This window comes from Vibrio sp. 1731, assembly GCF_033339955.1.
Lineage (GTDB): Bacteria > Pseudomonadota > Gammaproteobacteria > Enterobacterales > Vibrionaceae > Vibrio > Vibrio alginolyticus.
In genome coordinates this window covers 1-55,238 of record NZ_JAWOVO010000027.1, presented here as the reverse complement: position 1 = coordinate 55,238, position 55,238 = coordinate 1, and the positions used below count along the sequence as shown (strand labels likewise).

Below are 55,238 nucleotides of genomic sequence, written 5' to 3'. Positions count from 1 at the left end.
TCGCATCGCCCAGGATCGCTGACAGCAGCAATGTCCGGTCTTTGGCCTCGGCACCGTCCTTCAGGTGGGTGAAGTGGCGGCTGAAGCCCGTCCAGTCGTCCACGTCCATCAGCAGTTCGGTGATCTTGATGCGCGGCAGCAACTGGCTGGTCTGGTCGATCAGCGCCTGCGCGGTATTGGGCACCGCGGAATCCAGTGGGGTGATCTTCAGCCCCGACTCGGTGAGGATGGCATCGGGCAGCTCGTTGTCCTTGGCCAGGCGGGTGACGGTGGCCAGCTGCTCGTCCAGCAGCTGCAAGCGCTCTTCCAGGTACTGGTTGCTGTTCGGGTTGATCGCCAGGGGCAGAGCCTGCGCATGCTTGAGCGCGGCGAACCTCTCTGCCGGCAGCAGGTAGTCGTCAAAGTCGCGGAACTGCCGCGAGCCCTTGACCCAGATGTCGCCGGATCGCAGCGCGTTCTTCAGCTCGGACAGGGCGCAGATTTCGTAAAAGCGCCGGTCGAGGCCTTCCGGGGTTATCACTAGCGGCTTCCAGCGCGGCTTGATGAAGGCGGTGGGCGCATCGGCCGGCACCTTGCGCAGGTTGTCGGCGTTCATCTCGCGCAGGGCCTGCACGGCCGCCAGCACGCCTTGCGCAGCCGGGGCGGCGCGCAGTTCCAGCACCTCCAACAAGGCCGGCGTATAGCGGCGCAGGGTGGCGAAGTTCTCGCCAACCAGGTGCAGATGGTCGAAGCCCTCCGGCCGGGCCAGCAGCTCGGCCTCGCTGACGCTCTCGGTGAACTCGTCCCAGGGAATCACCGCCTCGATGGCGGCGTAGGGATCGCTGCCGCTTTCCTTGGCCTCCAGCAGGGCCTGGCCGATCTTGGAGTACAGGCGCACCTTGTCGTTGATCGCCTTGCCTTGCTTCTGGAACTGCTGCTGATGCTTGTTCTTGGCGCTGCTAAACAGCTTGACCAGGATGCGGTCGTGCAGATCGACCAGCTCATCAATCACGGTCGCCGTACTCTCCAGCACCACGGCGGCCAGGGTCGCGTAGCGCCGCTGCGGCTCAAACTTACCGAGGTCTTTGGGCGTCATCTGCCCACCCTCGCGGGCCAGCTTGAGCAGGCGGTTCTGGTGGATGTGCCGGCCCAGAGCTTCGGGCAAATCCACCAGCTGAAATGTCTTCAGCCGCTCGATGTGTTCGAGCATGTGCCGGGAGTTCGGTTTTAGTGGGGCCTGCCGCAACCAGGTCAACCAGGTGATGCTGCTGCCGGCCTTGAGCTTCAACAGCTCGTCCAGCTTGGCCCGATGCGAGTCCGTGAGTGGTTCGACGAGGGCGCGGTAGACCCGGCGATTGGCCCGCGCAATGGCTTCCGAGCAGGCCCGGTCAATCACGCTCAGCGCCGGCAGGATGCGCCGCTTCTGCCGCAGACTCTCCAGCGCCTGGCCGGCCAGCAGCAAACCCTTATCGGTCTGCTGGGCCAACTCGGTCAGCTCGCGCACCAGGGCGCGGAAGTCGGACAGGCCGAACGGGGCCAGTTGTAGGTAGGTGCGCAGTTCCTGGGCGTGCTCGCGGCGAGTCACGTCGCGTTCGCCGTACTTCGCCCAGCTCGCCGGGTCGGCCTGAACTTGCTTGGCCACCCACTGGATGACCGGCTCGGGCAGCTCACTGTCAGTACCCAGTGCGTAGCCGGGGTAGCGCAGCAGGCAGAGCTGCACCGCAAAGCCCAGGCGGTTGGCGTCGCCGCGCCGCTGGCGGATCAGCGACAGGTCGGAGTCGTTGAAGGTGTAGTAGCGGATCAGGTCATCCTGGCTTTCTGGCAGCGCAAGCAAGGTGTCTCGCTCAGTGGCCGAGAGAATCGAGCGACGCGGCATGGTTCAGTCGTCCGTGCGAAGGTACTGGTAGAGGGTTTCACGGCTGATGCCGAACTCGCGGGCGAGCTGAGCCTTCGGCTCGCCCGCAGCGGCCCGCTGCCGCAACGTGATGGCTTGCTCGTCGGAGAGGGCTTTCTTGCGGCCCCGGTAGGCACCGCGCTGCTTGGCCAGGGCGATGCCCTCGCGCTGCCGCTCGCGGATCAGGGCGCGCTCGAACTCGGCAAAGGCACCCATGACCGACAACATGAGGTTGGCCATGGGAGAGTCCTCGCCGGTGAACACCAACCCCTCCTTCAAGAACTCGATGCGTACACCGCGCTTGGTCAGCTTTTGCACCAGACGGCGCAGATCGTCGAGGTTGCGCGCCAGGCGATCCATGCTGTGCACCACCACGGTATCGCCTTCGCGGACGAATCCGAGCATAGCCTCCAGTTGCGGGCGCTGGGTGTCCTTGCCTGAGGCCTTGTCGGTGAACAGCTTGCCGATCTCGACCTGCTCAAGTTGGCGTTCCGGGTTCTGGTCATAACTGCTGACTCGGACGTAACCGATGCGTTGTCCCTGCAAGATGCCTCCATAGGCTGGATGGGCGGTAGGGCTTACGTTGGTTTTTGGTTCCATTGCGCCCGAAGCCTTGAATTTGTCAGGCTGAAATCTATGACCTTGGCAAGCATGTGTCAAAGAATGTGAAAGCGGACTCTATTCTGACGGCGCGGTGCGGCCTTGCCTGACATCCAGTTAGGGTATGCCTCAGTCTGACAGTGATGAGTCGCAGGCGTTCGGATCGGCATCGGTTTCGCTCCCGGTCTTGGCGCGCGCCTGGAAGCGCTGATAGCACTCCAGCCCGCAGAAGTGCTCGACGTATTCCGCGCCTTCCGGGGTGAAGGCGGCATCGAGCGGGATTTCCTTGCAGCACACGCAGCAACTGGTGGCAGTCGGATCATTTGCATTCATGGTGGCACCCCTCCATTGACTGACGAAGACGGCGAATGCCGCCGCCGGCATCGGCTTGGCGAACAGGAAGCCTTGTCCTGTGTCGCAGTCCGCTTGTCGCAACAAATCAAGACTCGCCGATGTTTCCACGCCTTCGGCCACTACTTCCATGCCAAGCCCATGCGCAAGCTGAATCACGGTGCGCACGATGGTCTGGTCGCGGTGGTCGTTGGCGAGTCCGGCGACAAACGATTGGTCGATCTTGAGCGTGCTGATGGGGCAGCATTTCAGGTGTTGCAGGCAGGAATAGCCGGTGCCGAAGTCGTCGGCGGCGAAGCGCACACCGATCTGTCGCAAAGCTTCCAGGGCGGGGAAGATCGCCGGATCACCGAACGCAACCGATTCGGTCAGCTCAATTTCAAGATACGCGGCGGGCAACCCGGCATCGGCCAGCACGCCCTTTACCCACTTGTCGAAATCTGGCCCCACTTGGCTCGCCGAAACATTGACGGCCAGCCGGAACGGTTGCCATGCCAGCACCCGCCAGTCGCGCATTTGACGGCAGGCTGCGCCCAGCACCCATGCGCCGATTTCCGGCATCAGGCCGGACGATTCGATCACGGGCAGGAACTGGCCCGGCGGCAACAGTCCGAGCGTCGGATGACGCCAGCGCAACAGGGCTTCCGCGCCGACAATCTGCTCACTGCGCAAATCGACAATCGGCTGGTAGTGCAGCTCAAGCTGCCCGCGCTCGACCGCCTGCGCCAGTTGCGCCACTGTCCATTCAATTGGCTGGGAAGCGCTCATGATCGACCTCTGAAGGCCCGCAGCAGCCGCGTCACAGACAGGACAAACAAGCCGGTCAGCGTGAGGGCTGCAATACCCCAGTGCTCGCCGATGAACGCGCCGGCCGTCGTGCCGGCCAGCACAATGGCGAGAATCGGCAAATGACAGGGACAGGTGAGCACCGCCAGCGCACCCCACAGGTAGCCGGTGAACGGCTTGTGTGTCTCGGCCGGCATGCGCTCGGGGCTGTTCATGGCAAACTCTCCGCATGCTGTGCCGGCGCGGTCGGCATGGCGGCCAACTGCACTTCCAGATTGGCCAACGCTTCGCGCCGGCGTTCGACGAACTGACGCAGCACAGCAAGCTGCGCGGCAGTTTCATCGCAGTTCGCCGCATCCAGCGCCCGGCACAGCCGCGCCAATGCGCCGAGGCCGATGCCCGCCTCGAAGGCGGCCCGCACGAAGCACAGTCGCTGCAAGGCGGCGTCATCGAACAGGCCGTAGCCACCCGTGGTGCAGGCGACTGGCCGCAGCAATCCGCGCAGCAGGTAGTCGCGCACGATATGCACGCTCACCCCGGCATCAAGGGCCAGCCGGGACACCGTGTAGGCGTTCATCGAACACCTCCTTTTGGTCGGTTCACGGCAATGCATATACCGTTTCGCCGAGTTCAATCCGCGCGCTGCGAATCCGATGCCGGTGCCGTAGAACATTGGGTCGATATCCGATCACGGTGTCCTAGATGACATGGTCTGCAACAGATGTCGATTAAACTCCTGGCCCAAGCCGAAAGCCTCGTGGACACTGACGATCGCCAATCCTTCCAATCCTTGATGCTTGGAGGCCCAGTCTTCCGCCGTCGGGACAGATGCAAAGAAATGTACATGGCAACAGAAGGACTGACGAACGTCGGCTGCTTCCTGCGGCAATACCAAGGACACCGCCATGCCGGCAGGTTCGACAGCCTGTATCTCGCTGGGTGAAACCGTGAGTGAAACGGGTGCTCCGGTTGCAGCGCAATGCGATGAGACGCGAGCTGTACGGCCGATCAGCGCCGGAAATATCAAGGTGTCCAGCGCGCACCAGGCATACAGACGGCGGTCGTCAATTTCAAAGACATACGAAGTCTCGCGCAAGGTGAGGCCGTAGCCGATGATGTTCCCATCTTTGTCATATTCGGTACTGGTGGCCTGTTCGAGTACGGCGGCCACTCGCTCAGCGGGCCAGTCGAGAATCCCGGCAAGTGTCGTTCGTGAAACCGGACGCCCCTTGGCGAGTTCCCGCAGTAGCGGGACCAAGAGATCCGCAGTACCATTGGTACGATTGACCGAAGTGAGACGTTCTAAAATATATGGGGCGAGCTTCATGGTTCCATCTCCTTTCATCCTGCGCAGCAGGACAATTGTTTGACATCCTTGGTGAAGGTCTGCGCCGCGAGCTTCAGCCCCTCGACCATCGTCAGGTAGGGGAACAACTGGTCGGCCAGTTCCTGCACCGTCATGCGGTTGCGAATGGCGAGAACAGCCGTCTGGATCAATTCGCCGGCTTCCGGGGCGACGACCTGCACGCCGATGAGCCGTCCGCTACCTTCCTCGATGACCAGCTTGATAAAGCCGCGTGTGTCGAAGTTGGCAAGCGCACGCGGCACGTTGTCGAGCGTGAGCGTGCGACTGTCGGTTTCGATCCCGTCGTGATGCGCTTCCGCTTCGCTGTAGCCCACGGTTGCTACTTGCGGATCGGTGAACACCACGGCCGGCATCGCGGTTAGATTGATGGCAGCATCCCCTCCGGTCATGTTGATCGCGGCACGGGTGCCGGCCGCTGCCGCCACATAGACGAATTGTGGCTGGTCCGTGCAGTCGCCGGCCGCGTAAATGTGTGGCGTGCTGGTGCGCATGCCCTTGTCGATGACGATGGCACCCTGCGCATTGACGGTGACTCCCGCCGCGTCGAGTGCCAGGCTGCGCGTGTTCGGTGTCCGTCCGGTAGCGACCAGCAGCTTGTCGGCACGTACTTCACCGTGTCCCGTGGTCAGCACGAATTCGCCGTTCACATGCGCGACCTGGCTGGCTTGCGTGTGTTCCAGTACCTTGATCCCTTCGGCACGGAAGGCCGCTGTGACGGCCTCGCCGATGGACGGGTCGTCGCGGAAGAACAGCGTGTTGCGAGCTAGGATCGTGACCTGGCTGCCCAGCCGGGCGAAGGCTTGCGCCAGTTCCAGCGCGACCACCGACGAGCCGATCACGGCTAGGCGTTCGGGAATGGTGTCGCTGACCAAGGCCTCGGTCGAAGTCCAGTAGGGTGACTCTTTCAGGCCCGGAATCGGCGGCATGGCCGGACTGGCACCCGTGGCGACCAGGCAGCGGTCGAACATCACGACGCGCTCACCACCCTCGTTCAAACTAACGATAAGGCTCTGGTCGTCCTTGAAACGCGCTTCACCGTGCAGAACGGTGATGGCTGAATTGCCGTCCAGGATGCCTTCGTACTTGGCATGACGGAGTTCTTCGACACGGGCCTGCTGCTGGGCCAGCAGCCGCTCGCGCAAGATCGTCGGCGGTGTGGGTGGCATGCCGCCGTCGAATGGGCTTTCCCGGCGCAGATGGGCGATGTGGGCGGCGCGGATCATGATCTTGGACGGCACACAACCGACGTTGACGCAGGTGCCGCCGATGGTGCCGCGCTCAATCAGCGTGACCTGCGCGCCTTGCTCGACGGCCTTCAGTGCTGCCGCCATCGCGGCTCCACCGCTGCCGATCACGGCGACTTGCAACGGGCGCTCGCCGCCGCTGCCCTTGTCGGCGGCACCCATCCAGCCGCGCACCTTGTCGAACAGCCCAGTGCGGTTGTCGGTCGGCGGGGCATCGGCGAGCATCGCTTTGTAGCCCAGGCCAGCCACGGCGGCGGTCAGTGCGTCCGGCGCTGTGCCTGGATCAAGGGCGAGCTGGGCCGCGCCCTTGGCATAGGACACTATGGCAGATTGGACGCCGGGTACTTTTTCCAGCGCTTCCTTGACGTGCGCCGCGCACGAGTCGCAGGTCATGCCGGTGATTTTTAGATGGGTCATGCGACAGATCCTTTTTCGTTTGTGGTAGCAGACAAGGGCGTCAGATGTGCTGCGCTGCCGTTTTCAGTGCCTCACTTCTTGACGCTGGACGGATAGCCCGCGTCTTCGGTGGCCTTGGTCAGCTTCTGCACGCTGGTCTTGGCATCATCGAAGGTGACAACCGCTTCGCGTGTCTCGAAGGTCACGTTAACTTTGCTGACGCCTTCGACCTTGGAAATCGCCTTCTTAACGGTGATCGGACAAGCGGAGCAGGTCATGCCCGGTACGGACAGCGTGACGGTCTGGGTGGCGGCCCACACGGGGGCAACAACGGCAGCGATGGCGAGAGAGGCAAACAGTTTTTTCATGATGAACTCCTGTGATTAATAGAAAAATGGCATGACGTAGGGAAATCCGAGCGCGACCAGAACCAGCGCGGCCACGACCCAGAAAATGAGCTTGTAAGTAGCGCGCACTTGGGGAATCGCACACACATCCCCTGGTTTGCAGGCTTGCGCCGGTCGGTAGATGCGCCGCCAGGCGAAAAACAGCGCCACCAACGCCGCGCCGATGAAGATCGGGCGATAAGGTTCCAACACCGTCAAGTTGCCGATCCAAGCGCCGCTGAACCCCAGGGCGATCAGAACCAGCGGCCCCAGGCAGCAAGCCGAGGCGAGGATGGCGGCTAGCCCGCCAGTGAAGAGCGCCCCGCGCCCGTTTTGAGGTTCAGACATACGCTTGTCCTTTCAAATCTGGATTGGATAGCTTAAGCTTACTTCCGTACCAATGTACGGAGTCAAGCGATATGGAAAAAAATTTGGAGAATCTGACTATTGGCGTTTTCGCCAAGGCGGCCGGGGTCAACGTGGAAACAATCCGGTTCTATCAGCGCAAGGGCTTGTTGCCGGAGCCGGACAAGCCCTATGGCAGCATCCGCCGCTATGGCGAGGCGGATGTGACGCGGGTGCGCTTCGTGAAATCAGCCCAGCGGCTCGGATTCAGCCTCGACGAGATCGCAGAGCTGCTGAGGCTGGATGACGGCACCCACTGCGAGGAAGCCAGCAGCCTGGCCGAGCACAAGCTTCAGGACGTGCGCGAAAAAATGACCGACCTGGCGCGCATGGAAACCGTGCTATCCGAACTTGTGTTCGCCTGCCATGCGCGGCAAGGGAACGTTTCTTGCCCGCTGATTGCTTCGCTGCAAGGGGAGAAAGAGCCGCGTGGTGCCGACGCGGTGTAGCCGAGGGTAGTTACGCCTTAGCGTGCTTTATTTAATGAGATGGTCACTCCCTCCTTCCCGGTACTATGCTGAGGACAGGCTTTCATTCGGAGAACTATCATGGAAAACATTGCGCTCATTGGTATCGATCTGGGTAAAAACTCTTTCCATATTCATTGCCAGGATCGTCGCGGGAAGGCTGTTTACCGTAAAAAATTTACCCGGCCAAAGTTGATCGAATTTTTGGCGACATGCCCCGCTACAACCATCGCAATGGAAGCCTGTGGCGGTTCTCACTTTATGGCACGCAAGTTGGAAGAGTTGGGGCATTCCCCAAAGCTGATATCACCACAATTTGTCCGCCCGTTCGTTAAAAGCAATAAAAACGACTTTGTCGACGCCGAAGCTATTTGTGAAGCTGCATCGCGTCCGTCTATGCGTTTTGTGCAGCCCAGAACGGAATCTCAGCAGGCAATGCGGGCTCTGCATCGTGTCCGTGAATCCCTGGTTCAGGATAAGGTGAAAACAACCAATCAAATGCATGCTTTTCTGCTGGAATTTGGCATTAGCGTTCCCCGAGGAGCTGCCGTTATTAGCCGACTGAGTACCATTCTTGAGGATAATAGTTTGCCTCTTTACCTCAGCCAGTTATTGCTGAAATTACAACAGCATTATCACTATCTTGTTGAGCAGATTAAAGATCTGGAATCCCAGTTGAAACGAAAGTTGGACGAAGATGAGGTTGGACAGCGCTTGCTGAGCATTCCCTGCGTCGGAACACTGACAGCGAGTACTATTTCAACTGAGATTGGCGACGGGAAGCAGTACGCCAGCAGCCGTGACTTTGCGGCGGCAACAGGGCTTGTACCTCGGCAGTACAGCACGGGAGGTAGGACGACATTGCTGGGAATTAGTAAGCGAGGTAATAAAAAGATCCGAACTTTGTTGGTTCAGTGTGCCAGGGTATTCATACAAAAACTGGAACACCAGTCTGGCAAATTGGCCGATTGGGTCAGGGATTTACTGTGCCGGAAAAGCAACTTTGTCGTCACTTGTGCTCTGGCAAACAAGCTGGCCAGAATAGCCTGGGCCCTAACGGCACGACAGCAAACTTATGTAGCATAACGGCAGAAATACACCGGTTTAAAGAATTACTGATCTGGTTTTGCGAATACTGATATTGATGATACTAACGGCCCACCGGCCTGTTGAGGAACCTGTAAAACGGAAAGGCTCATTGAAGCCGTATATTTTCTGGAGGTTCATCAGGCGCGGAACTCATCGAGGCGCGGGAATAAAATCCCATTCAGACGCCGGATAGATTCAAGCAAGCCAACTTGTCGTCAAAATCGGTGTTGCAAAAACGGGAGTGACCATAGATTCCGTTTTCTGAGACGACCCCTTGTAGGATTGGCTGTATCTGGGGACACTATAACCGTCAAAGAAGCCGGTTTGGTGTTGGTCATTGGGGTTATCCTGTGGATCTATGGTATAATCTTAACCAAGGTCAGCAATTCCTAAGGGGGTCAAATGGACGCTTTCACATTAGGCATGTTGGGGTTGCTCATTTTTTTCACTGTCGTCACTGGCGGCAGTCTGTATCTCTACCATGAGAAACAGAAGGAAAAAAAGCATCACAACGCCTAAAGAGTAACTGCGACAATGAACGTAAAGGCCAGCAATAGCTGGCCTTTTTTTATACTTGCAGTTTGAGGTGTTACATGTCACGATAAGGTAAGTGTGACATGTAACGGAAAAGGTGATTTTTTGAAAGTATCCAATGAAGATGCTCAGGCTACGGCGATCTATCTCCTCAGAGCTGCTTCGCGCCCAGCTTTCTGGCGTGACGTCCCATTCGATAAGAAACTTGAAGCCGTGGACAGCCTGAACAGCATAGGGCGATCACCATCAGAACTCACTGAATGGATTAATAAATACCTGACAGCAGAGCAAATCAATAAACTCGGGACATCAATTAGGCAACGTCGCAGAAGGGGATATGGTGTTGGTAAAAGCATAACTATAAGCGATAAAGCCCACAGGATTTTGAAGCGGTTGTCAGAAGTCGATGGTTGCAGTTTGTCAGAAGTGATCGAGAAACGCCTAGCCCGAGCTTATAAAAATACATGGGACCATAAATAGAGTGACACTAGGGGTTGCATTTTTAAAACCCGTGATAGCATCTAAATGAACCCAAACGAATAGGGGGGCTGGCGGCGATGCCGACCATTATCCCGACAATGGAGAAATAGACCATGATGACATTGACTACCGTCTCGAAGAAAACTTCAAATAATTCAGCCCTTGTATTCTGGCGCGTTGGTACAAAACGGAAAGGCATCCTTGATGTCCATATTGATTTTGACCACGAAGAAGCGGATCTTTTGGCTGAGCTCGTAGCCATTCGCTATCTGGCGCTGGACAAACAGGTTTTTTGCAGAGAGCCAGGTGCTGGTGCTGGTTACAAGCTGGTGGTATCCAAAGGTGCAATCAAGAAGCTGGCGCTGGGCAAATCCACCAAGGCTTTTGCTTTCAAGTTTGCGGCTTGCCTCACTGGGCGTTTAAAGGGCGCTACTATTGAAGTCTCGCAGAGCATGGAGTTTATGGATGAGCCGGGAGAGGGCAACATTGAGCTCCTCGATGTGGACAAGCAAGCCTATACCCAGACCCATGACGAAATATCTACACCTGCCATTGGCCCCGTCCTGGTTACTCAACATGCCATCGATCAGTATCAGGCCCGGATAACCTCTGGAGACCCTAAAAAACCGTGGGCCTCACTTGTTGGCCGCCTCCAGCATCCAGAGTTACAGGTTCAGCCCTTTGACGAGAAAGTGGCTCGCCATAAAGCCAGAAAGTATGGCCGCGTAGATAACGTGGAAGTCTGGGGCCATAGAGATTCCAAGTTCAAGTACCTGATGGTGATCAACGACGACAACCAAAAACGTGTTCTTGTCACAGTGTTTGAGCGAAATGAGTAACCTGCTTCTCATTTGTTCTGAATACACAACCTCTCCAAATCACGTATTCATACCCTAAAAGGGCAATAACGCAGTCGTTGATAACGACTCTCCCACCTGAAAATAGCTCCAGCATAAAAACTGGAGCTGTAAATGAGATCGAGACCTTCCCTTTTACTGATGCGAAACCTGCGGTCATTGGCCGTTGTGGTGCTCGCAACTTTGCCATGCGTTGCTTTTGCACAATGGCGGGTTGTAGCCGTGAGCACCGAAGTAGACAAAATGCGCTTCAACACCATCATAGACGCGCATTCCTTCATGAAGAATTATCGCTCTGGTGAGGAGCAAGGGAAGGGAACGCCAGTTGGGGATGCGCTTTATCCGGTTGCCAGTTATGGTGATGGCCGTTATGTCTCCAGGATCTGTTTTAAGTATCTAGGTGCTACTGGCGATTATGACCCCACTACCTGCACTGGCGACCCAGCTACGGTCTACTGGCGCTCAACCTATGTTCTGCCGGGTGAGATGGATAAAACACCGTTCCTGGACAGGGATCTCGGCTTACCAACAACGACCATGTGTGTAGGGAACCCTATCCATCTTGGCACCGGCAACAAGTTCCAGGCTGAACTGGATTATCAAAGCGGAGGCTCCGACCCTTTCACATTCACCAGATACTACAATAGCCACCTTCCTGATGAAGAGCTCGGCGGCTGGCGGCATACCTACTCGCGGAGCGTCGAGGTCAACGCCTCGAAGTACGGTGAGAACATGGTTGTCCTGCACCGGCCAGAAGGGCAACAACTCGCGTTCTACAACTCGTCCTCTGTCTGGGTGCCAACATGGAAAACCGATGATACCTTGACGAAGGATGCTACCGGCTGGCGCTACACTCAATCTGACGGGGTAGTCGAGGCCTATGATGAAACCGGACGACTGACCGGCATCGAGAAGCCCAACGGCAATCACATCACCCTGAGCTATCTGAACGGAGAGCTATCCTCGATCACTGACGGCTTTGGCCGCACCATCCAGTTCCAGTATCAAGATGGCCGCATGGTCAGTGTCACCGATCCTGCTGGTGGCAGTATTCAGTACCAGTACAACAGCGCTGGCAAGCTGGCGGAAGTGATCTACCAGGACAATACGAGCCGCAGCTATCTCTACGATGACCCGAATGCACCGGGTTTGCTCTCTGGGCTGGTGGACGAGAACGGCAACCGTTTCGCCACATGGGGATATGATACTCAGGGGAGAGCGGTTCTAAGCGAACACGCCGGGGGCGCAGAGAAAACTCAGGTAAGCTACAACGCTGACGGAAGCGTCTCTGTCACCAATGCCCTCGGCCACGTTCAGCGATACACCTACAGTCGCCACAATGGGATGCTCAAGCCTGATGTGGTTGAGGGTGCGCCGTGTACCGGCTTTGTGGGCGGCAAGGAAACCTACGTCTACGACAGCAAAGGCCTCGTCTCCAGCATTACTGACCGCGCTGGGCAGAAGCGCACGTTCACCCATAACGACCGGGGATTGGAAACCACCCAGATAGACCAGGACGGGGGTAAGGTTACGACCGACTGGCTTCCTTCCAAGTCGCTCCCGGCAAAAATCACAGAACCAACCAGGATCACTGAGCTCACCTACGACACTCATCTCCGGGTGATAAGCCGCAAGGTCACTGATCGCAGCTCGGGCGCTTCCCGGACATGGACCTACACCTATGCCCCTGTTGGTACAGGAAAGCCGAGCCTGTTGGCCTCGGTTGATGGTCCGCGCACCGACGTCAGCGATGTTACGACATTTGACTACGATGACCAGGGCAACCTGATCCGGACAACGAACGCGCTGGGGCAGGTGACGCAGTTTGGTGACTACGACGCGAACGGTCGCGCCGGGACCATTCAGGGTGTCAATGGTGTAACCCAAACCCTCACCTATGACGCCAGAGGAAGACTTGTCAGCTCCACTGGGCCAGAAGGAACCACGGTCTACAACTATGATGCTGTGGGCCTCCTGAGTTCGCTGACCAAGCCAAATGGTGCAACCGTCAGCTATGAGTACGACGCTGCACATCGGCTGGTGGCGGAAACAGATGCACAGGGCAACCGGCGCGAGCTTGAGCTCAATGACCTCGGGAACCCAGTAGAAGAGCGACTGCTCGATGCGCTGGGCCAGACCCGTTGGATAGAGCGCCGGATCTTCAACGAAATCGGCTGGCTCTCCAGTGTCTCCGACGCCTATAGCAATCAGTCATCGTTTTCCTACGATGTGGTGGCAAACCTGATACAGGAGACCAGTCCCTCTGGTAACACACACTCCTACAAGTACGACGGCTTCCATCACCGGACACAAACGACCGATCCCCTCGGGAAGGTCACGCAGGTGCTCTACAAGGATACCGGCGATGTTTACCGTGTCTCCGACCCTCGTTCGCGCCTGACCTACTACAGCTACAACGGCTTTGGCGAAGTGACCCAGGTCCGGAGCCCGGACACCGGCACCACCGACATTACCTATGACGAAGCCGGTAACGTGGCAACGCGCAAAACGGCCAAGGGGCAAACCACAAGCTACAGCTATGACGCGCTGAACCGGATCATCGAAACCTCCAGCGATGTCGCTGGCGAATCGCCAATTCTGTACGGGTACGACGAAGCAACCTCACCATACGGCATAGGCCGCTTGACCTCAGTCGATGATGGCAACGGTGTCCGGAGATTTGGCTACACCCCCGAAGGATGGCTGGCTTACGAAACCTGGGAAACCCACGGGCAGAGCCTGACTACCCAGTACCAATACGATGGTGCAGGCCTCGTCACGAAGATCACGTATCCCAGTGGCCGTGAGGTCTCCTACACCCGTGACTCAGCCGGTGACGTCATCGAGGTGACAACGACACAAGCAGGCACCACAACAAACCTGGCAAGCCAGATTGAGCGAGCGCCCTTTGGCCCCGTCACCAGTATGGTCAGAGGGAACGGCATTTCAGAAAGCCGCACTCTGGATCTCGATTACCGTGTCACCGGCATCGACGCTGCTAGGGTGCATTCGCTGGTCTATCGGTACACGCCAGACTCGTTGATTTCAGCCATAGACGACAATCTCAGCTCATCAGTCAATCAGTCACTCGGTTATGACGCGGTTGGCCGCATCACCTCTGCTGAGGGGATCTATGGCGTTTTGGGCTATGGCTATGACGCCACCGGCAACAGGACCTCGATCACGACCGATGGCCTGAGCCAAAGCTACACCATCAACTACATGAACAACTGGTTGGTGAAGGCCGGGCAAACCTCCAGAAGCTATGACGCCAATGGCAACCTGACGAAGCAGGGGGCGGATACCTTCACCTATGACAGCCAGAACCGGCTGGTGGCCGCAACGGTCGCGGGAGTGACTGTAAGCTACACATACAACCATCTGGATCAGCGTGTAACCAAGACCCTAAACGGGCATACCCGGCTGCTGGTTTACGACCTGGCAGGAAACCTCATCGAGGAGCTGGACGCGGCCACTGGAGACGTGCTGGCGGAGTACATCTGGCTCGATGGGACACCCTTGGGCTTTGTTCAGTCAGGACAGACCTACCAAGTCCACGTCGATCACCTGGGCACCCCGAAGGCACTGACCGACGTCAGCGGCCAAGTCGTTTGGAAGGCGAGCTACAGCCCGTTCGGTAAGGCCAGCATCATCATCCAGGGGCCAACCTTCAACCTGCGATTCCCAGGACAGTATTACGACGCGGAGACCGGGTTCCACTACAACTGGCGGCGTTACTACGACCCAGCGACCGGGCGGTACATTACCAGCGACCCTCTTGGCCTGATCGATGGAGTAAACACCTACGGGTATGTGCATGGAAACCCTATGTCCAATACCGACCCGACGGGTGAATTTGCGTTTGTTGGTGCAGGTATTGGAGCTGGGTTGGAGCTACTTAGCCAACTAATCGAAAATAATGGGAGTTGGAAATGTGTTAGTTGGTCAAAAGTTGGAATCGCCGGAGCGATTGGGGCTATAGGTGGCGGCTGGGCGTCAGGAGTTTTCAGACATGCCAGCTCCGGTAAATCGTGGTTCAAATTAAGCCAAAAATGGAGCAATGTCTCACCCAGAGTAAGGAAAGTTCAAGGGGTTCCACGAGGTAATGAGCTTCACCATTGGGCTATTCAGAGAAATGGCAAGTTTGGCAAATATGTTCCTGACTCAATAAAAAACCATCCTTGGAACTTGAAGTCCATTCCAAGAGATATTCACCAAAACATTCACGGCAATGGACCTACCCCATATAGCGCATTTGGTCGTTGGTGGCACGGGACGCCTGAATGGGCAAAAGTAGCTCAAGCCTCTCCTGTTAGTGGTGGTTTAGCTGATTCAATAAATGATGAGGGATGCGGTTGTGCAAATTGAATTTCCAGCGCTGCTTGTGAGCAGCAAGAAAAGGTCGCTCTTCGTAGTGGCATCAGAATCCGAGTTCGGGAAATGTACTATTCAGTCTTTGAGGAACGGTTATTTTGAGCTGATGGACATTTATGATTCGGAAGGTCGTCACTACAAAATAGACGAGGTTGCGAGCTACAAGCCGCTAAGTCCATTCTGGTACTGGCCTGTAGAAATTGTGATGTATGGTTCTCGACTGTTTAAGGCTAATTTCAATGCTGTTCTTATCTCTAATCTGGATTGCAAGGAGTTAAAATCTGAACTTTGTGATTTGGCTAAAAAGTACAGAAGTAATTTGGATTCCGGCGTCGGAATTGAAAAGATTATGGAGGAAATGGAGTCTGCCAGAACAATTAAAGAATTGATAAAGGTTTTTGGCTAGTTATTCATTGAATACGCTGGTGTTAGTCTAGCTAACCGACGCCAGCGGCCAAGTGTTTGGAAGGCGAGCCATCATAGAGTCAGTAGAGAGAGATACTTTTGGAAATCAATAGTATTATGATTGGTACAAATGAGTTGTAGCTCCATATTTTAAAGGGGGATTTCAGAGAAATGAAGAATAAGAAGGTAATAACTTTGATAATGGCCGCAGCCGCATCATGCTCGTCAGTCTACGCCGCGACATTACCGACCAGTGAGGTAGACGCATACATACTTGCGATGAACACCATGTCACCTATCACTGCAAAGTACACCATCTAGTACAAGCAAGCGGTTGAGCAGAAATGCAATACAGCCCTGAGCGTTGAGCAGCTCAACTCAAAGGCATTCACCAATGTTGTCCAGGCAATGGTGAGTAGTGAGACCGTCGATAGAATGGGGCTTGATGCTGCTGGTGGATCACTCCAGGATACCCTGTCTGTGATCGGCAAGAACGTCACATGCAGTGACCTGAACGCGCCATTTAAAGCACTCTTGGATGATAAGGACTTCACCAGAAAGCATCAGCACCTATCGAAGGTGCTGCATACTTGGAATGAAGTTGTTTCTCAAAGCAAACCCTGAGTAACAAAAAGGAGCCTAACTGGCTCCTTTTTTAATGGGGATGATGTTACGTTCGTGGACGTTATTTTCACTCGGGATATGTAACGTTGAAAAAGGCGTACCGACAAGAGAGTGGTCACATAGCTCTCCATAATAGATGAGCGACAAAATCTCTTGCTCGTTGATTTTTCCCACCTTAAAAAGGTAATTGATTATTGCTGTATCCAGTAGGTCGTGACACCCATTAAGCAGATCCACGATATTGGCCGCAGCTTCATTTTCCTCTCCGTCATCTCGACCGGCTAATACTGATTCAACCCAAGCCTCAAGGCTCGGATGTCCCTCAGCGAGCTCTATTTGACGGCACTCGTTCTCGATCAACCCTGTGATTGCTTCGTTGAGCGTTCCGCCATAAGTCGGCATGTTGAGAACAACTCCAAATCCGGGGATTTCTTTTTGGATTGGCTTCGCATCCTTGGGAGCTGATTTCAGCCACAGGAAAAACCAGATCCCAGAGCTTATGTCTTCCGGCTTGACCTGGTTGGCCGCAAGGAATTTGGAAACCTCGTTACAGATGATGCCATCTGGCGCTGCCATCTCGTAAATACCCGCCATCAGATCTTCAAGGCTCTTATACATATTATCTCTCGCACCTGTACATGATGTTTTCACTATCGTTGTTAAGCGTTTTTTCAGCAAGTATGTTCCAGCGAGACATCTTATACCATTCCATCTAAATCTGTAAAATTACCGTATTACCGTATTACCGTAATTATGATAATTACGGTAAATAAATTTAAGTTCTTCTTGCTGTTGTTCTACTTATTAAAATGTATCTTTGAAAAAGTAGAGTTTTTGGAATAGGATAGGTGGTGCTGAATGCCCACTTTTTACAAGGAGCGCGACCAGTGATTTTTGATGTAAGAGCGACCTTTGAAGTGGCACTCCAGACGGACACCCACCTGGTACTTATCGATCTGGATCAGGGAGCATCAGTTACGAACGATGCTGATGCAGTGATCGCCTGGTTGGCCGCAAACCTCGAAGGTGGAATTGGAAAACGTAAGGTGTACTACCGGGACACCGATGGACGCTTTGATGAGCTCAAGGTTAATGCCGGTGCTTTTGCCGGATTTGCACCTTGTAGCGAAGGCCAGCAGACCACCTTGGCTGGGATGCTCGGCCAGTAACTTTGTGTGGAGAACTCGATGTTAAACAAAAACAAATTTGAGAAAGTTTTAAAGAGAATCCTCGATAAGAACTTTGAGCGCTGCTCTATTTGCAGGAAACCATTCCCTGGACCGTGCCATACTTTTGCTGGTTTGGATTCGGACAATAAAGTTCAGAACGTAGGTTCTTGCTGTCGGACCAGTATTGTGGACTTGCGGCATGGAGGTGTGTATACGACCGCTCCTGTAGATACTCAAGAGGGGCAAAGTCAGGCGCGTGAGCTACTCGCAACACATCCTTGTAAGGGGATGATGGGACATGCTTAGCAAAAAAGTCTTTTTCATTAGTCAAGCGGAGGCCGAAAGACTGGAGCCGGTTCCCGGTGCGGCCATGATCTCCATAACTGACCCAGACAAGTCCCCTGCCGCTCTCGGACAGTGGGGGCAGTTGTACCGCGATAGCTTCTATGACGGCGGCTATTCTGAGAACACCATCCACACGATGAAGGCAGCGTTCCGGATGAATTACGCCTCTTACATTGACTCATCCCAGGCTGAAAAGCTGTCCACCTTCCTGGATGGATTGGTTGGTAGCGGTATCGATCAGATCTTCGTTCATTGCTATTACGGAGAATCCAGAAGTGGCGCGGTAGCGCTGTACCTCCAGAACAAACATGGATTCACTCCGAATAAGCCGATCACCAAGCCCAACCGAACAGTTTACGAATTGCTGTGCAATCCAACCAAGTTTGAACCACTGATGCAAAGCTACGAAACGCAACATATGGAGGAGGAACTACCTCTTCACCTCAAAATATGGGATTTTCTTCTCGTTGCGGTCGGGCTTAGGAGGTAACTTTGCACGACACAAACAATGACAAGGAAGAGCTAGTTTCACATGCGAAAGTAAATGTTCCGGCAGAACAAAGCATTCGCGGTGAACTGTTGCCGTCATCGAGCTCGCTCCGGAACATCCAGGACAACCCCGCCGTCGCCTATCTGGTGAGCCTCGGGTCAAAGCGAAGCAGGCAGACCATGAGCTCATTCCTCAACATTGTCGCCAAGATGATCGGGTTTCAGAACCTTCGTGACTGTGCATGGAGCTCAATGAGGCGGCACCACATATTGGCGGTGCTGGAAATGCTGGGGGATGCAGGGAAGGCTCCGGCAACGATCAACACCTACCTGTCAGCGCTCAAAGGGGTGGCTCTTGAAGCCTGGACGATGAAGCAAATTGATACGGATAGCTTCCAGCACATTAAGCAAGTCCGTTCAGTACGTGGATCTCGACTTCCTAAAGGGCGGGCACTTGAACGCCATGAGATTCGCAGCCTCTTTTTCACATGTGAAAGTGATTCAAGCGCCAAAGGGCTTCGGGATGCGGCCATTCTCGGGGTGCTCCTCGGGTGTGGCTTGCGCCGCTCGGAAATCGTTGCGCTGGACATGGGAAGCATGATCTACAAGGACCGCGCTCTCAAGGTTCTTGGCAAGGGCAACAAAGAGAGAATGGCGTATGTGCCTGGTGGCGCATGGAAAAGACTGGATAAGTGGGTTGAAGAGGTTCGAGGAACGCATGAAGGGCCTTTATTCCCGAGGATCAGGCGGTTTGATGATGTGACTGGAGAGCGGATGTCGGATCAGGCCATCTACCACATCTTGGAGACCAGAAGAGTTGAAGCCGGTCTGGAGATGTTTGCGCCCCATGACCTGCGACGCACCTTTGCCTCCTCGATGCTGGATAACGGTGAGGATATTGTGACCGTGAAGGACGCAATGGGCCACTCAAGCATTGCAACTACCCAGAAATATGACAGACGCGGCGATGAGCGTTTGAAGAGAGCGAGCCAACGCCTCGATATAGCGGATTAACAGCATGAATGATGAAGAACTCGAACTTGCCAGAGCCGAAGCCATGAAAGCCGATAGGTGCTTTTCAAAAGGACGGCTCAGGGACGAATTTAGGATGAAGCCTAAGCCAGGAGTAGAGCCAGTTTCGTTCTACAAAAACGGGTATGGTGGCCAATTTGGAGTGTACCGGATAGCAGATTGCCAACCAATGCGGAGAAGGGGTTGTTCACCGGCATCACAAAAGCAAATAAGGGCGCAATCCATCCTTTCGGTCAAGGCAAGAATGCGTAGCAACCTGGCAAAGGCCTCTGTCATGGCACAAAGGTGGGTCGCTCTGGAACCTCTGGTTCTCGATACCGAGACGACCGGACTTGGTGAAAGAGACCAGGTGATCGAGCTGGCTGTTACTGACATCAGAGGCGCGGTTCTCCTCTGCACCAGATTACGGCCAACCGTGGAAATAGACCCTCAGGCAATGGGTGTTCATGGCATCACCGAGACTGAGCTGTCGAATGAGCCTACGTGGACTCAAGTTGCGCCAGCTCTCGCCCGGCTTTTGTCGGGCCGTCATCTGGTGATATTTAACTCCAGTTTCGACAGTAGGATGTTGAGGCAAACAGCCAGTGCATTTGGAGACCAACTCTCTTGGTGGCAAGAGCAGAACTGTCTGTGCGCGATGAAGCTGGCGGCTGATGCCTTTGGCTCAACCAACCGGCACGGCACAATCTCACTTGCGGATGCCACCTGCGAGGCAGGTGTGAGCTGGAAAGGTCGAGCCCATTCAGCAGCGACCGACGCTATTGCCACCGCCGACTTGGTGACAGAGATAGCCAAAGTCCAACGTGACCTCGTGGTCCAGCTCCAGGAGCTTCAAAGCAAAGGTAATTTGGAATGACAGAACAATCCTACGGCGAAAGTCTCAAATTTTTCTCAGACTGGCAGAAGGACCCCGCGAAACGCACCGGCCTGAATGTGCAACACACGCTAACCAGAGGTGAATATCCTACGGTCAGCATCGAGATTGCGCCGATCAGGGCATCGGGGTCCAGCCCAGACTGGAAAAGCAAGATCACGGTGCAGCTCACTCGCGGCGAACTGACGGCGTTTTGCAGCGTTCTCTTTGGTTTGCGTAGCAAGGCTGAGGGTTCCTATCACGGCGACGCGAAGAATAAGAGCTTTGCGGTTTACAACAACGGCAAGGCCGGTGTTGCGATCATCCTTAGTGAGCGAGGAAACCAGCTCCAGAATTTCATCAATGATGACGACCGAATGGAGCTCGCAGTCTTCGCAGTTCGCCAGCTTTCCAACGCATGGAAAGTTACCCCTTCTGATGCCATCGCGCTGCTACGCCAATCAGCGTGGATGGACCGAAATTTGTCCTAATCGAGCAAATCTAGGCACTCTAAAAGTCGTCCTATAACCACAAAGTTAGACCATCATGCAAAGTGGGGTATAGAGGGTGCCAGCCCCACCCCAGCAGTCCCCCTCAGCCACATTTCTGGCTTGCCCCGCGCTTTTCTTCTTTCTCTCTTTTTCTCTCTTTTTCTCTCTCTTTCTCAATCTAATCTCACACACGAAGGTCAAACAGGGCACCCGCCGACGCGAAGCGGAGGCGTATTCTTGCCCCTCCCCCTCGTTGCATGATGGTCTAAATCTGTCTACTATGTAACCAATGAACTGTTAGAACAAACCCACACATAGGCGGCAGCATGGCTAAAAACTTCATATCAGAACAATTCTCGGCCATGTGCCGCGACTTAACGAACCTGTCCTCTCTTATCAAACGACTACCGCCACGGTACGCAAAAGTTGCGGCCATCCCTCCTACCGGAAAAGGAATGGAGAACGAGCCCGTCAACAAGATTGTCGTAACTGAACAAACTGGGCGCGAAGCTCTTGAGCTGGCAGCGCACAGCTACAGAGATCTTCACATCAACCCAGACTATTCGCAGAAGTCTGCCAGGCGCACCGTGGGGGTACTCTGGTTCTCCCCTTCCAGGATTGGTGTAGCTGACGAAATTGCGGCGACGGTTGAACGCATCAACGCGGCCAAAGCTGGTATCGAGGAGTTCATTATCTCGACGTACCCCACCAGGCAAGAGAGGTTTGAAGCACTTCGAGCGGACTGCCCTGGTGTCATGACTCTCCACCTTTACAGACAAATTCGGTGCTATACCAATGGCGACATCGACTCTATCCGCTTCACCTGGCAACGGAAGGACTCCTTGAAGAAGCCCGTAAAAGAGGAGCTTTTGCAACGCATCAGAGAGGAGCTGGAGCGATCTGGGCCAGACTATCAACTTCCCCTGGAGCAGCTTATCCAGAAGATCGCCAGCACCCCGGAGCCTTATCTCCGGGAGCGAAGGGAAGTAAAGGTTCAACCGGTGGCAAACGTCATGGCCGCAGGGGTACTCAAAACCGTTACCGCGCCAATGCCCCTGATCGTGCTCCAGGATAAGGATGTTCAGCTCAAATTGCTTCGTAACTTTGACGCCTCAGAACAACGCAAAACTCGATCTGATAAAGCGGCATCGGAAATCCTTGGCACCTTCGGTGGAGTCACTATCGAATCCTTCCCTGGATGAATCAGCGTGACCGCGTAACAAGGCTTTTCCGCAGCCGGAAGGGCTTTGTCCCACACAAACAATTCCAATCGACAGCAGCATGATATATAATTATGATAATTACCGTATTATCGTAATTATCGTAATTATCGTAAACATTACAAATTAAAAGGAACGTTCTCATGGCAAGAAAATTGGTTGAGTTTGACGATGTAGCGGCTGCGGCCCAAAAGCTCAAGGACGCCGGTAAACGCCCAACGGTCATCGCTATCAGAGACATCATTGGCAAGGGGAGCTTTACCACCATTTCAACGTATCTCAAACAGTGGTCAGAGGAACACTCCCTCGATGAAGAGCTGGTAGAGGTAGTCCTTCCAGAATCGGTTATGAGCGATGCTGAGCTCTTCCTACAGAAGATCTATACGGTAGCCAAAGCAAGCGCCGATGAACAGCTTGAGCGCGAGCGTGAACTGCTACGACAGAAAGAAATTGAGTACCAGGAAGATATGCAGCAAGCCGTGGACATGGCAAATGATGCCACCGAACGGGCTGAGCTACTGGAGGAACAACTTGAAGCTCTCACCAACAAAAAATCAGAGCTCGATGCGGCCCTTGGTAAGGCAGAAAACTCGCTATCCCTCAAGTCTGCGGAGCTAGAACGCTCACTGGCTGACATTGATAAGCTGGAAAAGCGGATCGTTGAGTTGGAGGGCAAGCTGGAGGCGAAAGCCGCAGATCTGACCCGAGCACAGGATCACCTGGAGCAAGCTAAAAGCGAAAATCGCTCTTTGAGCCAAAAATTGGCAACTACAGAGGGTGAGTTGGAGGAGCAAAAAGGCAAGAGTATAGAGCAGACAGAAAAGCTCCGGGCCGCTCAGGAACAAAAAACATCGTTGAAAGAGCAGCTCGAAAATGTACAGGCCAAACTGGCCCAATCACAGGACTCCCTTGCCACAGCCAAAGCTCATGGCGAATCCGCTGAACGAGAGTGCCAGCGCCTATCTGGAGAGGTAGAAAAGCTGGACGCCAAATTATCCAGCGCCGAAGCAGAAGCTCGCGCTCTTGTTCAAGACAAAGGCATGATGGCTGGTCAGTTGCAGGAAAAAGACCAGCAGGCCAAGAGCCTCGAACAAAGACTCAATGATGCACTGACCAAAATTTCTGGGTTGGAGCAAGAGCTCGCTAAAGCTGGTAAGGGAGGGAAAAAGAAAGAGGAAAACTGATGGCGCGAAAGGCTAAATATTCAGAAGAGTGGCGACACAGAGCTGCGGCTCTTCAAACCAAGATTGAGGAGGCTATGACACTAGCCACCTCATCTATTGGCGACTATCGCTGGTTACACCGTCTCCATAGTTGGGTTACGGAGGTGGCTCAAGGTAAAGCCCCAGACTGGTGGACAGATCTGGATTGTGAAGTATCCCTCCCCCGAGAAGAAAAGCGGATCAGTACGTTCCTCTCGACACAAAAGAAGCGCATCACTCTCCAGATGTGTTTGTCGTAGGGGGCCTCATGAAACAACTTCCTCCTGACACACCAGAACAATCACTGATCACTCAGTACAAAGGGCCTCGCCTTGTCGTTAAGGCCTACGCTGGAACGGGTAAAACCACGACACTGGTGAAGTACGCCCACAACAACCTCGATTCACGTATCCTCTACTTGGCATACAACAGGGCTATCCGCGACGAGGCAAGAGAAAAGTTTCCTGCAAACGTAGACTGCAAAACGTCCCACCAGCTTGCCTACGCCACTATAGGAAGGGGCTACCAGCACAAACTCTCCGGCAACCTAAGGCTCACCGATATTGCCCAAGCGGTGAATACCAAGAACTGGACGTTTGCCAAAGATATTCTCGATACGCTCAACGCCTTTATGTGTAGTGCAGACATGCGGATTCTTTATACGCATTTTGCTCGCGCCGATACGGGTAAAGTGCTTACGTCCAAACAGGAGAGATACCAAATCCAGGTGGTCGAAGGTGCTGAGCTCATATGGAAACGGATGACAAACGTTCAAGATCCGTTCCCGACCGTACACGATTGCTACCTCAAACAGTATCAGCTCGGGATGCCGAATCTGTCTCGCCGGTACACCACCATTCTTTTTGATGAAGCACAAGACGCTAACCCCGTAACAAGTAGCATCGTCCTACAGCAGAACTGCAAGGTAATCCTGGTTGGAGATCGCCACCAGCAGATCTATAGGTTCAGAGGCGCAAACAACGCCCTTGATAGCAAAGAGCTCATGAACGCCGACCAACTCTATCTCACTCATAGCTTCCGCTTTGGCCCCAACGTTTCGCTGGTGGCAAACGCCCTTCTTGAACTCAAAGGTGAAACACGACCTGTTGTTGGCCGGGGACCAGCAGATCAGGTACTCATGTTTTTACCAGGTGACGTGGGCCACCGCGCAATACTTCACCGAACCGTCATGGGGGTTATAGAGACGGCGCTCTCTGCGACCGAATCCGGAGCGCAGGTATTCTGGGTCGGTGGAATCGACGCTTACCAGATCAATGAGCTCCAGGATTTGTACTGGTTTTCGATGGCAGAGCCAGACCGGGTAAAGAATAAGAAACTGCTTGATGAGTATGAAGACTACTTCGAGTATCAAGAAGTAGCGAAGGCGACCAAAGACCCTGAGATGATGAGGGCTGTCAAGATCATCAACAGCTACGATGAAATCCCTGAACGACTCACCACTCTACGACGCAATACAGTCAAAGAAGAGTTTGGGGCTGACATTACGGTCTCAACAGCTCATCGGTGCAAAGGGTTGGAGTGGGACTTTGTTCAGCTCTATGACGACTTTCCGGATGTCCTGGACCCAGAGCTCGACCCAATGGCCCGTGACGATGAAATAAACCTGCTCTACGTTGCATCCACCAGAGCGATGCGAATCCTTGCGTTGAACAGCGCTGTCGAGATGGTTATCCGCTACATCACCCAAAAACGCATGGTCGAGAAGCAGATGAAGATGGCCGCAGAAGCGACAGAAGTTGAAGAGGACACGACCAAATAGTTTGGTCAATTCTTTCACATGTGAAAGTTGACAAATAAAACGCTCTAAGCGCCCTAAATGGGCGCTTACACCTGCCTAATTTCACGCCTCCCACCTCTACCATATCGAGCATGGGAAAATACGTGCGTGAGACTATGAAAAAATCACCTTTGAATTTACTGCTCCTTGCAGCGCTCACGCTGGGGGCATCACACCAGGCTTGGGCTCAAGATGGCACAAGACCTGGTTTTTATGAGCGAAAGGAAGAGGGTTGGTTCTGGTACAAGGAAGAGCCCAAAGAACCAGAGAAAAAACCCGAAAAGCCCAAACCAAAGCCTGTGGCAGAAGCGAAGCCTACACAGCCTAAGCCTGCTGCTCCGCTTCCGAGCGGCCCAGAAATGTTCTCAGCGGAATGGTTCCGGGAAAACTTACCCAAGTACAAAGACCTTGCTTGGAACAATCCTACCGTTGAAAACGTCAGGACGTTTCTCTACTTGCAACGATTTGCGATAGATCGCTCTGAACAATTTTCCGATGCTACAGAGCTGGCGGTCGTAGGTGATCCTTTCTTGGATGAAATTACTCGACGTCCTGCTGCCACGTTTGCCTCACAACAAGTTGATCGTGACGCTGGTAACGCCAAAAACATGCTACTCAAAAGCGTAGCCGAACGCGTAGGGATATTCTTCTTCTACAAGTCCGACGATGACTACAGTGACTTGCAAGCACCGCTCATCAAGATGTTGGAACAAGGAGAAGGATTCTCGATCATTCCTGTATCTATGGACGGCAAACCACTCCCCAGTGGGCTTTTCCCCCATTACAAAACCGATGAAGGCCATGCCAAACAACTTGGTATCGTAACTTTCCCTGCTGTTTACCTCGCATCTCCAGACGGTCAGTTCGCTCCTATAGGACAAGGGCCAATGTCTCTTCCTGAGCTGAATCACAGGATTTTGGTCGCAGCAAAACGCAATGGTTGGGTCACAGACGAAGAGTTTAACCGTACACGTCCGGTACTCAACCTGGAAAACAACATAGCCGAACGCTTGGCCTCACCAGAGCTGGGCTCTGACCTCAAACAGCTATCTCAAGCGAGCGGTGATAAAGACAACTTTGTGCCACCGGAACAACTCATGAAGTACATCCGGGACAAATTACAGGAGAACTAAGATGGTCACGCACAAGACATTAAAAAGGAGCCTGCTTGCCCTGAGTGTGGCGGCCAGTCTCGTCATGGCACCGACAGGGGCGATAGCCGCTAACGGCCTCCAATCACAGATGGACAAACTCTTCAATGAAATGAGCAACACAACACCACCTGGGGTTTATGAAAGCCAACGACGTGGCGTTTTAGCTGGTGGCCGGTTCACTGCAAAGACACGAATCTTCGACGAGAACCTGGTGAGCTTTGCCCCTCCATCATGGAAAGCTGGTTGCGGTGGTGTAGATCTGTTCGGCGGTTCGCTTTCCTTCATTAACGCGGATCAAATTGTCCAACTCCTTCGGGCTGTAGCAGCCAACGCCAAGGGCTATGCCTTCCAGCTTGCGCTCGATAACGTTTTCCCGGACGGAGCGAAGTGGATAGAGAACTTCCAGAAGAAAGTGCAAGCGCTCAACCAACATCTGGGCAACTCCTGCCAGCTCGCTCAAGGTTTCGTGAACGACCTAACCAGCGGCATGGACCTTAAACACAAAACTGATGCTTCTATAACCGCGACAACTTCCGGCCTGTATGAAGACTTCTTCGGGTCCAAGCAGGAAACCAGCGGCAAGAGTCCTCTGGAAGAACTGAAAGCCAACAAACCTGACGAATACAACAAGATGATTGGCAACATCGTCTGGAAGCAACTCAAGAGCAACAACGCCAACACCTGGTTCCAGTACGGGGATAACACCCTTCTTGAAGCGATCATGTCTTTAACCGGCACAGTCATCATTGGTGATCTGGTAAACGACCCGAACTCAACCGGCACTGGTGCGAAAACAACCCCTCTGACGACCCTACCAGGTAACAAGATCACCTTGTCAGACCTGATTTCAGGCGGTTCTGTTGAGATCTATTCCTGTGATTCTGATACGACCAACTGCCTGAGTGCTGGCTCCAGCAATAAAACTGTCGTGCTCAAAGGTATCAAGAACCAGATCACCGATATGCTGTTAGGAACAAGCTCTACACCTGGTGTGATCTACAAATACGCAACGAACTCTGGAACCTTAACCGACCCAGAAAAGGCCTTTGTTTCTAACCTCCCCGGAGGGATTGGCACCATTGTTCGTAACTTGTCTGTCCTTTCACAGGACGGCGCTAACCTGTTCGCAACAGAGTCATCAGGAGCGATAGCCCTGACCATGATGTATAGCTTCTCGGAAGAGTTCTTCCGCGCAGCTCGCATTGCGATGGCTAACAGCAAATCACCCTACAAGAAAGAGGCACTAGAGCTTCTCGCGCAATCGCAACAGCAAATCCGTGCTGAATACACAATCCTGTCCTCTCAATACGGCGATCTGGCAAGCCAAATTGAGAAATACAACAACCTACTGGACAACATCCGCAAGCAAAAATACATGCTGGCAACTTTGTCCAATCCTCCTAGCACGAACTAAGGAGCTATTGGAATGGGATCTTTTTCAATCCACTCTATCGGTGACTCTGCTTTTCTGGAGCAAATCCTGATTGCAGTATCAATGATCACCGGCACCGGGGATTTCGAGAAGATGGTCAGTATTGGCCTGCTTCTTGGGGTCTTGATGATCTGTATTCAGTCCGTCTTTCAGGGCGCAAAGCAAATCAACCTCCAGCAAGTGCTGGTAGGTTGGATTCTATATGCCTGTTTCTTCGGCCCAACCACAACTGTGACTATCGAGGACGCTTATACAGGGCAGGTTCGAGTCGTCGCCAATGTCCCTATTGGGGTAGGCTTTGCTGGAGGTGTCATATCCAACGTGGGATACACCATCACCAATTTGTTTGAAACTGGATATGGGGTAATCGTACCCAATGTCACGGAAAGCCACTTTTCCGAAACACTGAAACTGTTGAATGACGTCAGACGGCGAGCCTATGACACAGGAGTTTTTACTGCGCTTAACTCAGCAAATGGAGGCGGCTATGTTGACGTGAGGCGTTCCTGGAACAATTACATTCGGGAATGCACGTTAACCAAAGTCGATCTCAACCTAATGTCCCTTGATGAGTTGATGAACCGTTCAACTGACTCAGCTTTGCGATTCAACTCACAGCTCTACGGAACTAGGTTGTATTTGTCTACAGCAAACCCTGACGGCGCTGACTACACATGTACTGACGGATGGGTGGCTATTAGCACTGCAACCGCCAACCTAAGCAGCCCGGTTGTTGTTGATGCTCTTAACAGCCTACTGGGTATTGACACGTCAACTGGAGACAACGCTCTAACGAAGCTGACCGATTCGCTTCAAGCGATGGGTGCCACAACTACGTCATCAATCGACTATCTGAAAGCCGCCGTTCTGGAGCCCCTCTATTATGAAGCCGCAGCAGGACGTTATCAGGACCTCCAGGATTATGGCTCTGCATTGATGGTCAACCAGGCTATTCAGCAACGGAACACACAGTGGGCCGCAGAGCAGTCGATGTTCATGACCGTCGTCCGACCAATGCTGACGTTCTTTGAAGGCTTTATTTATGCTATAACCCCGATCATTGCTTTTATTATCGTGATGGGCAGCTTCGGCCTCCAGTTAGCCGGGAAATATGTACAAACCATCCTCTGGATTCAGCTATGGATGCCAGTCCTCTCAATTATAAACCTGTTTGTTCATACCGCCGCGTCAAATGAGATGTCTAGCCTCAGTGCTGGTGGTCTCAACTCCATGTACGCTCTTTCCTCAACTGGAGATGTTCTGCAACACTGGATTGCAACCGGCGGCATGTTGGCTGCGGCCACTCCGGTGATTTCCCTGTTTATCGTCACAGGTAGCACCTACGCCTTCACCAGCTTGGCATCGAGAATAAGTGGTTCTGACCACGTTGACGAAAAGATGCAAACGCCAGATCTACTCAAGCAAGGTCCGGTTATGCAAAGTCAGCCAGCGTACAATCACAACCAGTTCAGTGGTGCGATTGCAAACGGCGCAGAAAGCATGATCAGTACCTTCTCGCTTGGCTCCACCTTGGCATCAGGCGTGAGCTCCGCACAGGCATTACAAAGTCAGAAATCGGAGGCTTTCCAAAGCACTCTTGGTCGAGGTTTTTCTGATGGAGTAAGTCAGGATCAAGCCTATTCAAGACTCTCCAATGTCGGGCGCAACGTTTCGTCGCAAAACACAGCTCAAAGCCAATTGATCAACCAGCAAGCCAAGAACTTCATGGATAAGTTCCAGGTGGATGATAGCCACTCTGATGCTGTCAAAGGTGCTTTTGCCATGCAGGCTATGGGCACACTCGATGTTGACGAAGCTGCGTCCATGCTTATGCCTATGGTTGGCAAGGCCAGGGCAGCAATGAAGGCCGCTGCTGGTGTGAAATCAAACAGTACAGCCCTAGTTCCTGCTGGTGGTAATGGCGAATCAGGCGGCGGCAGTGATGTCCTGGACATCAAAGCGCAAGCGAAGGGAGCAACAGAGTCATCAACTCAAGACTCTTCAAGCTGGTCAGCGAGTGATGTGTCCCAGTTCATGAAGGGTGTGAGCTATTCGCAAACCGATAGCCAGGCGTTGACAAATCAATTAGCGCAGGGTTTCAGCCGTTCTGGAAGCGAGTCATTCAAGCAAACCTGGGGCGATAGCTTATCCCAGAACCTATCCAAGTCCGCTTCTGAACTGGTGTCTGCATCGGACACCTTCACAACAATGAGTCAGCTCCAAAACCAAATGGGCTCCATGACTAATACCGACTTTAAAACTCTCGGTGGTGCAGTAGCACAAACCCCTGCGGCCATGAACCAACTGAATGACTATTTCCGAAATGCCGCGCCGCAATCGGTTAAAGACGAGGCGGCTTCACTACAGCAAAGATACCAAGCCTACGGAATGTCTCCTCAAGTGGCCCAGGCAGCAGCGCGAATGACAGCAATGACCAACTCCAAAAATTACGAACAGGGTAAGGAGCTTGGCGGGTATCAAGCCGCACTACAGGCGATCAATACCGCGTCCGGTCGCAACGGAGCATTTAGTGGTGATGCTTACGGAAATAACGGCATTGAAGGCCCGAATGTTCAAGGCCTACCAGGTCAGGTTCAAGGGGCTGTAGGCAGTGGACCTAACATCCCAACCGGATTCCGGGAGAATGTGGCTGGGATGGCTGGAACTAATCCGGCATCAGAAGCTGGGCAGTTACCAACGAATAGCCCCCTTGTTCAAAATGAACATGCAGCCGGTACGTCAGCTCTTCATAACCAAGCACAGCAAACAGAGCGAAATGTATCTGCTCCTGAACTGAAAAAAGCCCAAGATAACCTTATGAACTCGCTTCCGGAAATGTCTTGGAGCGCTTCGGCGTGGGGAGCGTGGGACAACTCCAGTGATTGGATGGGCCGCAGAGCTGAACAAGCAGGTGGAGCTCTCATTGCTGGTGGTCAAGCTGGCGCTGATGCGTTCTCAAGAGCGATGGATCAAATGAGAACGATGACACCTGAACAACGCGACCAATTCATCGCGGCCACTCAACGCGGCGACCAGGCCGTGCAAGAGGAGTTTGGCTGGGCCGGTGATGCGATGGTCGGTATGGCTAAACTTGGCCGCAACGTCATGGGAGCTGCTGCAAGCGGCTATGATGCAGCGAAGGAGTGGTTAACTGGTAAATCTGATCTATCGGAAGCCGCTAAAGGGATGAGCATTGAGGAACGCGGCGCGTTCTATGCAGCAGCGCTATCCTCTGCCGCAGAAGCTGGTGGTGGAGCCGCGCAGCAGTTTATGAACCAGTACGGTGATGAGTTCAAAGAAACGATGCAGTCTATCGCTCAAAGCCGTTATGGGCTGACTGAATCCCAAGCCGCTGTTTATGCCGAATCGTTTGACACAAACGAAGGTCGCATGAACCAGGCTGTTCAGAATCTGAAAATGGAGTATGCAGAACGTAACCCGGATGGCTCACCGATGATGCAAGGAGGTCAGCCTGTTCTTTCTCAGCAAAACGAAGAGTTTACGGACAAGCTGGTAAACGTATTGCAGAACTCGACGGAAGCTGGAGACCGTTCAGGTAGCTATTTGACTGCCGTCAGGGGGTACAACATAGCAAATCAAAGGTTCTAAAAGACCAACCAAATAATAAGGGGGCCAGCAGGCCCCCTTATTCGTCTCCAGCTCCAATATGGAAGCGCTGGTCAAAATCATAGGAATCTTGAAACCCACCAGTTTGTTTTTTTCTGCGCCGGGTAGGTGGTGCCTCTTTATATGCTGACCGCGCAACGCGGATAAAGCACGTTAGTCCAAACAGAGCCCCGACAACCAAAGCAACTTGCCACTGGAAGTAAGCGATCCCTCCCCAAAAGATAACAGCAGCCCAAAGGCTTTTGTGAACCAGAAATAGGAAACGAGCACCCCAAACGCCGAAGGGAGCCAGCGCCACACCAAGTCCCCAAGGTGTGTCAGCCATCATGGCTATTCCCAGAAGCACCATTCCCAGCAGAAGAATATTGACCACATGTTTCATATCAACCCCCTTACTCTTTACCTCCAGTTTACCACGGCATCAAAAAATGCAACTGTGAAAGTTTGACTATTTTTTGCTAAACAACCATTCCATTGGCAACTTCTTCGATTAGAATTTGCCCTCAAACTTTCACATGTGAAAGTTTGCCCTTACGGAACAAGGCGTTTATTGACAAAGCATTACATAGTTGAACATGTCAAACAAATCGCATACACTATGGAATAGGCCATTGCTAACGCTTTGGTCCCCATCTGCAACACCGCAGAGTTCTCTTTCTCAAATATCTCTTTCTGTAAACACCATCATCCTTGTGTGGTCGGGATGCGCCTTTGCCTTCCCTGCCCTCCTCAGCTCCTGCTGTATTCGCAATTTCAGCCCTCGCTGTATCCCTAAAATCACTTATACCTAAACGCTATTTAATATCACAAAATACCGCACTCCCCGTGCGCTATTTCCGCCATTCTTTTGGCGCACTTTCCATTACTATCGCAAAAATATCCGTATCCCATTGATTACTAAAAGTATTGTAACTTTGTTCCGTCGGTACAAAGTTAAGTGTATGTTTTTAAAGGTTTTTTATTGTTGACAGCATCATTATTTGGGCTTGTAAAGGCGCAAAATGTGTCAGTTTGTGACAATAGAAGAACTCTAAAAGCGTTCATCGAATAACGCACTTTTTGTATGGCTAACAACGCAGTTTAAAGGGTGGCAAACAATGGATAAATGCCAATTGATAGACATCCCAAGCGACCCAGAGAAGAAACGTGAGTGGATCAAGTACAAACTCAAGATCCAGGGGCTTTCTCTGGCCGCATTGGGCAGAAAACACAAAACATCTCGGCAGGTGGTGTCTACGGCACTCTATAAGCCCAGTCCACGCTGGGAACATGAGATAGCTACAGCTTTGGGTGTGAAGCCGTCTGAGATTTGGCCGGAGCGGTACGACGAAGAACACGAAATACCCCTCAGACATAAGGAGGCAAGCTGATGAAGAACAAAGCCAAGGCGCTAGTTCTGTCTGCGGCTCTCCTTTCATCAACAGCGAATGCTATTGACCTGAGCGGAACCATCTTCGACAAAGCAGCGAAAGCATATAACCTCGACCCTCTTCTAGTGTATTCGGTCGCATTGGCCGAATCTGCATCAGGGAGAGGTAATGGCTCTATAAGTCCTTGGCCTTGGACGCTTCGCGTTCCTGGGCTTCCTTTCTATGCTAAGTCGGAAGATCAGGCAAAGGCTAAGCTCGCTGAGTTTCAGCAGCAGTACGGTCGTGCCATTGATGTCGGGTTTATGCAAGTGAGCATCCGGTGGAATGGTCATAGAGTTTCTTCTCCAGCAGATCTTCTCGACCCAGAGACCAACGTCATGGTTGGGGCAGAGGTGCTATCAGAAGCCATTCAGTCATCTCCAAATGACTTGGAGCTTGGCGTTGGCCGCTATCACGCCTGGGAAGACGAAATCCGAGCCAGAAACTATGGTAGCCGAGTCTTGGCTATCTATCGCAACCTTCGTGATTTGTGAGGGGGGCGGAATGTTGGAACTGGATATTATTGGTGCGTGGGATGCAAGAGCCGTCAACCTCGATCAAGAAGAAGCTGATAGAAACGTCTACGAGTTCGATCTGACATTGTGGAACCTGCTATCCACTCTGGCAAAAGAACGTCCAGATGATGCGGCCTCACAATTTTCTTTGGGCATGGACACCGTTCAAAAGCTGTCACTGGCAACACCTTCCCAATTGGAAGCTCTGGCCTCTGGCGTGTTGATCTCTTTCAAACTCGAAACAGCAGAGCAGAACATCATCACGCGACTCTCTGGCGACTACGACCCTGTAGTTTTTATCAACCATAGTGTTGATGAATTTGATGCTGCCTACTGGTTGCTATTTAACCGCGTCGCATCGAGAGACCCGGAGATGGCAAAGGAAGTTTTCGGGGTTTCGAGAGAGCTTGCGGAGCTGGTGGCTAAGGCAACAGACAGCCAGTTGCGCCACATGTCTGGAACAACGGTTACGCATTTTACGCTTCGTTTTGCTCCGAGCATCATTGAAGAAATTCTCGATGACAGCCGGGAAGAGTTAACACACCCGGTATTGAAAAAACTGCAACAGTCTCTACAGGGACGTGGGAGGTGGAGATGAACATTGGCAACTCTGGTACATTGGGTCGCTGGGTTACAGCTCGACACATGGCCCTTGCTGGGTACATCACAAAAATCATCATGATCGAGACTGGTCTGACCTACAAACAGGTCAGACGGCTTTACCAGGATCTGGAGAGGGACGGATATACTCTGGAACGAAAATCCAGAACTTTCCGGGGTGGTGCGACACTGATTCATAGTCACACATCCAAGATACAGGCCTCTCTTCTAATGCAGCTCTACTTCAACATTGGTGGAGAAGCCGTGTTGCGGTCTGTGAACATCAAAGCCTTGAACAAGGCATTTAGAATGTATCACGCAATCCGCAAAGAAGTGCCCGGAATGAAAGGTGCTCGGTGGGCTCCGTTTGATATTACTGATGCCTGGTGTCTTGCTTCGGAGCTGAGAAGTGGGGACGCAATGCTGGAGGTGTGCGACAACTGCAAGTGTACGTACTTCACCTCTGTTAATCAAAGAACCTGCGTTGAATGTCCGTTCTGCAAAGAACAAGGAAGGCATGGTGGTGGGGAGAAAGAGTGTGCTTGAGTAGACTATGACATTTCGGACCAGAAGATGAGCGCCCAAACTTTGCGGCGCTCATTTTTTTACTTCTTCTGTGGGATACGGTAGCGCTCCAGCTCGACAGCTCCCAACCCCTTGAAAGCATCCGGGCGACGTCCTTGCCCACTCCACGAAACTCCGTCTTTTGAATATTTAGCATTATCAGGTTCTGATCTGCTCGTGAACATTTCGTTGAGCAAGCCGATGTCCACACCGCAGGATTCCATGTCGCTCATTATTCGCTCAGCCTGAGCTCGCTTTTCTTTTTCTTCTTCTTCTCGCTTTTTGTACTCTTCCTCCAGTTCATTGAGAACGCCCTTCATTCTGTCAATGATCTCCCGAACTTCATCTAACGGGAGTCCTCGCAACAGGGTGCGAATGCGGCTTTTACGCTTTAACTCTGCGATTATTAACTCTCTACGTTCAGCCGCTGATAGCGTAGAGAACTCCTCGTGGTCTTTCATGTCATACGGAGCCCATCAGTTTTCCTTTAAGTGAATCACGTTGAGAGTTCAGTTTTGCGTCAGTCTGCACTGGCGAATTTTGATGCTGTGCAGGTTGACTCTCTGAACTCTGTTGCTCAAAAGACCCAATGTTGCCAGAAAATCGAAGAGAATAAAGACCCAATAGAGCAAGGGCGCGGAGCCGATCACTACGCGCCTTATGCTGCATCTGGGACAGTTCACGATAGAGCTCCGGAAAGGCTTGCTCCGATATGTTCAGATTAGATATTTTTCCATCCCATTTGCTACCAGCCACAACGACCTCCTATCTATCAGCCGCAGAACCAGAAGCCCCTGGCATTGGATGCCACGGATTCGTTGGGCAGTACGATCCTGCTCTTAGGGAAAAGCTCCTTGGCCGCATCTTGGTAAGCCTCGGCACCGCCGCCAGCCAGCAGAACTACGTCAGCATCCATCCCGTCCTCACGCATTGACTTCCGCATAGGGATCAAGGCGTTTTGAGCGACTTTGGTTGAGGCTTTCTTGAAGTAGTCTTTGATCGATACCTTTTCACCGTAGAGGAAGATTTCGGCCTTACCGGCACGAATAGCTTTCTCGATCTTTTCGATGCCAGGGGCACCGCCGTGGTCTTCCTGAATTAGCCGGTCCGTTTCCTGTAGCAACACCGACATCGCCTTGAGGCTGGTGCCAGATGAGTGATAGCGGACCTCTCCCTCTTCAAGAGCTACCCAGTCTACAGAAAAGAACCCAGGGTCAATTACAACGGTTTTTCCTCCCTGGATAATCTCCAGGAGGTCTTCATCTTTGGTTGAACTTACAACATCCATGTAAGCACCGGCAGGTTGAGGTACAACCACGACAGACTTAACCGCTACCGATCGTTTTGGCGTGATCTGGTGTTCACCCTCAAGCCGAGATTTCAACGCCTCTCTGCGCTCTACGTCCATGTACTGACTAACAGGCAGGCCAGTCACCAGCACATCGATCTCCTTCTGCTCGGACATCAGGAGTGCAGCGTAGAAAAGAGCCTTGTATGGATTGGTCGAAGGATAGTCGCCGTGAAGCTCACGCTCCCATCCTTGCAATCGGTCAGGCTCGACGCCTGCAACCCATTTCTCTCCATCAATCACAACCTGAATGCAGGTCCCTGCACCGCCAGTTAACTGTTGTGGCATCAGTTCCAATGGACCTGCCCCCACCGGCATGACGACTGTGCGAGCTTCCTCACCTTTATACCCCATTGCCATTTTCAGGTTGGAGTAACCAATATCCAAACCCAGAACAAATTGACTCATGAAATCCTCCAAAGATTGCTTTTAGATTGCTTTTCGATTGCTTGCCGCGTGTTGGATAGAGAATAAGGCTAAAAGCGGGGACAGATGGCCTGTGTAATTGCCCAAAAGGGGCATATAGGTTGCTTTTCGGTGGCTTTTTGATCGTTGAGTAAGGGAACCTATGGGAACGCTGCACGGATAGGCTCAGATAAACAGACCTTACCCTCGCATCGAGAACCGCTTGCCCTCCAGCATCGAGAGACGGTGGTAAAGAGGCATTTGGAATCTTTGATGCCATATCCAATATATCTGGAATCTTTAAATATAGATTCATATGTAAAGAGGCTGTGAAAGAATAAGAGCATCAAGATTCCAGATAGATAGAGGGAAATTTGACAAATTCCAAAGATGGGTTAGCCTAGTGACAGAACTAGATTCCAGTATTGGAATAATCAGCTTTAAATTCCAGATAGATAGTTATGTGGATAGGAATTGGATAGGAATTGGGAGGGTATTGAGGTGAGTCTACCAACAGAGCGATGGCTAGATCTGCTAGATCCGAAGCTCGAAGAAGAACGATCCGAGATAACAGAGGATCTGCTAGAGGCAGAGGGACGAGAGTTTGTTGCAGAGGTACGGAGCAAACTGGATCACGCCTTAGCGGTTCTTGCTGTCGAGGCGCAGCAGGAAGCGGACATGTACTGGAACGCGCACAAATCAGCGCGTGAAGAAGCGTCAGAGGACGAACAAGGGCGTGTCGGTACACGGGTTCGCATTCTAGGCGTATCACTCGTTGCAGAGTGGTATCGCAACAGATTTGTCGAACAAGTTCCCGGACAAAAGAAAAGGGTTCTATCGACACATATCAAGAAGGGTCGCGGTCATGCCTACAGCATGTCGCACTTCAAGAAAGAGCCTGTCTGGGCACAAGAGTTGATCCAGCAAGTTGAAACCAGGTATGCCGTGTTAAGACAACGCGCCACTGCCTTAGCAAAAATTCGCCGGGCGCTAAACGAGTACGAGCGCCAGCTAAACAAGACACATAGCGACGAGGTGTGACAACATGACAGCATCTGTAGCGGCCACTGAATTGGCGAAACTGGGGAAATGTGAAGCGATGATCAAGAAAGTCGCCAGCCATCCTCGCCCTGCCCTGTCAAAGCGCCCACAATCGCCACAGGGGACAGATAGCACCCTTCGGGGTGAGTTCGCTCATTTCCGATATGAAGCGGCAGCCCTGCGTTTTATGAGCGGCACTGCGGGGGCTAAGCGTCGCATCTACCAGCTAGTGTTTTCAGCGACGGTAGCAGCGGGAGCATTGACAATGCTGGCGGCATGGACCACCAGCTAGAAAGTATCGACGGAACAATCATGAGCAAGAGAACCAAAGACAAAGACCTGGAGAAACTCGACGTAATCAAAGACTCACCGCAAATGAGCCTGTTTGAGATCATTGAATCTCCGGCCAAGAAAGACGACTACTCCAACACCATCGAGATCTACGATGCGCTGCCGAAGTACATTTGGGACCAAAAGCGTGAGCATGAAGATTTATCCAACGCTGTAGTGACACGACAATGCACCATCAGAGGCCAGCATTTCACGGTGAAGGTGAAGCCAGCCATCATCGAGAAGGATGACGGAAGAACCGTGCTGATCTACGCGGGACAGCGAGAGGAAATCCTTGAGGATGCTCTACGCAAGCTCGCAGTGAACGGGAAAGGCCATATCATCGAGGGCAAGGCTGGAGTCATGTTCACTCTGTACGAACTCCAGAAAGAGCTCTCGAAGATGGGTCACGGGTACAACCTGAACGAAATCAAGGAAGCAATCCAGGTTTGTCGTGGCGCAACACTCGAATGTATCAGTGATGACGGTGAAGCCTTCATCAGCTCCAGCTTCTTCCCGATGGTGGGACTGACCACCAGAGGTGAGTTTCGCAAGAAAGGCGGGAACGCCAGGTGCTATGTGCAGTTCAACCCGCTGGTAAACGAATCGATCATGAATCTGTCGTTTCGTCAGTACAACTACAAAATCGGAATGCAAATCCGCTCCCCTCTTGCACGGTACATCTACAAGCGAATGAGCCACTACTGGACTCAAGCATCACCAGATTCGCCGTACACGCCATCGCTTATCAGCTTCCTGACCCAGAGCCCTCGTGAATTGAGCCCACGGATGCCGGAGAACGTCAGAGCCATGAAGCTCGCTCTGGAGGCCCTCATCAAACAAGAGGTCATAAGCGACTACGACGCGAACCAGATCAAGGATGGCCGCAGAGTCATCGACGTGCGGTACGTCATAAGGCCTCATGAGAACTTCGTGAAGCAGGTGATGGCGTCCAACAAGCGTAAGCAGCAGACAGAGCTACGGGCCATCAAGCACGGCATGATCGACCACGACATCATTGATGAACCCCAACGTAAGGGGAGATAGCCACCAGAATCTCCCACCCCCCAGGGAAAAGAAAGATAGGCGCGTCAGCGCCTTTTTTTATGCCAGAAGAAAGCGCACAAGGTACGCCCACCAGGCAGGACCGGAAACGGAATGCCTCCGCATATGGGGGAGCTGCACGGATAGAGCGAACGTGACCCCAGATGCAGCGTGGGCTGGGGCTCTATATATGGGATCGCTGCACGGTAGTCGCAAGCTGAGTCTCAGTATCGTGCAAGCGTAAGCCACGACGAAGGATAAGTGCCATGCTGCTCCAGTGGTTCCCGTAGAGTGGTTCCCGTAAGGTATTGATAGTTAAAGGGTGAGGATGTGGGGGACCTGCACGTTATGAGATTTGATATGTGGGTACGTTGCACGAAAGCAGGTCCTGAACCTCTCGATATATGGGAACTCTGCACGATTGACGAAGCAGAACAAAGATTGACAGATCAGGACAAACCTAAAAAAGCAGTCAAAATGACTCTAATAGTCCATAAAGTGATCACGCGCACACAAAAAGAGGCCAAAAGTTATCCACATTTCCTGTGCATAAACGGGGTTTTGGTATATGGGAACGCTGCACGATCATATGTGGGTACGCTGCACGGTGCAAAAAACGACCAAAATTGACATGTGGGTACGTTGCACGTTCAGAAAATTGTATATGGGGCGACTGCACGTATGACCTTAGACATGTGGGAATACTGCACGAACACCAGATCTGATATGTGGGAACGCTGCACGAAAGCTCTGTTTTGTAAGGATTTTGTGGAAAAAAGAGGGGTTCCGTGTGGATAACAGTGGATAAGATCCAAGGGTATGTGGGGACGTTGCACGGCAACCTATGGGAACGCTGCACGGCAACCTATGGGTTTGTTGCACGGAATAAATATGAAAACACCAGTAATATCAATGTGTTGAGTGGTGATTTAGAACGCCTAACCTGTCTTTAACCGTTTTTAATCCTTTATACAAAGATCTAAAGATCTTTATATTTATCCTTTTGATCACTGAACAAAAAATAATCAACACTGTTTTTTTAGAAAAAAGTCTCGTATGCAAGGCCGAACAGGACGAGTATCACCAACAAGATAAGCATCGACAGCACAAAGTAACCAGACTCGTACATCACAGCTTTGATCACAGAAACGACGCTGATCGATCTTCCAGAGATCCTCCCGATGATCCACTGAAACGCAACGAACGAACCAAGCCCACAGATCAGAACCACCGCTACGGAGACAAGTGCATGTTCCCTCAGGACAGACTCACTCAGGAAACCATACTGCATCCCCATCAATACAAGCCTGCCAATGCCAAAACCCAGGCCCAATGCAACAGCTCCACGAACCAGCACGACCTTCAACGACTGGAGCCATGTCAGCTCAAGATCCATCCCCTTACGGGAAGACCGACGCACCAGCACCGTAGATATGCCCAACCCCAAAAACACCAAAAAAACAAAATCCAACATTGCCACCTCTGCACAAATCAATCAGAACCACAGGCCTCTCGGCCAAATGCGCCACCAGGGAGAACCCACTTCTGCCCCTCCGGCACAAAAATCGGGAGCGTGTAATCTTCTCTGGATACCTGCTCCAATGCCTCAACATCACTAATCTGTATCGGCGCAACAGCAGAACCTAAATCTATTACGTCGATTTTTTTTCTTGATACCGTCACACCAAAGGTTTGTTCATACTGAGCAATTTTCCCAGCTCGTTCAGGCCAGTAGTGACGGATCGTGGACCAGATACGCTGTGAGTTGTAGATGCAGGTCATACACGACGACCGGCTCCAGCCAAGGCGATAAGGGACTGGGGCCAGGATGCGGTGACGCTCGATTACTTCCCATACCTCCTCCTCAGTCCAATGAAGAACGGGCCTCCAGGCATCAACTAACCGTGCAGTCTTCCCATATCTTCTGTCACAGGCATGAGCCTCAAGCTGGTTGTACTTGGATCTGTTTGCACTTTCCTCCCGGCGCTCACCAGTGATGAAAAGGATCTTCTTCCCCTTGAAGCGCTCCTGGTTATTAAGAGCTCTGCGGCCAACATCGATCTTCAAGGCTGATGAGCACCACCTTGTTTGGAGTGATGGCGATTGCTGAGGGAAACGAAGGCGCGTACCAGGCTTAGAGCGCTTATGGTCTCTAGGCAGCACCAGAAGCCCCTCAGGCGTCTCTACACGATGGGGGTGGCTATAGGCATTGTCTTTGAGCATTTCGCCCTCAAAGCCGCCCTCAAGCCACGAGAAGTACATTGGGATACCCAGTTCTTCCCCGAGCTGACGACAGTAATCACGCATGAAGGCCCAATCCATCAACGAACTGCCTTCCTGACCATCAACATCATGGTGCCAGAACTCCACCTTTGACTTATCAACACCCATGTCCACCAGCCGCAAGTACGCAGCAATCGAGTCTTTGCCTCCAGACAGGCAAACAATGATGTGATCGTACAAACTCAGGTCCACATCCGGAGCGGAGAAGTACGTTGTTCTATCGTCACAACGCTGACTGGAAGATATGCCGGTAAGAACCGACTCCAGTGATGGCAACACCACCTGGTCATCGAACAAATCTCCTTGGTTTTCTCGTCTCAACATAAGTCGCTCTTTTTTCTTTACTGGGTTGTTTTTATGATTTACAGTATTATAAAATGATACTGTGAAAAGTAAAGTTTTCAGAACGACTAATCACTCAGGAGAACTTGATAAGCACCAGAAAGCAATCTAAAGGTGGTTTTTCGGTGAGGTTAGTTCAGGGGCAACCTGCCGCTGCTGATTGGAAATCATCAAGAAGTGGCTTTTTGGTGGGGTTACGGTTTGAAGGGGTGAGTATGTGGGAACGTTGCACGGTTAAAGGGGGCCGCACATGAAAACGATAAAGCGGTTCATCGTATGGGTGAATTACGGTCTTGAGGGTTGGAGCATTTTCGGATCGAGCGATGACTGGGATGAAGCGGTATCCATCCGTTCGGAAGCGATAGACGAATGCAATATTGACGAGGAAGACATCATCTTGGCAGAAAACAAAAACGAGCTGGTGGTAAAACCTGCGGCCAAGCAAATGACGGAGTGGCACCGGGAACTGGAAGCCGTCCTTATGACCTTGGATGACTGCCAGATGGAATGTGACGGTATGACATGGGCAGTAAGCCACCTACTCAATGAAGCGGGTGTACCTCATGACTGCATGTATGGCTTTGTGCGAAACGAACAGACCAAGGACATCGTGACACCGCATTTCTGGGTTGTCCTGGATGATGGGTGGCTGGTGGATCTGAGGCTACGCATGTGGCTGGGCGATCACGACAACATTCCTCACGGGGTATTCCATCCCGATAACGAGCCAGGACTTTTCTACAAGGGAGACCCGGTTCAAAACCATAAAGGGATGAGACTGGGCAAAGCCGTCCTGGACATCATGACCGACGGAAAACTTTCACATGTGAAAGTTCCTGAACGACAAGACGGAGAGTAATAGCGTGGAATTTGATTACGACAAGTCAGTATCAAACGCACATCTTGAGGCCGCAGGCTGGGGTATGGATGCCTTTAACCACTCCAACCCATTTGAGAGTCATGTCATCTATGTGCGTGACTACCGCAACGATCACATCCGCCTGTTCACCATCAAGCAGGCTGACTTCGACACGATAAAGCTGCCGCTTCACCTTACCTCCGACATGCTGGCTTCGGTGATCGCTGAGTTCGTATCGAAGGCAGCAAAAGGGAAGTTGAATACGAAGGAGTCCGACACGCTGGCTCCTGCCTTGGTTGGCTATGCCAAATCAACAGAAACCTACCGGAGCTGGCGGAGAGTTTCTGGAGCAACAGAGCGATTGCATATGGTCATCAATATCTATGCGGGTTCTGAATTGCTGAGACCTTTCATCGCTCGGGCTCCTGAGACCGTCCTGACGACCCAAGAGCTACTGGTCTTCTCATCACAGGTTAAGAGCATGGATGTATCCAATCATCCAGAGTGGTTTAGGGGCCGGAGGTAGTCATGAAGCCAGTTCTCTGGATATTCGTCCTGATCATCGCCCCTTTCGTCATTGCGAAAGTGGACCAATGGCGCAAACGCGGCATTGGAGACACCTGGGCGTGGTGGAAATCAGAGAACATGCCTTATGAGCTGCGCTCGGCCACTCTGTTTTTGTCCGAACAGGACATATCAACCACACAGCCGGTGCCCATGCACGGCAGGGTTGATCAGGTGTACCAAACCAAGAATGGGGTTCTCATTCCCTTGGACACCAAGCTGCGCCAGGTAAACCACATCTATGAGTCGGACATTATCCAGCTCTCGGTTTACCGGGTAATTCTGTCACACAAGTACAAGGCACCCGTTGCCAAGTACGGCTATGTCCGAACCGTTGTTGAGACAGCGGACGGGGATAGAGTCCGTTACATCAAGACAAACCTTCTCAGCGAAAAAGAAGTGGTCAAGCTGTGGCACCGCTATCAATCCATCCGTTCTGGTCAGGTAAAAACCTCCTGTTCCTGTGGCGGAAAGTTTCACATGTGAAAGTTCTGGATTGAATCAGGGTTGCCCGAATTGGGCAGCTAGGCGGGGTTGCATTTTTGAAAAGTCCTGTACGCTGGTTGGTATAGGAGGTGAATAGTGGCCCAGCTTAAACATAACCGCTTCGTCATGTTGGGGTCCTTGGTAGCGACGGTCGTAGCTGCCGCCAATGGCTTGAGTTTTCTCACCCTTATGGCTGGTGGAATGACCCTTCTCCAGTTCATGGCTTGGAAGCAACAAGATGCTGTCCGGAGCCGGTTTAAAGCTGCGAAGGATGCGTTTGAAGCGTTGAACGTCATTGCGTTCGACAAGCACTGGGTAGGTTCAACCGCGACGGTCGCCAAAGTGTCGAACATGATCACTCCGCCCGAACGACTGGATAAGCCCTGGGCGGTGCAAGTTCTGGCCGTGACCAAAGGTGGGACGTGGTTCGCGGTGGATCTGCAAGTGACCGGCACTGACAAGGTTCAGATGCTTAGCCTCCACCAGCTTAGTGAAAAGGCGGCAAAGACCATGCTGGCCTTCGACCTCGAAGTGTATGAGAAATTTTTCGGAAAACCTGATGTTGCATGAGGACAATGTGATGGAAAAAGTCAAAAGCGTAGATGCCGTGGAGTTCACGGCAGCAGATAAGAAGGCGATGACCCATGCGGCATACGCCCAGTGTTTCTTCATTCTGGCCCAAGTGATGGCATTCCCTTCCCTGGGGGTGGCTGGCGCTATGGTTGCTGCTCTGTGCGGCATGATGCCGTGGTTGACCAAGTTCGCCAAAGAGGCTCCATCGAAAGCCTTTGGCATGGTGATGGCTTCACTCTGCCTTGCTCCTGTGTACGGGAAACTCTGTGAGCTGGTGGTCCACGCGATTCAGGGAGCTTGAGCTTATGGGGGTAGTACGAGTTCCCTACCTCTTGGCTGAGCTGAAAGAACGCGGATGTGCTGATGAATCTGCTCTGGCGCAGGTTATGCAGCCTGGATGCCGAATTGGAGAGGAAGACCTGCGGAAGTTGGCCGCAAATTTAGGGCTTGAAGTGTCCGAGCTGGCACCAGCGCCAGAGAACGCGGCCAACACCCGGTTCAAAGCAAAGCTGAGAGGAGGTTTGGCCTCCTTTCTTTTTGAGTACGACGGCTGTTTCCGACATGCAGAAGGCTCCAGCCATGCAGAAATGTTGGGTATCGAGCAAGAAGACGACATAGGTCTTCCGAGTCGAGCTGCTGACGCCATGCTCCTGGAGAAGACGCTTTACCAGGTAATCGCTCGGGCTAAGTACATGCTCGGCAAAATCGACAGCAAGTTTGTCAGGTCAGAACAAGCAATCGAGTTCCGTGAGCAACTTGCTCCTGGGATCTTCAAACCAGGTTACAGAGGTTTCCGATTCAAGGAGGCTGCCGCTGGTGATTTGCCTACTGTCATGATTGACGGTCGGAAGTTCAACTGCGTTGCCAGCATAGCCAGAGCACATGGACTTGATCCGGTAACGGTGCGTAGGCGCATTGCGGACACCGGGAAGGCCGCAGACAAACTCTCCAATGATGAGTGGAAGCTCATCCTCGCCAAGAAAAAAGGTAAAGGGAAACCCTTCACCTATCTGGACAGGACCTACAGCAACATTGCTCAGTTCTGTCGTGAGCATCAGCTCAACACCAACCTTGTTTACCAGAAAGTCAAAGACCGGGCTGATAGCGCTGATGAAGAGTTCTGGGGACTGATAATCGAAACATGCAAAAGGAAAAACTAATGGCAGAAAACAAAGAGATCCCCTGGGAGAAAGAACTCATTGAGAAGTACATGTTCACCCTGCATAAAGAGCAGGTGAAAGACCGGCGCTGGCGGACCATGTTGCGTGTGCTTCGCGCATCTGGTTTCGTGCTTCTCATGATCGGCTTCATCATTTTGGCATCTAATCCGGGTGGGATGCCGTGGCAAAGCGCCAAGGCAGGAGCCCCTCACACCGCGTATATCAACATCCGTGGTGAAATTGCTGCTGGCACTCTGGCCGATGCTGATCACCTTATCCCGTCCATCCAAGCTGCATTCGACAACCCGAACTCACAAGCTATCGTGCTTCGCATAAACAGCCCTGGCGGTAGCCCGGTTCAAGCAGGACGGATTTATGACGAAGTGAAGGCGCAGCGAGCCCTTCATCCGGAGAAAAAGGTCTACGCCATCATTGATGACATCGGTGCCTCTGGCGGTTACTACATCGCCTCTGCTGCGGATGAAATCTATGCTGACCGCGCCAGCCTTGTCGGTTCTATCGGCGTCATCAGCTCGGGGTTTGGATTCACCGGCTTGATGGACAAGCTCGGCATCGAGCGCCGGGCTATCACTTCCGGAGAGCACAAAGCGCTTCTCGACCCATTCTCCCCTCTTACCTCTGACATGAAGAAATTCTGGGAGGGCGTTCTATCGAAAACCCACCAGCAGTTCATCGAACGAGTGAAGGCTGGGCGGGGTGATCGACTGAAAGACGACCCAGAGGTGTTTTCTGGATTGCTCTGGAACGGGGAGCAGGCCAAAGACATTGGGCTGATTGATGGCCTGGGTAGTTTGAACTCCGTGGCGCGAGACGTCATCCACCAGAGCAACTTGGTGGACTACACACCAACCGAAGACATCATCCGGCGACTGACCCAACGAGCGAAGCTCGAAGCCAGTTCCTTCGTGCAAGAACTCAGCGCTGTGAAAGTTTACTGATAGGAGCAGTTTGATATGACAGAACAAAGTACCAAATCACTACGTCTCGGGGTTGTTGCCGCCATTCTTTTGGGGCTCGTAGGAACCGGGTTCGGGATCTACCAGTTCGTGAAAGAGAAGGATCTGGCGCAAGAGATCGCCAACGTGAAGTCTACGGTCAACCAGGTGAAGGATGCCGAAGGCGTCACCTTCAAAAGCAAGGCAGAGTTTGAAGCTGCTGTGGCCGAAAGCATCAACAAGTTTGTCGCGCAGAAACAACAAGCCGACATCGATCAGAAGTATGCCCAGTTCGAGGCAGCACCTGAGAAGGTCGAAGAAGGCAAACACATCTACGGGGACCTTGGTGCTCGGTTCACGCTGGTGGAGTTCTCCGATATGGAGTGCCCATTCTGCAAGCGATTCCACGACACACCCAAACAAATTGTGGATGCCAGCAAAGGCAATGTGAATTGGCAGTGGAAGCACATGCCTCTCGATTTCCATAACCCGGCAGCTCACAAGGAAGCTCTGGCCGCTGAATGTATTGCTGAGCAGAAGGGCAACCGTGGCTTCTGGGTCTTCGTTAACGACATTTTCCACCATACCCAGGGGAATGGTGGCGGTGTTGCTGACCTGGCCTCTGTTGTCACTGGTGTTGGTGCTGATCTGGATGCGTTCCGGGAGTGCCTCGGCTCAGGAAAGTACGAAGACAAGGTTGAAGCTGACATCCAGAAAGCCAAGAGCTATGGCGTCAACGGGACACCAGCCACTTTTGTAGTGGACAACCATACCGGCAAGAGCCAGCTTCTCGGCGGCGCTCAACCGGCGCAAGCCATCATGGCCGTGATGCGAAAAATGATGATTGAGTCGCAACAAGACGACTCCGCGAACCAATAAAAACTTTCACATGTGAAAGTGGAGTGAGAACTGATGATCAAGATTACAACTAAATTGGGATGCCTTCTGGCGGGGCTGCTTGTCCTGTCGGCTTGCTCAAGCGTCCCTCAGCCAAACAACGAATACGCGAAGGCCTTGGATGATACCAAACAGGTATGCGCTGCCTGTGCCCTGGTTGGTAATGACCTGCTGGTTGCCCTCAACAAGTCATGCGACACCCCAATGACCCCCGAGACTCTTACAAGCGTCATGAACAGTAACCCGATGTTTGCCGCCATGATGGCAATTAACTCCATAGGTGGAACCGACTTCTATCAGGTTTACCGTGATGCGGCCATAGACACCCTGCGGTGCAATGAAATGGACAGTTGGCCTGATCGGACCAAGGTGCGTTTCCAGCAGCCCGACATGCAAAAGGCGCTGGCCTTGAGGGTTTCTGCCAGACAGCAGAAGGCAAATTAACTTTCACATGTGAAAGTCAGGCTCTCCGGGGCCTGATTTCACTATGAGGTGAATCTATGGAGTTACAAGAAGCAAAAGAGGCTCTCGATAGCCTTCATCCACACAAGGCCTCAGCGCCTTTGAGGCTTGTCATCCACCAGCCAGGTGGGATTGGTGGAACCCCTACAGTGGGGGTGAAAGCTATTCACGCAGGCTTTGACTGGGACAGCAACACCATCCTGATCTATCCGGAAGAGCAGCTCACCCGGTTGACGCCGGATGAGGTCGCCGCCATCACGAAGTCAGTATCGAAAGGACAGTCCTGGCATTCATATCAGCAGTTCAAGAAGTATCGGGAGCAGTTGGCCGAAGCCACGGAAGAAATTAATAGGCTCAGAGCTGAGCTGGGCAGGTATCAGAATAACGGGAGGGGGTAATGCTAAAACGCGGAATTATCAATCTCGCTGCTAGTTACATCATTGTTGATGCCCTACTCCGGAATGCAGCAATTTGGATCTTTGGCTTGTCCTTCTCCGTTGGTGGCACTTACGTCACTGGCGAGGCCAGTACATGGGTCGTTTACCTAGCCACTTCTGGTGCCATGACACTCTGTTCTGTCGTAACAGCCTACCTGCTCGTGACCTATCACCGCTGGGGGCTGATGACGGCCAGGGTCTGGTTGCTATTGAGTGCCTGCCTAAACGGCTATGCCGTCTATTTGAGTAGCCACAACATCCAGTTGGTGGTGGCACTGCTTTCCAGCCTGTTTATTGCTTTGTGGATGCTCAAGACCCTTGAGCAACCAGCAGTGAAGGGGACGTACAAGGTAATCGCTGATCTTCACCGTCAGCTATGGGGAATGTTGAAGGGGCAAACACAATGACGACGAATACTCAAAACGCGAACGCCAACCAGGTTCGGTCTTTACGCGACATGCTTGTCCCCGCCCTGTTGTTCTATGTGGTGATGACGGCCATGTTTGTGGGTCTTGACGCATTCATGGATAAACCCACCAGCATGAACCTGCCATTTATGCCGTTCCTTGTCTCGATGGTGAGTTTTACCAGTGACGCACGTCGAGCGTGGGACTGGCGAAACGGGACCAAGGTTGTAGCTGTATTGACTGCGGTAGCCATGCTGTTGGCATTCATCTATCAGCTCGCGGTCGGAGAGATGAATCTCTTAGGGGTTGGTATATACCCGGCCACAGCCATCCTTCTGTTGGCAATCTCCTGGGTGATTCGCGCTATCGGAAAGACAGCACCTTTCCAGTTCCTGGGGAGACACCTGGCGCGGTTTGGTGCATCGAAGTGGGTCCAGCGTACCGCCGCAGTCATTGTGCTCGCGGGAGGCCTTGCCATCACTATCTATGCCTACTGGCTTAACCACGGGAGCTGATGATGATCATTGCAACGAAGAACGGCTTTCTGGTGGCCGCAGAACTAATCAGGGAAGAGGCCGGGTACTGGCTACTACAGCCTCGTGACCAAAAGACGCCGGTCAGGGTGAATAAGCAGGATAACAATAAACGCGCTTTCACGCATATGGGAGACGCCCTTCGCTGGGCCGGTGATCCTGAGCTTGCAAAGCAATTCGATGCCGAGGGGGAAGAACATGCAAATTCGTGACTACATGACAAAGTTGTTTGACGCATTTGGTGATGTGGAGGAAGTCACCCGAGAAATGCTTCTGGAGCAGGCGGAGCTCATTCATACGATCAGCGATAAGTGTCAGAGCACAGGCCTGTTTCTGGATAGTCAGGTTCGTTTCAACCAGTTCGTTCAAGAGATTGAGGCTGACGACAAGGTAGAGGATCGGTTGCTTCATGCTTGGTGCTGGGTAATGGACCGAATAGTGAAGGCTCCAACATCCTTTCACATGGATGGGGCTGTGATTTTGACAATGCCTCTGGTCGCCAGATACCTGCCACCGGTTGAACAGGAGCCGGAAACCATCGTGGTGAATCTCGATGAGGACTACAAGGCTCCTGTAGGCAACCAAACGCTCTGCGAGCTCGTTATGGAACGGAGGCATTGGCCGCAAGGTGCAACCTGTGCGACCCAAGAAGCGGACGGGGGAGTCCTCTACTGGGACGCCCCGGTTGATGTGGTAGAGGAAGGCAGAAAGGTCGCCGGTAAGCACGGCATGATGGCCGAGATCGGATTGAAACATCAGGTTGATGCCTGGTATGCAGATATGGACGAAACACGGCTCGCAACCGATTGGAACACCGCCGTCATTACGCCTCACTGCTTGCTGCTTTCCTATCTGGATGTGCTTCAAAAGAACAAAGTTCCCTTTGATGAAGGTGTGCAGCTCGCTGCCGAATGGGTGAAGCAACTTGGCGGGGAATTTCGTGAAGACACTGAGGAAGCGCCGGAAGCTGAGGCTTCAGTGCTTTCCCTGGGGAGAGCCACGGCTCATTGCTTTAAACCCTATCCGGACACAAAAAATTTCTATTACGAGGCCTAAGCCTCACCCAAACAGGAGGATCAACATGCGATACCAGGTATTTAAAACGAAGGAAGGGGGCCAGCCGGTGTTTACGGCACCGTGGTACTGGTTGGCCTCTGCCATTGCTCACTGGTCATCTCTTAACTGGGATGCCTGTCGAATCGTAGACAGCAAGGTGGATGAAACAAGGCTCTGTTGGGCCAAGGCTCTACCGGCTGGGAAAAAAAAGTAATTTGGATGGAGTGATTATGAGGTTAGGTTTTGTGAAAAATACGGGGGTTTCAGCGTTCCTGGTAGCCATGCTGGTGGTGGCCCCTCAGGTATGGGCAGAAACCTTTACTGCGAAGGTTGTGGGGGTGTCTGACGGTGATACGGTCAAGGTCCTGACTGAACAAAGCTGTGACTCCGGGAAAGATTGCCGGAGCGGCAAAATCCAGTACCGGGTAAGGCTGGCGGAAATCGACACCCCAGAGAAGAAACAACCCTACGGCTCAAAGGCGAAACAGGCGTTGTCCGATCTGGTGTTTGGTCGAATGATTAAAGTCGAGCAAATCGACAAAGACCGTTATGGCCGTCTGGTCGCCAACCTTTATGTCGATGGCAAATGGGTCAATGCCGAAATGGTCCGTTCTGGGAGTGCGTGGGTGTACCGGCAGTACGCCAAAACACCGGAGCTGTTCAAGCTGGAGGCCGAAGCCAAAGCCGATAAGCGAGGTCTCTGGGCATTACCGGAATCGGAGAGAACTCCCCCTTGGGAGTGGCGAAGAAAGCACTAACCACACCCCAGAGTATGCAGGTGTAAACAGTAACCAAGAAAACAAACAGGAATAACGATGAACAAAAGTGAACTGATTATGAAAGTGGCCGAAGACGCTGACATTAGCAAAGCAAAGGCCGAAGCTGCGGTAAATGCGCTGATCAACTCAGTGACAGAGGAGCTTAAAGCGGGTGGGACAGTAGCGCTCACTGGGTTTGGTACTTTCCACGTTAAGGAACGCGCAGCGCGAACCGGGCGGAATCCCCAGACTGGAGAGAACATCCAGATCGCGGCGGCCAACATTCCTGGGTTCAAAGCTGGTAAGGGGTTGAAAGACTCCGTGAACTAGATCTTAATCATGTGACACATGAATAAGGTTTACATAAGGCTCCTTCGTGGGAGCCTTATTCATATCAGACATGAATAAGGGGAAGGGATGAGATTGTCGTCAACTCAAAAAGACGTTTTGTTCATTCTATACGCAATTGAGGCCGGTGGAAAAGCCGAGCCTGTACCAGGTGTAAAAATACTGGAGATGATCAATTCAGCTCGCCAGAGCGGTATTCATGGAACGAACTTCCGAACGTCATGCCACACGCTGGTGGAGAACGGCCTGTTGAACAAGTACCGGAATGCTTCTCTAAAGCTGGCCTTTAGGCTGACCGACGATGGCAGGGAACGTGCAGGAGAGATATACCGAAAACGGCTGGAAGAAGAGCAAGAGAAGTAATACGCCCCATAACGGGGCGTATCGAGTTAAACGGCAAAGCCGTAGTGGGTGCCGTCCGGAAGTTCAACATCGAGGCGTAGCTTGCCACCGGAGGCCTCAACGTACCGCTTAATGGACGACAGCTTGAGATCTCGTCCAGGTTTTTCCATCTCGGAGACTGTCGGCTGTCTCACACCCAGAGATGCAGCAATTTCCCCCTGGGTAAGGTTCATGCGATCACGAAGCTCTGCCAAGTGGATGTTCAGTAACATCTCAGTGGCCGCTTTCTGTGCTTTGGCAACAACCTCAGGCTTTTCTGTTGCCAGCATTTGGTCAAGAGTTCTTGCCATAACGTCACTCCTTCTTCAATTTATCCAAGTGCGCCGCAAACTCACGGTCTGCAATTGGGATCATTACTTCATAAAACCTTTTCTCGTCCCCGGTCTTGTTACCGGCGCAGAGAAGAATCCCCTTACGCTTTGGATCGAACGCAAAGAACGCTCTGATAGGATCTCCTTTGCTTTGGACCCGAAGCTCTTTCATGTTGCTGTAGGATGAACCGTTAACAGTATCCGCGTATGGCCTCGACAGCATGGGGCCTCTATCTCGCAGCACCATCATCGAAGCCAGCACGTTTGCTCTATCGGTATCATCCAGAGCATCGAACCACTCATCAAAGGTGTCGGTTGTCTCGATGACCCACATGATTTCTCCTTACTTAATATAGGTGCAATCCTATATAGATTCAAACCTATAATCAAGAAAAATCGGCGGCGATGGGGGCCGAAATGTCAGTAAGTAGTCATGTGACTAAAATAGGGGGTAGAATAAGCCTCGATATAGTCATGTGACTAAAAGGTGTCCTGAATGAACAACCTACCCCTACTGCTCGATGCAAGAGAAGCCATTGACTACTACCACCAGCATCCAGGCATGACTGATGCAGAAAAGGCCTATGTGGTCGCGTTCCTAAGCGGAGAGGGGCGTTCAAACAGTCAGATCAGAGAGGATCTGGGTATTGAGAAGGTCTATACGGTTACACACCTGAAACGCGCCGGTACGCTATCGGAGGAAGAGCTAACACTCTGGCTCAGAAATCCACGCAAGATCACCCTGGGGCATGTGAGGGCCGTGGCTAAGTTACCTTTCAGCAAGAGAGAAAAGCTCCTGAGGGATCTCCTGCATACCAGGACACCGGTTCATAAATTTGAGGCGATAGCGAAGGGCAAAGAAGTGGACAGGGATGCAGACATTAAGCGCCTGGAGACCCTGATGAGCGATGCTACGGGTAGGCCTATCAAAGTTCGCTATAACCCCGCGAAGCGCTCCGGGGAACTGACGCTGGGATTCTTCACGCTCGATGACCTGGATGACGTGTGCAAGGCTTTGGGGTTTGATCCAAGCGAGCAGATGTAAACCAGAAAACTTTCACATGTGAAAGTCTTGCAAGGTGTCTTTTTATTGTTTACAGTATCATAAAATGAATCTGTAAAGGTGCGCGATGAATGTGCTTCCAACGAAAAGCTGGCCTTGGGCGTTATAACTCAACCAGACCTGAGTGGCTGGCGGCGTACCGAAACGCAAGATGTATGAGAAGCTCAGGTAAAGAACCTGATGCTTCTCTTTCCGGGATAGCTTGGAAGGCGCAACTCATTGTTGCCCATGAAAGAGGCAGAATTGACAGCCTGGCTGTCCCTTTGGATGCCAGATTGATAGCAAAGAACCTCATCGACGAGATCCTTGCTGAGGAGAACTGATGGACGAAAAAATTACCTACGAAGAAATGCTTGAACAACTCGACCAGAAAGGCATCCGCGTCACCAACGGGGCGAGACGGCTTTATGTCGCGTTGAACAACGGAGTCAAAGCTGAGGTGCTGGGTAACTGCGGTCCCGCCACAATCAGCTTGGTTGACGGGATGATTGTTGTGGAAGAGCAGACTCTCCACTAAGGGCAGCAGCATGGGCAAAAAAGTACACATCATTTGTGGAAAGTGCGGCAGTGACGAGATGAACTTTGTCATCAATGAACACTGTCCAGACGATCCCCAGAATGTTGCCAGTATGTCCTGCTCAAATTGTTGCGAACTGACAGGCATAGCCGAGTGGTCGGAATTTAATGGACGTGAGCTGAAAGGTGAAGCCGTCGCCCTATCAACACCGGCAAACGTGAATGCTCTTCTAGGATTGCTTCGCCAGGCGATGGACAGCGTTGAGTATCGCCTCTATGGCGGGGACATGTCATTGAGCGGTAATGATGCTGCCGAACTCATAGACCTCCAGGAGCGAGCTGAGAAGGTCTTGTCTGTTCTTCGGAGTGATCAGCATGAGTGATTTATACGAACCGCTTGAGTTTGTGTTCTGCGGCTTTAGGAAAGGGGACGCTGGGCTATTTATCTCGGTAGCCACTTTGCGCGATGGTGTTTTAGGCCGTGAGATGTATTTCTCAAAGGGAAAAAGCAAAAGGCGCTGGGTTGTCGGTGGCATTTACTCAGGGGCCTCGTTTTCGGACAACGGAGCAAAAGGTCTGGATGATGCTCATTACGTTAAAGCATGGGAAGTGCAAGGCGACAAGATAGAGTGGCAAGCAAAAAGCGAGCAAGCCGAAGCCTTGGCGCGAAGCGAGAAACTTGAAGCCGACGATAGGAAGCGCAATGAACTCGAAGAGCTGATGCTACCCATCAGGAAGCAATATGGGGCATTAACAAAGCGACGTGATAGGGCAGGGGCCGCAGCTCTTGAAGAAGCTGTCCTGAGAGCGCTGAGAGCGCCCATCAGGAAGGCTGAGGAGAAATAACCGTGGAGCCAGTCTTAGCTAAAGCATTCGCCGGTTTTAAAGTCGTAGCTGTAAGTGCCCATCAGATTGGCTTTTCGGCTTTTCTTGCCATTGGTGTTTGCTGGCGCTTTAGGGGTCGCAAGTACGCCATAGAACAGGATACCAACAAGTGCCGCTTGCCACGCGAAAACAGCAACCAGAATCCAAAAAGCAGCAGCCAGAACCGGCAGTTTGTGCAGAAGGTTGAGCACCGACTTGGCCCAAATCACTGCCGGGATAGCCAGCACTGCGTAACCCCAGTTGGTGGCCTCAAGCATAGCCAGGCCAAGAATAACAACAGCCATCAGCGCGATATTCAGTACATGTTTCATGGTCATCTCTCCTTTTCAACTTACACTTTTATCCTATCACAGCATTAAAAAATGCAACTGTGAAAGGGCATTTTTCATTCAAAAAGAGGTGACACTTTGAGTGCAATTATCAGCAAGTGCGGCATGTACAGATACCGTCTGGAAAGGGATGTGCAACCCGAAGGCCTTGTGTTCGGTTATTTTGGTGTAAACGGCTCTACGGCCACGGCCACCGAGGACGATCACACGGTCAGAAAGTGGATAGGGTTTACCAAGGTCAACGGAGGGAGGCGATTCATAGTCGGTAATGCTTTTGCTTTTCGGGCGACCGACGTTCGAGAGCTGGCTACGGCGGTTGATCCTGTCGGGCCTGAAAATGAAATCCACTTGGAAAGGATTATTCGGGATGCTGATGTCTTGGTGCCCTGCTGGGGGAGCCGAACTAAGCTGCCTAAGTCTTTGCATGTTCATTTGGACAGGCTTTTAGAGCAGCTCGTTGCATCTGGGAAGCCGGTATTGGCATTTGGCGTGACTGGTTCGGGGGACCCGAAGCACCCACTAATGCTTGGATATTCGACAAAACTTGTGCCCTGGGGAGGAAAATAATTATGTCGATGCTTGAAGCACGTTACTTCGTGGCAAAGATAAGCGATGCACAGGCCGTGCTCTGCGATGAGGAGCTGGCGACACTGGAAAGGCTGATCCGGAAGGTTGATGATGGCCGCAGAGCAAATGGCAAGAGCTCGCTTACTTGCGTTGTTGTCGAAGAAGATTGGCCGAACTGGCAGCAAACGGTTGACTCTGTACTTTCACTTGCTGACGGGAAAGACAACGATTGGACCAATGCCACACCAGAACAAATCAAGGCCTTTTGGGTCGATGACTCAGTTTGGAAAACTCTGGATGGCCGGGATAAATGGATTGAAGATCTCGACCTGCTGGTGGACGGTTCCCCGGTGGCTTCTGAGTGGGAACCTTTTGGCTTGGAATCAGGGCAGTCTGTCGTCATACGAGGCGGATGGATAGAAGGGAATGCCTTGAGTGATGATGGCGTACCGCTAGTGCAGGCATTCGTCGCTTGGAAACAGGGCCAAGACAACCACTAAAGGAAAATTACTTCGGAAGGGCGGCTATGGCCGCTTTCTTTTTAATATTTACAGCATCACATAATGATACTATGATGTTGTTAATTTACTTGGGGAGGCGCTTATGCTCACTGCTAAATGTATAGGGTGCGGATGCACCGATGATCACGCTTGTGTTGAAAAGGCACTGTTGCAAAGTTAGCGATGAGGCAGCCTTTTGTCTTATTCAAAGGCCTTACATTTCAAAAACTCTGCTTACC

The 55,238-nt window shown here is 52.5% G+C and carries 69 protein-coding genes (1 of these 69 running past the window's edge); 50 read left to right on the top strand and 19 right to left on the bottom strand.

The genetic code is table 11. The features are described 5' to 3' along the window. From R7035_RS22220 to R7035_RS22175, 9 genes are all read right to left on the bottom strand, one after another. Positions 1–1,855, bottom strand: partial view of a Tn3 family transposase gene (locus R7035_RS22220; RefSeq protein ID WP_034064681.1) — the 5' portion only. 1,112 nt of this gene lie to the left of the window's left edge; only the first 1,855 of its 2,967 coding nucleotides appear in the window; it begins with the start codon at positions 1,853–1,855; its stop codon lies off the left edge, out of view. A gap of 3 nt (positions 1,856–1,858) precedes the next feature. Continuing rightward, entirely contained in the window at positions 1,859–2,419 is a 561-nt protein-coding gene (locus R7035_RS22215; RefSeq protein ID WP_034064682.1) for a recombinase family protein, read from the bottom strand. A 183-nt stretch (positions 2,420–2,602) separates the two neighbouring features. Next, positions 2,603–3,592: a DUF3330 domain-containing protein gene (locus R7035_RS22205; protein ID WP_001276635.1), complete on the bottom strand. Its 990-nt coding sequence runs from the start codon at positions 3,590–3,592 to the stop codon at positions 2,603–2,605. Then, a complete protein-coding gene (merE, locus tag R7035_RS22200; protein ID WP_001087810.1) occupies positions 3,589–3,825 on the bottom strand; it encodes a broad-spectrum mercury transporter MerE in 237 nt (78 codons plus the stop codon). The genes R7035_RS22205 and merE overlap by 4 nt, the downstream gene beginning before the upstream one ends. Next, positions 3,822–4,187, bottom strand: coding sequence for a mercury resistance co-regulator MerD (gene merD, locus R7035_RS22195; protein WP_000995361.1), 366 nt, complete (start codon positions 4,185–4,187; stop codon positions 3,822–3,824). The genes merE and merD overlap by 4 nt, the downstream gene beginning before the upstream one ends. Positions 4,188–4,298: 111 nt before the next feature. Then, positions 4,299–4,937 carry an organomercurial lyase MerB gene (gene merB, locus R7035_RS22190; RefSeq protein WP_000761850.1) on the bottom strand — a complete coding sequence of 213 codons (639 nt, stop codon included), beginning with the start codon at positions 4,935–4,937 and terminating at the stop codon, positions 4,299–4,301. Positions 4,938–4,951: 14 nt separating this feature from the next. Further along, entirely contained in the window at positions 4,952–6,637 is a 1,686-nt protein-coding gene (merA, locus tag R7035_RS22185) for a mercury(II) reductase (RefSeq protein WP_000149288.1), read from the bottom strand. 71 nt (positions 6,638–6,708) lie between these two features. Beyond that, a complete protein-coding gene (gene merP / locus R7035_RS22180; RefSeq protein WP_000732290.1) occupies positions 6,709–6,984 on the bottom strand; it encodes a mercury resistance system periplasmic binding protein MerP in 276 nt (91 codons plus the stop codon). A 15-nt stretch (positions 6,985–6,999) separates the two neighbouring features. Continuing rightward, positions 7,000–7,350 carry a mercuric transport protein MerT gene (locus R7035_RS22175; protein WP_001294666.1) on the bottom strand — a complete coding sequence of 117 codons (351 nt, stop codon included), beginning with the start codon at positions 7,348–7,350 and terminating at the stop codon, positions 7,000–7,002. Positions 7,351–7,421: 71 nt separating this feature from the next. Here R7035_RS22175 and R7035_RS22170 point away from each other — a divergent pair, with 71 nt between their 5' ends. From R7035_RS22170 to R7035_RS26210, 8 genes are all read left to right on the top strand, one after another. Next, on the top strand, positions 7,422–7,856 hold the full coding sequence (locus R7035_RS22170; RefSeq protein ID WP_000414383.1) for a mercury resistance transcriptional regulator MerR: 435 nt from the start codon (positions 7,422–7,424) through the stop codon (positions 7,854–7,856). 99 nt (positions 7,857–7,955) lie between these two features. After that, a complete protein-coding gene (locus R7035_RS22165) occupies positions 7,956–8,960 on the top strand; it encodes an IS110-like element IS4321 family transposase (RefSeq protein ID WP_000427623.1) in 1,005 nt (334 codons plus the stop codon). A gap of 642 nt (positions 8,961–9,602) precedes the next feature. Next, positions 9,603–9,977 carry a hypothetical protein gene (locus R7035_RS22150; RefSeq protein WP_000868820.1) on the top strand — a complete coding sequence of 125 codons (375 nt, stop codon included), beginning with the start codon at positions 9,603–9,605 and terminating at the stop codon, positions 9,975–9,977. A gap of 113 nt (positions 9,978–10,090) precedes the next feature. After that, positions 10,091–10,816 (top strand): hypothetical protein, encoded by a 726-nt coding sequence (locus R7035_RS22145; RefSeq protein ID WP_000988731.1) that lies wholly within the window; start codon positions 10,091–10,093, stop codon positions 10,814–10,816. 132 nt (positions 10,817–10,948) lie between these two features. Further along, the gene (locus tag R7035_RS22140; RefSeq protein ID WP_001257735.1) at positions 10,949–15,202 is read left to right on the top strand and encodes an RHS repeat-associated core domain-containing protein; all 4,254 of its coding nucleotides are present in this window, start codon (positions 10,949–10,951) and stop codon (positions 15,200–15,202) included. Next, on the top strand, positions 15,192–15,614 hold the full coding sequence (locus R7035_RS22135) for a hypothetical protein (protein WP_001165345.1): 423 nt from the start codon (positions 15,192–15,194) through the stop codon (positions 15,612–15,614). Before R7035_RS22140 ends, R7035_RS22135 begins: the two co-directional genes overlap by 11 nt. Positions 15,615–15,784: 170 nt before the next feature. After that, positions 15,785–15,934, top strand: coding sequence for a hypothetical protein (locus R7035_RS26215; RefSeq protein ID WP_001326395.1), 150 nt, complete (start codon positions 15,785–15,787; stop codon positions 15,932–15,934). Positions 15,935–16,021: 87 nt separating this feature from the next. Beyond that, positions 16,022–16,237: a hypothetical protein gene (locus tag R7035_RS26210; RefSeq protein WP_000254804.1), complete on the top strand. Its 216-nt coding sequence runs from the start codon at positions 16,022–16,024 to the stop codon at positions 16,235–16,237. Between the two features lie 15 nt (positions 16,238–16,252). Here the strand turns inward: R7035_RS26210 and R7035_RS22125 are convergent, their stop codons facing one another. After that, positions 16,253–16,915 (bottom strand): hypothetical protein, encoded by a 663-nt coding sequence (locus R7035_RS22125; RefSeq protein ID WP_015063586.1) that lies wholly within the window; start codon positions 16,913–16,915, stop codon positions 16,253–16,255. A 209-nt stretch (positions 16,916–17,124) separates the two neighbouring features. Here R7035_RS22125 and R7035_RS22120 point away from each other — a divergent pair, with 209 nt between their 5' ends. The 12 genes from R7035_RS22120 to R7035_RS22065 all read left to right on the top strand — a co-directional run bounded on the left by R7035_RS22120 (position 17,125) and on the right by R7035_RS22065 (position 31,031). After that, positions 17,125–17,406, top strand: coding sequence for a hypothetical protein (locus R7035_RS22120; RefSeq protein WP_000575657.1), 282 nt, complete (start codon positions 17,125–17,127; stop codon positions 17,404–17,406). Between the two features lie 298 nt (positions 17,407–17,704). Continuing rightward, positions 17,705–18,241: a hypothetical protein gene (locus tag R7035_RS22115; RefSeq protein WP_000949433.1), complete on the top strand. Its 537-nt coding sequence runs from the start codon at positions 17,705–17,707 to the stop codon at positions 18,239–18,241. 2 nt (positions 18,242–18,243) lie between these two features. Beyond that, positions 18,244–19,254, top strand: coding sequence for a tyrosine-type recombinase/integrase (locus R7035_RS22110; protein ID WP_000543934.1), 1,011 nt, complete (start codon positions 18,244–18,246; stop codon positions 19,252–19,254). Between the two features lie 4 nt (positions 19,255–19,258). After that, a complete protein-coding gene (locus R7035_RS22105) occupies positions 19,259–20,128 on the top strand; it encodes a 3'-5' exonuclease (protein ID WP_000997323.1) in 870 nt (289 codons plus the stop codon). Beyond that, the gene (locus tag R7035_RS22100; protein WP_000139717.1) at positions 20,125–20,616 is read left to right on the top strand and encodes a hypothetical protein; all 492 of its coding nucleotides are present in this window, start codon (positions 20,125–20,127) and stop codon (positions 20,614–20,616) included. Before R7035_RS22105 ends, R7035_RS22100 begins: the two co-directional genes overlap by 4 nt. Before the next feature lie 326 nt (positions 20,617–20,942). Beyond that, complete coding sequence (locus R7035_RS22095; RefSeq protein WP_001097010.1) at positions 20,943–21,818, top strand: DNA replication terminus site-binding protein; 876 nt, start codon at positions 20,943–20,945, stop codon at positions 21,816–21,818. A 161-nt stretch (positions 21,819–21,979) separates the two neighbouring features. Beyond that, a complete protein-coding gene (locus tag R7035_RS22090) occupies positions 21,980–23,020 on the top strand; it encodes a DNA-binding protein (RefSeq protein WP_000101568.1) in 1,041 nt (346 codons plus the stop codon). Beyond that, complete coding sequence (locus tag R7035_RS22085; protein WP_000101263.1) at positions 23,020–23,298, top strand: hypothetical protein; 279 nt, start codon at positions 23,020–23,022, stop codon at positions 23,296–23,298. The genes R7035_RS22090 and R7035_RS22085 overlap by 1 nt, the downstream gene beginning before the upstream one ends. An 8-nt stretch (positions 23,299–23,306) precedes the next feature. Then, positions 23,307–24,818, top strand: a complete 1,512-nt coding sequence (locus R7035_RS22080; RefSeq protein WP_000811656.1) for a UvrD-helicase domain-containing protein — start codon at positions 23,307–23,309, stop codon at positions 24,816–24,818. 134 nt (positions 24,819–24,952) lie between these two features. Beyond that, positions 24,953–25,969: a conjugal transfer protein TraF gene (gene traF, locus R7035_RS22075; RefSeq protein ID WP_000749520.1), complete on the top strand. Its 1,017-nt coding sequence runs from the start codon at positions 24,953–24,955 to the stop codon at positions 25,967–25,969. Position 25,970: 1 nt separating this feature from the next. Then, entirely contained in the window at positions 25,971–27,404 is a 1,434-nt protein-coding gene (locus R7035_RS22070; protein ID WP_000256129.1) for a conjugal transfer protein TraH, read from the top strand. Between the two features lie 12 nt (positions 27,405–27,416). Beyond that, the gene (locus tag R7035_RS22065; protein WP_000534551.1) at positions 27,417–31,031 is read left to right on the top strand and encodes a conjugal transfer protein TraG N-terminal domain-containing protein; all 3,615 of its coding nucleotides are present in this window, start codon (positions 27,417–27,419) and stop codon (positions 31,029–31,031) included. Positions 31,032–31,068: 37 nt separating this feature from the next. On the opposite strand, the gene R7035_RS22060 is transcribed toward R7035_RS22065, so the two are convergent. Beyond that, positions 31,069–31,431: a hypothetical protein gene (locus tag R7035_RS22060; protein ID WP_000683483.1), complete on the bottom strand. Its 363-nt coding sequence runs from the start codon at positions 31,429–31,431 to the stop codon at positions 31,069–31,071. Between the two features lie 715 nt (positions 31,432–32,146). Here R7035_RS22060 and R7035_RS22055 point away from each other — a divergent pair. Genes R7035_RS22055 through R7035_RS22040 form a run of 4 tightly spaced genes read left to right on the top strand, consistent with a single transcriptional unit; the run spans position 32,147 to position 34,119 of the window. Further along, a complete protein-coding gene (locus tag R7035_RS22055) occupies positions 32,147–32,419 on the top strand; it encodes a transcriptional regulator (RefSeq protein ID WP_000356489.1) in 273 nt (90 codons plus the stop codon). Beyond that, a complete protein-coding gene (locus tag R7035_RS22050; protein WP_000790610.1) occupies positions 32,419–32,952 on the top strand; it encodes a transglycosylase SLT domain-containing protein in 534 nt (177 codons plus the stop codon). The genes R7035_RS22055 and R7035_RS22050 overlap by 1 nt, the downstream gene beginning before the upstream one ends. A 10-nt stretch (positions 32,953–32,962) precedes the next feature. Beyond that, entirely contained in the window at positions 32,963–33,571 is a 609-nt protein-coding gene (locus R7035_RS22045) for a hypothetical protein (RefSeq protein ID WP_000891157.1), read from the top strand. After that, complete coding sequence (locus R7035_RS22040) at positions 33,568–34,119, top strand: FlhC family transcriptional regulator (protein ID WP_001020646.1); 552 nt, start codon at positions 33,568–33,570, stop codon at positions 34,117–34,119. The genes R7035_RS22045 and R7035_RS22040 overlap by 4 nt, the downstream gene beginning before the upstream one ends. A gap of 59 nt (positions 34,120–34,178) precedes the next feature. On the opposite strand, the gene R7035_RS22035 is transcribed toward R7035_RS22040, so the two are convergent. The 3 genes from R7035_RS22035 to R7035_RS22025 are packed head-to-tail and all read right to left on the bottom strand — an operon-like array spanning position 34,179 to position 35,893. Beyond that, positions 34,179–34,598, bottom strand: a complete 420-nt coding sequence (locus R7035_RS22035) for an H-NS family nucleoid-associated regulatory protein (protein WP_000651490.1) — start codon at positions 34,596–34,598, stop codon at positions 34,179–34,181. Position 34,599: 1 nt separating this feature from the next. Beyond that, positions 34,600–34,893, bottom strand: a complete 294-nt coding sequence (locus R7035_RS22030) for a hypothetical protein (protein WP_000919078.1) — start codon at positions 34,891–34,893, stop codon at positions 34,600–34,602. A gap of 16 nt (positions 34,894–34,909) precedes the next feature. Further along, positions 34,910–35,893: a ParM/StbA family protein gene (locus R7035_RS22025; RefSeq protein ID WP_000077458.1), complete on the bottom strand. Its 984-nt coding sequence runs from the start codon at positions 35,891–35,893 to the stop codon at positions 34,910–34,912. Positions 35,894–36,391: 498 nt separating this feature from the next. On the opposite strand from R7035_RS22025, the gene mobI reads away from it, so the two are divergent. From mobI to R7035_RS22010, 3 genes are read left to right on the top strand one after another with little or no spacing between them, the layout of a single operon-like run. Further along, the gene (mobI, locus tag R7035_RS22020; RefSeq protein WP_001447712.1) at positions 36,392–36,931 is read left to right on the top strand and encodes a conjugative transfer protein MobI(A/C); all 540 of its coding nucleotides are present in this window, start codon (positions 36,392–36,394) and stop codon (positions 36,929–36,931) included. Positions 36,932–36,935: 4 nt separating this feature from the next. Further along, positions 36,936–37,223: a hypothetical protein gene (locus R7035_RS22015; protein ID WP_000127321.1), complete on the top strand. Its 288-nt coding sequence runs from the start codon at positions 36,936–36,938 to the stop codon at positions 37,221–37,223. A gap of 20 nt (positions 37,224–37,243) precedes the next feature. Next, complete coding sequence (locus tag R7035_RS22010) at positions 37,244–38,308, top strand: RepB family plasmid replication initiator protein (RefSeq protein WP_000044787.1); 1,065 nt, start codon at positions 37,244–37,246, stop codon at positions 38,306–38,308. Between the two features lie 1,036 nt (positions 38,309–39,344). Here the strand turns inward: R7035_RS22010 and R7035_RS22005 are convergent. Then, entirely contained in the window at positions 39,345–39,779 is a 435-nt protein-coding gene (locus R7035_RS22005) for a hypothetical protein (protein WP_000883925.1), read from the bottom strand. A 17-nt stretch (positions 39,780–39,796) separates the two neighbouring features. After that, positions 39,797–40,912 carry a phosphoadenosine phosphosulfate reductase family protein gene (locus R7035_RS22000; protein WP_000946102.1) on the bottom strand — a complete coding sequence of 372 codons (1,116 nt, stop codon included), beginning with the start codon at positions 40,910–40,912 and terminating at the stop codon, positions 39,797–39,799. Between the two features lie 268 nt (positions 40,913–41,180). Here R7035_RS22000 and R7035_RS21995 point away from each other — a divergent pair, with 268 nt between their 5' ends. From R7035_RS21995 to R7035_RS21915, 17 genes are all read left to right on the top strand, one after another. After that, a complete protein-coding gene (locus R7035_RS21995; protein WP_000849071.1) occupies positions 41,181–41,789 on the top strand; it encodes a hypothetical protein in 609 nt (202 codons plus the stop codon). 4 nt (positions 41,790–41,793) lie between these two features. Then, entirely contained in the window at positions 41,794–42,315 is a 522-nt protein-coding gene (locus R7035_RS21990; protein WP_000393785.1) for a hypothetical protein, read from the top strand. Between the two features lie 2 nt (positions 42,316–42,317). Continuing rightward, on the top strand, positions 42,318–42,839 hold the full coding sequence (locus tag R7035_RS21985; RefSeq protein ID WP_000805800.1) for a hypothetical protein: 522 nt from the start codon (positions 42,318–42,320) through the stop codon (positions 42,837–42,839). Between the two features lie 96 nt (positions 42,840–42,935). Further along, a complete protein-coding gene (locus R7035_RS21980; RefSeq protein WP_000057877.1) occupies positions 42,936–43,409 on the top strand; it encodes a hypothetical protein in 474 nt (157 codons plus the stop codon). A gap of 10 nt (positions 43,410–43,419) precedes the next feature. Next, entirely contained in the window at positions 43,420–43,713 is a 294-nt protein-coding gene (locus R7035_RS21975) for a hypothetical protein (protein WP_001370730.1), read from the top strand. Between the two features lie 4 nt (positions 43,714–43,717). Continuing rightward, a complete protein-coding gene (locus tag R7035_RS21970; RefSeq protein WP_000539392.1) occupies positions 43,718–44,572 on the top strand; it encodes a hypothetical protein in 855 nt (284 codons plus the stop codon). Then, on the top strand, positions 44,572–45,531 hold the full coding sequence (locus R7035_RS21965; protein ID WP_000829616.1) for a S49 family peptidase: 960 nt from the start codon (positions 44,572–44,574) through the stop codon (positions 45,529–45,531). The genes R7035_RS21970 and R7035_RS21965 overlap by 1 nt, the downstream gene beginning before the upstream one ends. Positions 45,532–45,546: 15 nt before the next feature. Beyond that, positions 45,547–46,407, top strand: a complete 861-nt coding sequence (locus R7035_RS21960) for a DsbA family protein (protein ID WP_000139698.1) — start codon at positions 45,547–45,549, stop codon at positions 46,405–46,407. Between the two features lie 33 nt (positions 46,408–46,440). After that, positions 46,441–46,869 carry a hypothetical protein gene (locus tag R7035_RS21955; protein ID WP_000591074.1) on the top strand — a complete coding sequence of 143 codons (429 nt, stop codon included), beginning with the start codon at positions 46,441–46,443 and terminating at the stop codon, positions 46,867–46,869. A 56-nt stretch (positions 46,870–46,925) separates the two neighbouring features. Next, the gene (locus R7035_RS21950; protein WP_000422768.1) at positions 46,926–47,285 is read left to right on the top strand and encodes a hypothetical protein; all 360 of its coding nucleotides are present in this window, start codon (positions 46,926–46,928) and stop codon (positions 47,283–47,285) included. After that, positions 47,285–47,731: a Fe3+-siderophore ABC transporter permease gene (locus tag R7035_RS21945; RefSeq protein WP_000919345.1), complete on the top strand. Its 447-nt coding sequence runs from the start codon at positions 47,285–47,287 to the stop codon at positions 47,729–47,731. Before R7035_RS21950 ends, R7035_RS21945 begins: the two co-directional genes overlap by 1 nt. Continuing rightward, on the top strand, positions 47,728–48,246 hold the full coding sequence (locus R7035_RS21940) for a nitrite reductase (protein ID WP_000210756.1): 519 nt from the start codon (positions 47,728–47,730) through the stop codon (positions 48,244–48,246). Before R7035_RS21945 ends, R7035_RS21940 begins: the two co-directional genes overlap by 4 nt. Continuing rightward, entirely contained in the window at positions 48,246–48,476 is a 231-nt protein-coding gene (locus R7035_RS21935; RefSeq protein WP_000972663.1) for a hypothetical protein, read from the top strand. Before R7035_RS21940 ends, R7035_RS21935 begins: the two co-directional genes overlap by 1 nt. After that, positions 48,463–49,320 carry a hypothetical protein gene (locus tag R7035_RS21930; RefSeq protein WP_001167032.1) on the top strand — a complete coding sequence of 286 codons (858 nt, stop codon included), beginning with the start codon at positions 48,463–48,465 and terminating at the stop codon, positions 49,318–49,320. Before R7035_RS21935 ends, R7035_RS21930 begins: the two co-directional genes overlap by 14 nt. A 230-nt stretch (positions 49,321–49,550) precedes the next feature. Continuing rightward, positions 49,551–50,078, top strand: coding sequence for a thermonuclease family protein (locus R7035_RS21925; RefSeq protein WP_001236377.1), 528 nt, complete (start codon positions 49,551–49,553; stop codon positions 50,076–50,078). 57 nt (positions 50,079–50,135) lie between these two features. Then, entirely contained in the window at positions 50,136–50,408 is a 273-nt protein-coding gene (locus tag R7035_RS21920) for an HU family DNA-binding protein (RefSeq protein WP_001043047.1), read from the top strand. Between the two features lie 87 nt (positions 50,409–50,495). Continuing rightward, positions 50,496–50,789 carry a chromosome segregation protein ParM gene (locus tag R7035_RS21915; RefSeq protein ID WP_001239997.1) on the top strand — a complete coding sequence of 98 codons (294 nt, stop codon included), beginning with the start codon at positions 50,496–50,498 and terminating at the stop codon, positions 50,787–50,789. A gap of 26 nt (positions 50,790–50,815) precedes the next feature. Here R7035_RS21915 and R7035_RS21910 read toward each other — a convergent pair whose 3' ends face one another. Together R7035_RS21910 and R7035_RS21905 are read right to left on the bottom strand one after the other, a co-directional pair. After that, positions 50,816–51,118: an XRE family transcriptional regulator gene (locus R7035_RS21910; protein WP_000124640.1), complete on the bottom strand. Its 303-nt coding sequence runs from the start codon at positions 51,116–51,118 to the stop codon at positions 50,816–50,818. 4 nt (positions 51,119–51,122) lie between these two features. Further along, a complete protein-coding gene (locus R7035_RS21905; protein WP_000270043.1) occupies positions 51,123–51,473 on the bottom strand; it encodes a type II toxin-antitoxin system RelE/ParE family toxin in 351 nt (116 codons plus the stop codon). Between the two features lie 162 nt (positions 51,474–51,635). Here R7035_RS21905 and R7035_RS21900 point away from each other — a divergent pair, with 162 nt between their 5' ends. The 4 genes from R7035_RS21900 to R7035_RS21885 all read left to right on the top strand — a co-directional run bounded on the left by R7035_RS21900 (position 51,636) and on the right by R7035_RS21885 (position 53,564). Continuing rightward, entirely contained in the window at positions 51,636–52,184 is a 549-nt protein-coding gene (locus tag R7035_RS21900; protein WP_001061574.1) for a transcriptional regulator, read from the top strand. A gap of 340 nt (positions 52,185–52,524) precedes the next feature. Beyond that, a complete protein-coding gene (locus R7035_RS21895; protein WP_000343597.1) occupies positions 52,525–52,719 on the top strand; it encodes a hypothetical protein in 195 nt (64 codons plus the stop codon). A 10-nt stretch (positions 52,720–52,729) separates the two neighbouring features. Beyond that, the gene (locus R7035_RS21890) at positions 52,730–53,101 is read left to right on the top strand and encodes a hypothetical protein (RefSeq protein ID WP_000516916.1); all 372 of its coding nucleotides are present in this window, start codon (positions 52,730–52,732) and stop codon (positions 53,099–53,101) included. Next, complete coding sequence (locus R7035_RS21885; RefSeq protein ID WP_001281821.1) at positions 53,094–53,564, top strand: hypothetical protein; 471 nt, start codon at positions 53,094–53,096, stop codon at positions 53,562–53,564. The genes R7035_RS21890 and R7035_RS21885 overlap by 8 nt, the downstream gene beginning before the upstream one ends. Before the next feature lie 14 nt (positions 53,565–53,578). Here the strand turns inward: R7035_RS21885 and R7035_RS21880 are convergent, their stop codons facing one another. Beyond that, positions 53,579–53,914 carry a hypothetical protein gene (locus tag R7035_RS21880; RefSeq protein WP_000683476.1) on the bottom strand — a complete coding sequence of 112 codons (336 nt, stop codon included), beginning with the start codon at positions 53,912–53,914 and terminating at the stop codon, positions 53,579–53,581. 96 nt (positions 53,915–54,010) lie between these two features. Here R7035_RS21880 and R7035_RS21875 point away from each other — a divergent pair, with 96 nt between their 5' ends. Together R7035_RS21875 and R7035_RS21870 are read left to right on the top strand one after the other, a co-directional pair. Then, the gene (locus R7035_RS21875; RefSeq protein ID WP_001273096.1) at positions 54,011–54,499 is read left to right on the top strand and encodes a DUF1643 domain-containing protein; all 489 of its coding nucleotides are present in this window, start codon (positions 54,011–54,013) and stop codon (positions 54,497–54,499) included. A gap of 29 nt (positions 54,500–54,528) precedes the next feature. Continuing rightward, on the top strand, positions 54,529–54,999 hold the full coding sequence (locus tag R7035_RS21870; RefSeq protein WP_347880240.1) for a hypothetical protein: 471 nt from the start codon (positions 54,529–54,531) through the stop codon (positions 54,997–54,999). Positions 55,000–55,238 lie beyond the last annotated feature (239 nt).

Coding starts and splice junctions, on each gene's coding strand:
- R7035_RS22205 (WP_001276635.1), bottom strand. CDS start 3,592: ATGAGCGCTTCCCAGCCAATTGAATGGACAGTGGCGCAACTGGCGCAG.
- merE (WP_001087810.1), bottom strand. CDS start 3,825: ATGAACAGCCCCGAGCGCATGCCGGCCGAGACACACAAGCCGTTCACC.
- merD (WP_000995361.1), bottom strand. CDS start 4,187: ATGAACGCCTACACGGTGTCCCGGCTGGCCCTTGATGCCGGGGTGAGC.
- merB (WP_000761850.1), bottom strand. CDS start 4,937: ATGAAGCTCGCCCCATATATTTTAGAACGTCTCACTTCGGTCAATCGT.
- merA (WP_000149288.1), bottom strand. CDS start 6,637: ATGACCCATCTAAAAATCACCGGCATGACCTGCGACTCGTGCGCGGCG.
- merP (WP_000732290.1), bottom strand. CDS start 6,984: ATGAAAAAACTGTTTGCCTCTCTCGCCATCGCTGCCGTTGTTGCCCCC.
- R7035_RS22175 (WP_001294666.1), bottom strand. CDS start 7,350: ATGTCTGAACCTCAAAACGGGCGCGGGGCGCTCTTCACTGGCGGGCTA.
- R7035_RS22170 (WP_000414383.1), top strand. CDS start 7,422: ATGGAAAAAAATTTGGAGAATCTGACTATTGGCGTTTTCGCCAAGGCG.
- R7035_RS22165 (WP_000427623.1), top strand. CDS start 7,956: ATGGAAAACATTGCGCTCATTGGTATCGATCTGGGTAAAAACTCTTTC.
- R7035_RS22145 (WP_000988731.1), top strand. CDS start 10,091: ATGATGACATTGACTACCGTCTCGAAGAAAACTTCAAATAATTCAGCC.
- R7035_RS22140 (WP_001257735.1), top strand. CDS start 10,949: ATGAGATCGAGACCTTCCCTTTTACTGATGCGAAACCTGCGGTCATTG.
- R7035_RS26215 (WP_001326395.1), top strand. CDS start 15,785: ATGAAGAATAAGAAGGTAATAACTTTGATAATGGCCGCAGCCGCATCA.
- R7035_RS26210 (WP_000254804.1), top strand. CDS start 16,022: ATGGTGAGTAGTGAGACCGTCGATAGAATGGGGCTTGATGCTGCTGGT.
- R7035_RS22115 (WP_000949433.1), top strand. CDS start 17,705: ATGCTTAGCAAAAAAGTCTTTTTCATTAGTCAAGCGGAGGCCGAAAGA.
- R7035_RS22105 (WP_000997323.1), top strand. CDS start 19,259: ATGAATGATGAAGAACTCGAACTTGCCAGAGCCGAAGCCATGAAAGCC.
- R7035_RS22100 (WP_000139717.1), top strand. CDS start 20,125: ATGACAGAACAATCCTACGGCGAAAGTCTCAAATTTTTCTCAGACTGG.
- R7035_RS22095 (WP_001097010.1), top strand. CDS start 20,943: ATGGCTAAAAACTTCATATCAGAACAATTCTCGGCCATGTGCCGCGAC.
- R7035_RS22090 (WP_000101568.1), top strand. CDS start 21,980: ATGGCAAGAAAATTGGTTGAGTTTGACGATGTAGCGGCTGCGGCCCAA.
- R7035_RS22085 (WP_000101263.1), top strand. CDS start 23,020: ATGGCGCGAAAGGCTAAATATTCAGAAGAGTGGCGACACAGAGCTGCG.
- R7035_RS22080 (WP_000811656.1), top strand. CDS start 23,307: ATGAAACAACTTCCTCCTGACACACCAGAACAATCACTGATCACTCAG.
- traF (WP_000749520.1), top strand. CDS start 24,953: ATGAAAAAATCACCTTTGAATTTACTGCTCCTTGCAGCGCTCACGCTG.
- R7035_RS22070 (WP_000256129.1), top strand. CDS start 25,971: ATGGTCACGCACAAGACATTAAAAAGGAGCCTGCTTGCCCTGAGTGTG.
- R7035_RS22065 (WP_000534551.1), top strand. CDS start 27,417: ATGGGATCTTTTTCAATCCACTCTATCGGTGACTCTGCTTTTCTGGAG.
- R7035_RS22060 (WP_000683483.1), bottom strand. CDS start 31,431: ATGAAACATGTGGTCAATATTCTTCTGCTGGGAATGGTGCTTCTGGGA.
- R7035_RS22055 (WP_000356489.1), top strand. CDS start 32,147: ATGGATAAATGCCAATTGATAGACATCCCAAGCGACCCAGAGAAGAAA.
- R7035_RS22050 (WP_000790610.1), top strand. CDS start 32,419: ATGAAGAACAAAGCCAAGGCGCTAGTTCTGTCTGCGGCTCTCCTTTCA.
- R7035_RS22045 (WP_000891157.1), top strand. CDS start 32,963: ATGTTGGAACTGGATATTATTGGTGCGTGGGATGCAAGAGCCGTCAAC.
- R7035_RS22040 (WP_001020646.1), top strand. CDS start 33,568: ATGAACATTGGCAACTCTGGTACATTGGGTCGCTGGGTTACAGCTCGA.
- R7035_RS22035 (WP_000651490.1), bottom strand. CDS start 34,598: ATGAAAGACCACGAGGAGTTCTCTACGCTATCAGCGGCTGAACGTAGA.
- R7035_RS22025 (WP_000077458.1), bottom strand. CDS start 35,893: ATGAGTCAATTTGTTCTGGGTTTGGATATTGGTTACTCCAACCTGAAA.
- R7035_RS22015 (WP_000127321.1), top strand. CDS start 36,936: ATGACAGCATCTGTAGCGGCCACTGAATTGGCGAAACTGGGGAAATGT.
- R7035_RS22010 (WP_000044787.1), top strand. CDS start 37,244: ATGAGCAAGAGAACCAAAGACAAAGACCTGGAGAAACTCGACGTAATC.
- R7035_RS22005 (WP_000883925.1), bottom strand. CDS start 39,779: ATGTTGGATTTTGTTTTTTTGGTGTTTTTGGGGTTGGGCATATCTACG.
- R7035_RS22000 (WP_000946102.1), bottom strand. CDS start 40,912: ATGTTGAGACGAGAAAACCAAGGAGATTTGTTCGATGACCAGGTGGTG.
- R7035_RS21995 (WP_000849071.1), top strand. CDS start 41,181: ATGAAAACGATAAAGCGGTTCATCGTATGGGTGAATTACGGTCTTGAG.
- R7035_RS21985 (WP_000805800.1), top strand. CDS start 42,318: ATGAAGCCAGTTCTCTGGATATTCGTCCTGATCATCGCCCCTTTCGTC.
- R7035_RS21975 (WP_001370730.1), top strand. CDS start 43,420: ATGGAAAAAGTCAAAAGCGTAGATGCCGTGGAGTTCACGGCAGCAGAT.
- R7035_RS21970 (WP_000539392.1), top strand. CDS start 43,718: ATGGGGGTAGTACGAGTTCCCTACCTCTTGGCTGAGCTGAAAGAACGC.
- R7035_RS21965 (WP_000829616.1), top strand. CDS start 44,572: ATGGCAGAAAACAAAGAGATCCCCTGGGAGAAAGAACTCATTGAGAAG.
- R7035_RS21960 (WP_000139698.1), top strand. CDS start 45,547: ATGACAGAACAAAGTACCAAATCACTACGTCTCGGGGTTGTTGCCGCC.
- R7035_RS21955 (WP_000591074.1), top strand. CDS start 46,441: ATGATCAAGATTACAACTAAATTGGGATGCCTTCTGGCGGGGCTGCTT.
- R7035_RS21950 (WP_000422768.1), top strand. CDS start 46,926: ATGGAGTTACAAGAAGCAAAAGAGGCTCTCGATAGCCTTCATCCACAC.
- R7035_RS21945 (WP_000919345.1), top strand. CDS start 47,285: ATGCTAAAACGCGGAATTATCAATCTCGCTGCTAGTTACATCATTGTT.
- R7035_RS21940 (WP_000210756.1), top strand. CDS start 47,728: ATGACGACGAATACTCAAAACGCGAACGCCAACCAGGTTCGGTCTTTA.
- R7035_RS21935 (WP_000972663.1), top strand. CDS start 48,246: ATGATGATCATTGCAACGAAGAACGGCTTTCTGGTGGCCGCAGAACTA.
- R7035_RS21930 (WP_001167032.1), top strand. CDS start 48,463: ATGCAAATTCGTGACTACATGACAAAGTTGTTTGACGCATTTGGTGAT.
- R7035_RS21925 (WP_001236377.1), top strand. CDS start 49,551: ATGAGGTTAGGTTTTGTGAAAAATACGGGGGTTTCAGCGTTCCTGGTA.
- R7035_RS21920 (WP_001043047.1), top strand. CDS start 50,136: ATGAACAAAAGTGAACTGATTATGAAAGTGGCCGAAGACGCTGACATT.
- R7035_RS21915 (WP_001239997.1), top strand. CDS start 50,496: ATGAGATTGTCGTCAACTCAAAAAGACGTTTTGTTCATTCTATACGCA.
- R7035_RS21910 (WP_000124640.1), bottom strand. CDS start 51,118: ATGGCAAGAACTCTTGACCAAATGCTGGCAACAGAAAAGCCTGAGGTT.
- R7035_RS21905 (WP_000270043.1), bottom strand. CDS start 51,473: ATGTGGGTCATCGAGACAACCGACACCTTTGATGAGTGGTTCGATGCT.
- R7035_RS21900 (WP_001061574.1), top strand. CDS start 51,636: ATGAACAACCTACCCCTACTGCTCGATGCAAGAGAAGCCATTGACTAC.
- R7035_RS21895 (WP_000343597.1), top strand. CDS start 52,525: ATGGACGAAAAAATTACCTACGAAGAAATGCTTGAACAACTCGACCAG.
- R7035_RS21890 (WP_000516916.1), top strand. CDS start 52,730: ATGGGCAAAAAAGTACACATCATTTGTGGAAAGTGCGGCAGTGACGAG.
- R7035_RS21885 (WP_001281821.1), top strand. CDS start 53,094: ATGAGTGATTTATACGAACCGCTTGAGTTTGTGTTCTGCGGCTTTAGG.
- R7035_RS21880 (WP_000683476.1), bottom strand. CDS start 53,914: ATGAAACATGTACTGAATATCGCGCTGATGGCTGTTGTTATTCTTGGC.